We start from the raw sequence: 57,671 nt of genomic DNA, 5'->3' as shown, positions 1-57,671 counted from the left end.
GCCCCATCACGGCATGGTTGCGTGCATTGCTGCCCAGCTCGCCGTTGTAGCCCAGGCCCACACTCTGCCGCGCACTGAGCCCCAGCTCCAGCCCGGCCTCGACCACCAGACTGTCACGGTCCAGCGCGCTGCCCTGGACGCTGAACGCATCGCCGCCGGCCAGGAAGGCCTGGCGCGTGCGAGTGTCGAGATTGCCGTAGGTGTGGCGCCAGCCCAGGCTGGCGCGGGGCGTCAGGCTCATGCCGTTGTCCAGTTGCCCCAGGTGCGCGATGCGCACGCCGAAGGTGCTGGTGACGTTGTCCTGCGTGTCGGCATCCACCGCCAAGGCAGCATCGCCGCCCTTCTCGCGGTAGCTGTCGCGGTGGTAGCGCTGGTAGCCCAGGTTGGCGAAGGGCTCGGCACTCAGGCGCCCGCTGCCCAGGGCATAGCCCAGCTCGGCGAAGGCTTGCTGGCTGTCGGCATCGTAGTTGCCCTTCAGGCGCTCATCGAAGCCATCGAAGGCCACGCTGCGCTTGCTGTCGCCGTCGTGGCTGCTGTACGCCGCGCCCAGACGCAGGGCCAGCGGGCCCCTCTGGCGTTGGGCGTAGAGGCCGGCATGCCAACTGCGCACCTTGCCGTCCAGGCCGCTGGCGTCCAGGCGGGTGCGCGAGTATCCGCCCAGCACGCCCAGGCGCCAGTCGCTGCCCACCGCCCAGTCCAGGCCCATCACCGCGCCTCCCGTGCGCTGCTCCAGGCTGCTGGCGCCGTGGCTGCCATCGACCTTGCCATAGCTGCCCAGCGCCTGGCCCCACACACGCCCCTGGGCGTTCGGGTCGTTGAGGTTGCGCACGCCCTGGGGCAGGCCGGTGGCGGCGAGCACCGGGGTGTCCTGCTGATCCAGGCCCACCAGCAGCCCGGCATTGCTGCCCATCGACTGCAAGGCACCCAGCATGGTGCTGCCCACCTGGGCGCTGCCGGCCAGGGTAGCCGCGGCGAGGTTGGCGGTGTTGCTGCCCGACAGCTGCTCGATGGCATTGCCGGCGCTGGCGTTCGAAGTATTGAGCAACGCACTGTACAGTGCGCTGCCGCTGCCCAGGCTGGCCAGGCTGCGCGCCGCCGCACCACCGTTGGCGCTGCGGGCGAACTGGTCGAAGGCGACATCGTTGCGGCTGTAGGTCAGGCCCACCGACTGGCTGGTATAGCTCAGTTTCGGGGTGAGGAAGGCGTAGTCGCTGGTGACCTGGCCAAAGGTGCCGTTGATCGCACCGGCGTTGAGCACGGTGTACTGGCTCTGCCAGGGGTACTGGCCCGGGGTCGGCTGGATGCGCAGGGTGGCACCGCCCAGATTGGCGGTACCGGTGACGTTGATCGGCGCGCTGCTGCCGTCGGCGTTGACGCCATAGACCAGGCTGGCGCCCGAATCGAACTTCAGGTCGCCCTTGACCGTGGCCACCCCCAACCCGGTGTTGGTCAGCATCGTGCCCCTGACGTCGAGGCCACCGACCACACCGCCGCCCGCGTAGGTCGCACCCTGGTCCACCCGCAAGCTGCCGAGCACGCTGCCCTGGTTGATCAGCGCCGCGCCCTGGGTGATCTCGCCACCCTGGCTGAAATCGTTGACGCTGCTCAGCGTCCAGGTGCCACCAGAGACCAGCAGCTTCTCGAAGTTGGCGCTGTTGCCAAACTGGCCGCTGCCCTCGAGCTGCAGCGTATCGACGCCATCGCCCGCATCCACCAGACCATTGAACACCCCACCAGTGCGCACGATCAGCCGATCGTCGCCGCCGCCCATGCTCAATGCCAGGCCGTTGCCACCGCTGATGGTGCCGCTGTTGATCACGGTGTCATCGAAGTTGCCGACCAGCTTGATACCGAAACCGCGCTCACCACGAATGGTGCCGGCGTTGTCGATGGTAGTCGCGCCGACACCCGAACCTTCGGCACCATCGTCCACCAGGATGCCGTTGTCGACGCTGCGGATCAGGCCGGTGCTGGTGTTGGTGACCGTACCGCCGCCCATGGCGATGCCTTCGCTGCCATTGGGCCGCCCGCCGCTGTCCACGCCCTTGGCGCCCAGGCCCTGGATGGTGCCGGCGTTGTAGACGTGGCCGATGAAGTCGATATCGACGCCATCACCGTCGCCATTGATCTTGCCGTCGGCGATGGCACCGGTGATGGTGCCCCAGTTGTACACGCTGCCGGTGCCGTCGGAGCCGAAGCCCGAGCCGTTGCGCCCGGTAACGCTGGCACCGGCATAGTTGTAGAGGGTGGCGTCGGTCTTGAGGTCCACGCCGTGACGGTCGGCACTGATGCTGCCGTAGTTGTACACGGTGACACCGGTCGAAGTACCGATCTTGATGCCGTCGTATTTCTGGTCGAGGCCGTTGGCATCCTGCGGTGCGGTGTCGGTGTAGATACGCCCGTAGTTGGTGATGGTGGCGTTGGAGCCGGTCTTGATCGCGTCGTTGCCCACGGCGTGGATCACTCCGCCCACCTCGTTCACCAGGGTGGTTCTGAAGCTTGGGTTGTTGAGGGCCTCCAGATCGATGGCCTGGCCATCGGTAATGGATTCGATGGTCCCGGCGTTGCTGATCTTGAGGCTGCCACCCGCGGTGGGGTTGGTCTGGAAACGGATACCGTCGTTGGTCCCCTGGATCAGCGCCCCGGCGCGGTTGGTGATGACGAAGAAGCTCTGGTCGGTGCCGCCATCCTTGGTGTCGATACCGCGGGCCACGGTGGAGCGAATGATACCGGCGTTATCGACGCTGACCGTGGTGCCGCTGGTCTGCTTGGGCAGGATCACCCCGTCGTCGGCACCCGAGACGATGCTGCCGGTCGGCGTCACCTTGAGCGTGTCGCCCTTCTTGAGTTCCAGCGTGCTGGTACTGGCATTGCCAACCTGGTAATCGGTGGCGTTGGCGGCCAGGCCAGCACTGGCCAGGGCGACACACAGGGCCAGACGGTGCGGCGTGAAATGCATGTTGGGGCGACCATTGTGATTGTTGATGGCCGGCCAATATGGCTATCAGATATTACCGTTTGATTGACAACCCGCGCCGACCGCCTTCAACCAGCGCCCCACCTCGGCGTAGATTCCCTCCACGGCCTCGACCATCCCCTGCATCCGCAGAAAATCGTGGGTCAACCCCTGCTCCACCCGCCACTGCAGCGGCACGCCGGCCTTTTCCAGGGCATGTGCCCAGGCCACGCCTTCATCCAGCAGCGGGTCATGCCCGGCCAGCGCCATCCAAGTAGGCGCCAGGCCCTCGAGCGAGGTCAGGTGCAACGGCGACACCCGCCAATCGAGGCGCTGCGATGGGTCACGCACGTAATGCCGGTAGAACCACTCCAGGGTTTCGCTTTCGAGCAGGTAACCCTCGGCATATTGCACATGGGACGGCCGCTGGCGGCTGATATCGGTGACCGGGTAGAACAGCAACTGCGCCAGCGGGCGCAACACCGCCCCCTCCTGCTGCTGCGCGGCCGTGGCGGCGACGACGATGGCCAGGCTGGCTCCCGCGCTGTCGCCACTGACCACCACCCGGCGGGCATCCAGGCGCTGCGCCTCGCCGTGTTCCACCAGCCAGCGGGCACTGGCCAGGGCATCGTCCGCAGCCGCCGGGAAGGGTGCTTCCGGTGCCAGACGGTAGGCTGGCGCCAGTACCGCAAAGTCGCTGCACATGGCCAGGCGCCGACACACCGCATCGTGGGAGTCCAGGCTGCCGACCACATAGCCGCCACCGTGAAAATACAACAGCACCGGCTGCAGGCCGTCCACCGGCGACTGCCGGCGATACAAGCGTGCCGACAGCGGTTGGCCCTCGCCATCCACCATCTGCAGTTGCTCGACCTGCAGGTCGTCAGGCGGGCTTGGGTCGAGCACCTGGGAGCTGCGTTCGAATTCGGCGCGGGCCTGCTCGACGCTCATCTGGTGCATGGGTTGGCTGCTGCCGGTCAGTCGGCCCAGCTCGACCAGTTCGAGAAAACCGGCCAGGTCAGGATGCAAAGACATTGGGAAATTCCTCGGAAGACGCGATACGGGCGCCCCCTGTGCGGCGAGCGCCCGAGGTTTCAATGGCTGAACGTCGGTGCCAGGCTGTCGCGGATATCCGCCAGTACGCTGGGGTGCTGCAGCAATTCGAAGTGCCCTGCCGCCAACACCGCACTGGCCTGGCACTGCCCCAGCGCCGCCTCGAAACTGGCGCGCTCGCGGCTGCCGACGCCTTCGCCCCACCAGCAGCGCGCCTCGGCCGCCACGGCAGGCAGGCTGTGCAAGGCCTCGCCCAAGGCTTTCAGGCGCATGGCCACGACGAAGGTGTGCGCCAGGTCCTGCGCCTCGATCCGGGCGTAGACGTCCGAGGTGCTGCCCTGTTGGCGCAGTTGCCCGATCTGCACCGCCAGGGCATCGGCGTCCAGTTGCGTCAGCGTTGCAGGGTCGAGCGCCGCTGCGGGCGCATCGCCCAGGGTGACCGCCACGAAACCGTGGAAGTCGTCACGCCAGTCGCCGCCCGGTGCAGCCAGCCCCGGCAGGTAACTGTCCACCAACCCCAGCAGGCTGACCTCGCGGCCGAGGCGGATCAGCTCGGCGGCCACCAGCACCGCCAGCGGCCCACCCAGCGACCAGCCCAGCAGCCGCAGCGGCCCTTCAGGCTGCCTGCGCAGCACGACCTGGGCATAGTCGCCGGCCATTGCCGCCAGCGAGCTGTCCTGCCACTCGCGGTCCAGCAGCATGCGGCATTGCAGGCCGTAGACCGTGCACTGCCCGTCCAGGTGGCGGGCCAGCGGCTCGTAGTCGAACACCGTGCCGAAGCCGGCATGCAGGCAGAACAGCGGCGAGGTGCCGTCGACGATACGGTTGAGCGCCAACAACGGATCCGGCGCCTGCGGCTTGCGTTCGCTGCCGCACAGTTGGGCGATGGTCGGTTTGCTCATGATGTCGCGCAGCTTCAGGCTCAGGCCCAGCTCAGGTGCCGCGCGGACCTTGCCCAGCACCTTGAGTACGCGCAGCGAGTCGCCGCCCAACTCGAAGAAGTTGTCGGTGATCCCGACCTGGTCGAGCTCCAGCACCTCCTGCCAGATACGCACCAGCGCCAGTTCCTGCGGGGTACTGGCCGGCACGTGCTCGCGCGCCTTGAACTGCGGATCAGGCAGGGCCTTGCGGTCGAGCTTGCCATTGGCGCTCAGCGGCAGCGCCGCCAGCAGGATGATCTGCGCCGGGACCATGTAGTCCGGCAGCTCATCGGCCAGGTGCGCACGCAGGCGTTCGGCCAGATTGGCATCCGCCTCGGCCACCACATAGGCGACCAACTGCTTGCTGCCATTGACCTCCCGTGCGACCACCACGGCATCGCGCACCTCGGCGCGGCCACGCAGGCGCGCCTCGATCTCGCCCAGCTCGATACGGAAACCACGCACCTTGACCTGATTGTCGAGCCGACCGAGGTAGTCGAACACGCCATCGGGGCGACGGCGCACCAGGTCGCCAGTGCGGTACAGACGCCCGCCCGCCTGCGCGAACGGGTCACAGACGAAACGCTCGGCCGTCACGTCCGGACGTTGATGGTAACCCCGCGCCAGGCCCTCACCGCCGATGTAGAGTTCACCGGCAACCCCGTCCGGTACGGGATTGAGTGCAGCGTCCAGCACATACAGGGTGCGCTCGCCGACCCGAGTGCCAATCGGTGCATACACCGCCTCGCACGGCTGGCTGGCCGCGACGCGCCAGAGCAACGGCGTGACCACGGTTTCGGTCGGGCCGTAGCCATTGGTCAGCGCCTGCGGGCGCAGGTTGCGGCGCACCAGGTCGTAGTTGGCCTGGGCCACCGCATCGCCACCGAAGCAGTAGATGCGCACCGCCGGCGGCTCGCGGCCTTCGGCGTATTCAGCCAGCTGCTGCAGGTAGGCCGGGGGGAAGCAGGCGATGTCGATGCGCTCGGCATGCAGCGCTTGCCAGGTCTGCTCGGGCGTCCACAGTTCGCCTGGGCGGATCACCAGGCAGCCGCCATTGCTCAGGGTGGACAGCCAGCGCTCCTGGGCGCCGTCGAAGGCGAACGACATGAACAGCAGCTCGCGGGTGCGCACGTCCATCTCGTAGCGCTCGGCGATCGCCGCGCAGTGCATGGCCAGCGGGCCGTGGGTCACCGCCACGCCCTTGGGCTTGCCGGTCGAACCCGAGGTGTAGATCAGGTAGGCCAGGTTGTCGGGCGACACTGCCGCGGCGCCACGGATAAGGCCCGGCGCGTCGAGGTCAAGGCTGTCGAGAGGCAGCCAGTTCACCCCGTCGCGCTGCGGCAGGCGCGCCTGCACGCTGTGCTCGGTGAGGATCAACGAGGCGTTGCTGTCTTGCAGGATCCAGTCCAGGCGCTCGCGGGGGTAGTCGATGTCCAGCGGCACATAGGCGCCACCGGCCTTCATCACGGCGTAGAACGCTACCACCATGTCCACCGAGCGCTGCAGGGCCACGCCCACCCGCACTTCCGGGCCGACACCCTGCGCCACCAGCAGCTCGGCCAGGCGGCTGGCCCGCTGTTCGAGTTGAGCGTAGGTCAACTGGCGACCGGCACACACCAGCGCAACCTGGGTCGGGCGCTCGCGGCTGTGGCGGGCGATCTGCTCGCCCAGCAGCGCCGTCGGCGCCTGCCCGCCCAGACGGTTGGCCTCGAGCAACTGGCGCTGCCCGGCCTGATCGAGCAGGCCGAGGTTGCCAAGCCGAGCCTGCGGCTGGTCGAGCATCCCCTGCAGCAAGGTCTCGAAGCTGGCGAGGATCTGCGCAACGCTGGCCGGCGTGAAACGCCCGACCAGATAGAGGAACTCGATCTTCAGGGTCGTGCCCAGGTGCACCGCCAGGTCCATGGCGTAGTTGGTCACGTCACGGGTGCTCACCTGGCCGAACTGCAACTGCTGGTCCTGGGCCTGGGCCAGACGCTCGTCCACCGGGTAGTTCTCGAACACGATGATGCTGTCGAACAGGCCACCGGCGCCCTGCCCGGCCCAGCGCTGGATATCGGCCAGCGCCGTGTGCTCATGGTCGCGCACCTCCAGGTTCCAGGCCTGCAGGGCCTGCAGCCATTCGTCCAGCGGCTGCTGATCGGACAGGGTCTGGATGATCGGCAAGGTGTTGATGAACAGGCCGAGCATCTCGCCCGAACCCGCCAACTCCGCCGGGCGCCCGGCCACGGTGGCGCCGAAGCACACGGTCTGCTGCCCGGTATGGCGCTGCAACAGCAGCAGCCAGGCCGCCTGCACCAGCGTGTTGGGGGTCACCCGCAATTGCTGGGCGACCTCACGCAGGCGTTGGGTGCGTGCGCCATCCCAGTCCAGGTACAGCGCCGCATGGCCTTCAGCCTGTGCATCGGCCGGCAACGGCAGGCTGGCGCTGAGGCTGGTCGGCCCCTCCAGCCCCGCCAGGCGCTCGCGCCAGAAGGCTTCCTGGCGCGCCGCCGGCTGCTCGCGCAACCAACCGATATAGTCGCGGAAATGCCCGCGTTTGGTGGGCAGCGGATGCCCGGCATAGCACTCGAAGACCTCGCCCATCAGGCGCGAATTGGACCAGCCGTCCATGAGGATATGGTGGCTGGTCCAGATCAGTTGGGTGGTGTCGTCATCCAGGCGCACCACGCTCAGGCGTGCCAGCGGCGCCTCGAGCAGCTCGAAGCCGCGCGCACAATCTTCATCGGCCAGCGCCTGCAGGGCGCCAGGTTCGACGGTGCGCTCGCGCCAGTCCAGGCAGCGCGCCGGCAGGCTGCCCTGGCGGTAGACCACCTGCAGCGGCTCGGCCAGGTGGCTGGCGGTCCAGAAACCGGTGCGCAGGATCTCGTGGCGCGCCACCACCTGCGCCCAGGCGGCTATGAACGCCTCGGCGTCCAGGCCCTTGACCTCAATGCTAGTCTGGTTGATGTACAGGTTGGCTGCCGATTCCTGGGTGTGGAACAGCATGCCCAGCTGGGTCGGTGACAGCGGGTAGATGTCCTCGACCTGCTCCAGCAGGCCGGGGAAGCGGTCAAGCTGGGCCTGGTCGAGCCCGCACAGCGGGAAGTCCGAAGGCGTCGCGCCGCGCACCGGCAGTTCCACGCAGTGGCACACCAGCGCGCCGAGCTGCTCGATGTAGCGCTCGGCCAGGGCCTGAATCTCGTCGGGGGCGAACTGCGCACGGCTGAAGATCCAGTTCAGGCTCAGCTCGCCGCCATACAGCTGGCCATTGACCGTCAGCCAGTTGCCCAGCGGTGCATCCTCGCCCTGTTCCGCACCCGCAGACTCGTTGGCCGGGGTGAACAGCGCACCATCGTCCACGGCGAAACTGCCGTCGAACTGGCCCAGGTAGTTGAAGGTCACCCGCGGCTGCGGCAACGCCGCGAGCAGCGCTCGCACCTGCGGCTCGCCGTAGTAACGCAGGGCACCGAAGCCGACGCCGCGATGCGGAATGGCGCGCAGTTGCTCCTTGACCTGCTTGATCGAAGCCCCCAGCTCGGCAGCCGGCGTCAGGCACACGCTGAACATCGAACTGAACCAGCCGACGGTACGGGTCAGGTCGATGTCGTCGAACAGGGCTTCGCGTCCGTGCCCTTCCAGTTGCACCAGGGCGTGCTCGTCACCGGTCCAGGCCACCAGGGTGCGCGCCAGGGCCGTCATCAACAGGTCGTTGATCTGGGTGCGATAGGCCGCCGGGGCCTGCTGCAGCAATTGCCGGGTCAGGGCCGCATCCAGGCGCACCTGCACCGTGGCGGCGTCGCGATTGAGCAGAGGTTGCGTCGGCGCGGCTACAGGCCAGTGCACCTGCACCTCGCGCAGACGCTCCCAGTACGCAAGCTCCGCCTGGCCCTGCTCGCTGTGCGCATAGCTTTCCAGGCGCTCGGCCCAGGCCTTGACCGAGCTGGTGCGTGGCCCGAGGTGTGGAGCCTGGCCAGCAAGGCTTTGCTGATAGGCGCTCTGCAGGTCGTCGAACAACACCCGCCACGACACGCCATCGACCACCAGGTGGTGAATCACCAGCAACAGGCGCTGGCTGTCGTCGGCAAGAGTGACCAGCACGGCGCGGACCAGCGGGCCATCGACCAGGTCGAGGCTTCGCTGCACCCGTTCACCCAGGGCTTGCAGGGCGTCGGGCTGCCCCCCCTCGACCCGTTCCAGCAACGTACCGATCGTGCTCACCTCACGGAACTGTGCCTGCCACTGCCCGTCCACCTGGGTGAAACCCAGGCGCAGCGCATCATGCTGCACCAGCAGCGCCTGCAAGGCGCGCTCCAGGGCATCGGCGTCCAGCGCCCGGGTCGGTTGCAGCAACACCGATTGGTTCCAGTGCGCGCGCTGCGCCAGCGGCAGCTCGAAGAACGCCTGCTGGATCGGCAGCAGTCCCGCCCTGCCCGTCACCGGCCCCTGCTCGGCCTCCTGACCTGCGGCCTCGATGCGCACCGCACCGGCCAGGCCCTGGATGGTCTGGTGGCGGAACAGGTCCTTGGGCGTGAAGCGGATACCGGCCTGCCGCGCGCGGCTGACCACCTGGATGGAGATGATCGAGTCGCCACCCAGTTCGAAGAAGTTGTCGTTGACCCCGACCTGCTCCAGCTTGAGCACGTCCTGCCAGATTCCGGCGAGGGTCTTTTCCACGGCGCTCTGCGCCGCGACATAGGCCTGTTTCGACTGGCCGACCGCAGGGTGCGGCAGCGCACGACGTTCCAGCTTGCCGTTGGGGCTCAGTGGCAACTGCTCGAGCAGCAGCAGGTGCACCGGCACCATGTAGTCCGGCAGCACCGCACCCAGGCGCTCGCGCAGGGTAGCGCGCAAGGCCTCGGCTGCCGCGTCGTCCGCCACTGGCGTGCTTGGCACCAGATAACCCGCCAGTTGCAGGCCGCCGGCACCCGGCACCGCCAGCACCACGGCCTCGCGCACTTCGTCCTGCTCCATCAGCCGTGCTTCGATCTCGCCCAGCTCGATGCGCAGGCCGCGAATCTTCACCTGATGGTCGATACGCCCCATGTACTCGATCACGCCGTCGGCGCGGTAGCGCGCCAGGTCACCAGTGCGGTACAGCCGCTCGCCGTCACCGAAGGGGCTGGCGACGAAGCGTTCGGCGGTCAGCCCAGGTCGGCGGTGATAACCGCGCGCCAGGCCGGTGCCGCCCAGGTACAGCTCGCCCACCACACCCACCGCCACCGGGCCGAGGCCGGCGTCCAGCACGTAGGTCTGCAGGTTGGCGATCGGCTCGCCGATCGGCACGCTGTCGCGGCCTTCTTCGCGGCAGGTCCAGTGGGTCACGTCGATGGCCGCTTCGGTCGGGCCATACAGGTTGTACAGCCCGGCATTCGGCAATTTGTCGAACACCTGGCGCTGGGCATCCACCGGCAGCGCCTCGCCGCTGCAGACGATACGGGTCAGGCTGTCGCAGCCCGCCACCGCAGGATCAGCCACGAAGGCCTGCAGCATCGACGGCACGAAGTGCAGCGTCGTAATGCGCTCGCGGCGAATCAGCTCGATCAGTTGCGCCGGGTCGCGGTGCAGCCCTGGCGCAGCAACTACCAGGCAAGCACCGGTCATCAGCGGCCAGAAGAACTCCCACACCGACACGTCGAAGCTGAACGGGGTCTTCTGCAGCACCCGGTCCCCGGCAGTCAGGCCATAGGCCTGCTGCATCCAGCACAAGCGGTTGGTCAGCGCCCGGTGGCGGTTGCCCGCGCCCTTGGGCTTGCCGGTGGAGCCGGAGGTGTAGATCACGTAGGCCAGGTTCTCGCCAGTGATCTCGATCTCCGGCGCCTGCTCGGCATGGCCGCTCAGTGGCTGGTCGAGCAGCAGGCACTCCAGGCCCTGCGGCAACGGCAACTGCTCGCGCAGGTGCGACTGGGTCAGCAGCAGTTCGATGCCGCTGTCCTCGATCATGTAGGCCAGGCGCTCGCGCGGGTATTCCGGGTCCAGCGGCACATAGGCGCCACCGGCCTTGATCACCGCCAGCAGCGCCACGACCATTTCCACGCTGCGCTCGGCCGCCACCCCCACCAGCACATCCGGGCCCACCCCCGCCGCCTGCAGGCGGTGCGCCCACTGGTTGGCCAGGGCATCGAGGTGACGGTAGCTGAGCTGACGCTCGCCAAACACCAGCGCCGTAGCGTCCGGCGTGGCCTCGACCTGACGCTGGATCAGCGCCTGGACGCTGTGCTCCAGCGGGTACTCGACCGCCGTGGCGTTCCAGCGCACCAGGGTGTCGCGCACTTCGTCGGCAGCGATCAACGGCAGGTCGTCCAGCGTGCAGTCGAGGTTGGCGACCATCGCCTGCAACAGGTTCTGCCAGTGCCGAGCCAGGCGCTGCGCGGTCGCCGGCTCGAACAGGTCCAGGGCGTAGGTGAACTGCGCATCCAACGCATCGCCCTGCTCCAGAATGTTCAGGGTCAGGTCGAACTGGGCGGTATGGCCCTCGCTCTTGAGGTTTTCGATGCGCAGGCCAGACGCCTGGGCGCCGTCACCGCCAGCGCCCAGCGCCGCGCCACCCTGGTGATTGAACATCACCTGGAACAGCGGGCTGTGGCTGAGGGTGCGTTGCGGGCGCAGCGCTTCGACCAACTGTTCAAACGGCAAGTCCTGGTGCGCCTGCGCGCCCAGGGCATCGGCCTTGACCTGCTGGAGAAACGCCCGCACGGTCGTCTGCCCCGAGATCTCGACGCGCTGCACCAAGGTGTTGACGAAGAAACCGACCAGCCGCTCGGTCTCCATGCGGTTGCGGTTGGCCACCGGCACGCCGATGCGCAGGTCACGCTGGCCACTGTAGCGGTACAGCAAGACCTGGTACGACGCCAGCAACAGCATGAACAAGGTGACGCCCTGCGCCTGCGCCACACTGCGCAGGTCGCGGCACAACTGCGCCTCGAGCTTCACCTCCAGGCTGGCACCGCGCAGGCTCTGCTCCGCCGGGCGCGGATGGTCGAACGGCAGCTCGAGCACCGGATGCTCGCTGCCCAGCCGTTCGGTCCAGTAGGCCAGTTGACGCTCCTGCTCACCGGCCTCCATCCACTGGCGCTGCCACAAGGCGTAATCGGCGTACTGCACCGGCAGCGCCGGCAGTTGCACGGTCCGCCCTTCGCACGCGGCGGCGTACAGCTGGACCAGCTCGTCGATCATCACCTGCATCGACCAGCCATCGGTCACGATGTGATGCTGGGTGAGCACCAGCACATGCTCCTGCTCGCCGAGCCGCAGCAGCTTGACCCGCAACAGCGGGCCGGCCTGCAGGTCGAAACGGCGCTGGATCTCCTCCTCGACACACGCCTGCAACTGCGCCTGGCGTCGTTGCGGCGCATCGTCGAGGGCCAAGGTCTGCTGCTCGATCCCGGCCCAGTTCGGCGCATCGATCACCTGCAGCACCTGCTCGCCATCCTCGACGAAGCGGGTGCGCAAGGTTTCGTGGCGGGCCACCAGCGCGGCAAAGCTGGCATCGAGCGCCGCGATATCCAGGGCGCCCTGCAACTTCAGGGCGGCACTGATGTGATAGGCACTGCTCTCGGGGCTCATCTGCCAGAGGAACCACTGCCGCTCCTGGGCATAGGACAGCAGTTGCAGTTCCTCGGGCTGACGCTTGAACACCGGCGCGACGCTGAACAGATTGATGTTCTTGTGCTTGAGCATCACCGCCAAGGCCTTGCGTTCCTTCGGCGACAGCTCGCCCACCCTTTCAATCAACGCTTTCACACCGGTTCCCCTTCACTCAGAAATTAGCTTCTCAAGCTCATCTCCTGTTAAACGTTCCAGGGCCTCCAAGGATTTAGCCAGTTCATCCATCAAAGGATCGTTGCTCGCATCCAGCGCCTCCACCGACGCGCTGAACTCGCCCAGGTGCCGCGCGTTGAAGAGAGTCTTGAGCGGGACCTCGATGCCCACGTGCTCGCGAATCCGCACGATCACCTGGGTCGCCAGCAGCGAATGTCCGCCCAGGGCGAAGAAGTCATCCTCCAGGCCCACCTGCGGCACCTGCAGCACGTCCTTCCAGATCTGCGCCAGTTGCTGCTCCCGCTCGCTGCGCGGTGCCACGTAGCGGGCCTGGGCCAGCTCCGGAGACGGCAGCGCACGTCGTTCGAGCTTGCCGTTGGGGCTCAGAGGCAACTGCTCGAGCAGCAGCAGGTGCACCGGCACCATGTAGTCCGGCAGCACCGCACCCAGGCGCTCGCGCAAGGTAACGCGCAAGGCCTCGGCCGCTGCGTCGTCCGCCACTGGCGTGCTTGGCACCAGGTAGCCCGCCAGTTGCAGGCCGCCAGCACCCGGCACCGCCAGCACCACGGCCTCGCGCACTTCGTCCTGCTCCATCAGCCGTGCTTCGATCTCGCCCAGCTCGATGCGCAGACCACGGATCTTCACCTGATGGTCGATACGCCCCATGTACTCGATCACGCCGTCGGCACGGTAGCGCGCCAGGTCACCAGTGCGGTACAGCCGCTCGCCGTCACCGAAGGGGCTGGCGACGAAGCGTTCGGCGGTCAGCCCAGGACGGCGGTGATAACCGCGCGCCAGGCCGGTGCCGCCCAGGTACAGCTCGCCCACCACGCCCACCGCCACCGGGCCGAGGCCAGCGTCCAGCACGTAGGTCTGCAGGTTGGCGATCGGCTCGCCGATCGGCACGCTGTCGCGGCCTTCTTCGCGGCAGGTCCAGTGGGTCACGTCGATGGCCGCTTCGGTCGGGCCATACAGGTTGTACAGCCCGGCGTTCGGCAGCTTGTCGAACACTTGGCGCTGGGCATCCACCGGCAGCGCCTCGCCGCTGCAGACGATACGGGTCAGGCTGTCGCAGCCCGCCACCGCAGGATCAGCCACGAAGGCCTGCAGCATCGACGGCACGAAGTGCAGCGTGGTGATGCGCTCGCGGCGAATCAGTTCGATCAGTTGCGCCGGGTCGCGGTGCAGCCCCGGTGCAGCAACAACGAGGCAAGCGCCGGTCATCAGCGGCCAGAAGAACTCCCACACCGACACGTCGAAGCTGAACGGGGTCTTCTGCAGCACCCGGTCCCCGGTAGTCAGGCCATAAGCCTGCTGCATCCAGCACAAGCGGTTGGTCAGCGCCCGGTGGCGGTTGCCCGCGCCCTTGGGCTTGCCGGTGGATCCGGAGGTGTAGATCACGTAGGCCAGGTTCTCGCCAGTGACCTCGATGATCGGCGCCTGCTCGGCATAGCCGCTCAGTGGCTGGTCGAGCAGCAGGCACTCCAGGCCCTGCGGCAACGGCAACTGCTCGCGCAGGTGCGACTGGGTCAGCAGCAGTTCGATGCCGCTGTCCTCGATCATGTAGGCCAGGCGCTCGCGCGGGTATTCCGGGTCCAGCGGCACATAGGCGCCACCGGCCTTGATCACCGCCAGCAGCGCCACGACCATTTCCACGCTGCGCTCGGCCGCCACCCCCACCAGCACATCCGGGCCCACCCCCGCCGCCTGCAGGCGGTGCGCCCACTGGTTGGCCAGGGCATCGAGGTGACGGTAGCTGAGCTGACGCTCGCCAAACACCAGCGCCGTAGCGTCCGGCGTGGCCTCGACCTGACGCTGGATCAGCGCCTGGACGCTGTGCTCCAGCGGGTACTCGACCGCCGTGGCGTTCCACACCTCCAACGGCAAGGCACGCTCATGGGCGTCGAGCATCGACACCTCGCCCAAGGCCCGTGTGGCCGACACGGCCAGGCCTTCCAGCAGCAGGCCCAGGTGCGCGGCCAGGCGCTCGATGGTCGCCGCCTCGAAGCTGTCGCCGTCGTAGCTGTAGTGCAGCAGCAGGCTCGTCCCCTGGTTGACCGCCAGGGTCAGCGGGTAGCTGGTCTGCTCGTGGTTGCTCACCGCGTCGAAGCGCAGCGCCTCGGGCGCGGCCTGCTCCAGCACTTCAGAGACCGGGAAATTCTCGAACACCAGCAGCGTGTCGAACAGGGCGCCACCGCCCTGCCCTGCCAGGCGCTGGATCTCGTACAACGGCGCATGCTCGAACTCGCGCAGCGCCAGGTTGCGCGCCTGTACGGTCTGCAGCCAGTCGGCCACGGTCTGTTGCGGGGTCGGCGTGGCGACCACTGGCAAGGTGTTGATGAACAGCCCCATCTGCTGCTCCATGCCCGGCAACTCCGCCGGGCGCCCGGCTACCGTCGCGCCGAAGCACACGCTCGCCTGGCCGGTGTAGCGCTGCAACAGCAACAGCCAGGCCGCCTGTACCAGGGTGTTGAGGGTGACTTTCTGCTCACGGGCAAAGTTCGCCAGGCGCGCAGTGACGGCCTCGTCCACGGCGATGCGGTAGTCGCCATGGGCGGCGCCGCCCGCTCGGGGCTCCTGGCGGATGGCACGGGCCAGGTGGGTCGGCTCGTCGAGCTCCGCCAGTTGCTGGCGCCAGAACGCCTCGCAGGCCTCGGCGTCCTGCACCTGCAGCCAGGCGATGTAGTCGCGGTAGCGTCCGACAGGCGCGGCCACCGTCTCACCGGCGTAGCGCGCCAGGACTTCGCCGAGCAGCTGCGAATGGCTCCAGCCATCCATCAGGATGTGATGGTGGGTCAGCAGCAGGTGATGACGGCCCGGCGCCGTGGCGATCAGTTGTACGCGCAGCAGCGGCGCCTGCTCCAGGTCGAAGCCCTGGGCACGCTCGGCCAATGCCAGTGCGTCCAGTGCGCCAGCCTGGTCGGCGCGGCCCTGCCAGTCGTGCAGCGCGAACGGTACTTCGACCTGGCGTGCCACCACCTGCAGCGGCTGGCTCAGCCCACCTTGCCAGAGGAAACCGGTACGCAGGATGTCATGGTTGAGCAGCGTAGCCTGCCAGGCATCGCGGAAGCGCAGCGGGTCCAGCCCGTCGATGTCCACACGCATCTGGTTGACGTAGTCACCGCTGGCCTGCTCGTAGAGGCTGTGGAACAGCATGCCCTGTTGCATCGGCGACAACGGATAGAGGTCCTGGACACTGGCGGCCGCCAGTGGCAAGGCGTCCAGCTGGGCCTGGGACAAGCGGGCCAGTGGCACGTCCGAAGGGGTCAGACCGCCTGACTGGGGTTGGCAGCAGTGCTCGATCAAGGCCAGCAACGCCTGGGTATAGGCATCGGCCAGGGCCTGGATGGTGTGGCTGTCGAAGCGCGCATCGCTGAAGGTCCAGCCCAGGCTCAATTCGCCATCGAACACCTGGCCGTTGACGCTCAGCGCGTTGGCCAGGGGCGCGTCGGGGTGTTGCTCGGCACCACGGGCCTCGTCACAGGGCAGCCAGAACGCCGCCTCGCCGCTGGCGAAACTGGCATCGAACTGGCCCAGGTAGTTGAAGGTGATCGACGGGGTCGGCAGGCCGGCCAATCGCTCGCGCACCTGCGGCGCGGCGAGCTGCGACAGCACGCCGAAGCCCAGGCCCTTGTCGGGGACCGCGCGCAATTGCTCCTTGATCTGCTTGAGCGAGTCGCCCAGGCCTGCCGCCGGGGTCAGGCGCAGTGGGAACACACTGGTGAACCAGCCGACGCTGCGGGTCAGGTCGAGGTGCTCGAACAGGTCTTCGCGGCCATGGCCTTCCAACTGCACCAGCGCATGGGCCTGGCCGGTCCAGGCGCAGACGACCTGGGCCAGGGCGGTCAGCAGCAGGTCATTGACCTGGGTGCGATAGGCTGCCGGGGCATCCTGCAGCAAGCGGCGGGTCTGCTGCTTGTCCAGTCGCGAATAGAGCGTGCTGCCGTCGCGATTGCGCTGGCCACCTTCGGCTCGGTCCCAGGGCAATTCGGCGCTCAGTTCGCGGCTCTGGGCCTGCCAGTACTCCAGTTGTTCCAGTGCATTCGTGCTGGCGTGCTGGCGCAGTTGCTCGACCCAGTCGCGCTGCGAGCTGGTCTTGCCCGGCAGGGCCAGGGGATTGCCGCCGCTCAGTTGCTCGAAGGCCAGTTGCAGGTCTTCGAACAGGATGCGCCACGATACGCCGTCCACCGCCAAGTGATGGATCACCAGCAACAGGCGCTGGCTGCCATCCGGCAGATCGGCCAGCACGGCGCGCAACAGCGGGCCATCGCCCAGCGACAGGCTGCGCTGGGCCGATTCGGCCAGGGCTTCCAGTTCGTCGGCAGTGTTCAGGGTGCGCTGCCACAGCAGCTCGGTTGGCTGCTCGTCAAGCGGACGGTAATGTGCCTGCCAGCCAGTCTCGCTTTCGGTGAAGCTCAGGCGCAGCGCATCGTGGTGCGCGACCAGCGCCTGCAACGCCTGCTCCAGGTAACCCGCGTGCAGCGGCTGGGCAGGCTTGAGCAGCACCGACTGGTTCCAGTGGTGACGCTCGGGGATGTCGGTGTCGAAGAACGCCTGCTGGATCGGCAGCAGCGGCATCTCGCCACTGAGCGGGCTCTGTTCGATCAGTTGCGCGCCCTCGCCTTCCTGGGCCACGGTCGCCAGCCCTTGAACGGTCTGGTGCTGGAACAGCGCCTTGGGCGTGAAGCGGATGCCCGCTTGGCGCGCACGGCTGACCACCTGGATCGAGATGATCGAATCGCCGCCCAGCTCGAAGAAGTTGTCGGTCACGCCAATTGGCGAAACCTTGAGCACTTCCTCCCAGATCGCCACCAGGCGTTTTTCCAGCACGCTGCGCGGTGCCACCTTGCGCGTCGGGGCAGTTGCCTGCGGCACCGGCAGTGCCTTGCGGTCGAGCTTGCCGTTTGGGGTCAGCGGCAGGCGCTCGAGGAACAGCCAGTGGGTCGGCACCATGTAGTCCGGCAGGGTCTGTTGCAGGTTGGCTTTCAACACACTGCGCAACTCGCTTTCGTCCGCGCCATGGTCCTGGGCCACCACGTAGGCGACCAGTTGCTGAACGCCATTGAGCTCGACAGCCAGCACCGCCGATTCGCGCAACAGGCCTTGGGCCTGCAAACGCGCTTCGATTTCACCCAGCTCGATACGCAGACCACGCACCTTCACCTGATGGTCCACACGCCCGGCGTACTCCAGCACGCCGTCTTCGCGGTAGCGCGCCAGGTCGCCGGTGCGGTACAGCCGCGAGCCATCCGCCGCGAATGGGTCCGGCAGGTATTTCTCGGCGGTCAACCCCGGACGCAGCAGGTAGCCACGGGTGATGCCCTCGCCTGCCAGGTACAGCTCCGCCGTCGCCCCGACCGGCACCGATTGCAGCTCGCCGTCCAGCAGGTAGCTGGCGGTGTTGTGCAATGGGCGGCCGATGTTGGCCTGGCCGCCCGCCTCGCGGCGGGTCCAGGTCGAATAGGTGGTGTCTTCCGAAGGGCCGTAGAGGTCGTAGACGTGCTGGATGTGCTCCAGCGCGTAGAGCGCCTCCACCACCGACTGCTTCAGCGGCTCGCCCGCCAGATTGACGATGCGCACGCTCGCCGGTATCTGTCCGGCGCGCAGCAGCGCACTGGCTGCCGACGGCACGCTGTTGATCAGGCGCACCCGATCCCGCGCTGCCAGCTCCGGCAGTTCCAGGGCATTGCGCGCCCCCACGATGAAACCGCCACCGGCCAGGGTCACGAACAGCTCCCACACCGACAGGTCGAAGCAGATCGAGGTGCTGGCCAGCACGCCCTGGATATCGGCCTGGCTGTACACCTGCTGCGACCAGGCCACCAGCGCGGCGACGTTGCGGTGGGCGATGGCCACACCTTTCGGGCGGCCAGTGGAGCCGGAGGTATAGATCACATAGGCCAGGTTATCGGCCTCGGCACGGGCTGGCAGGTCACTGTCATCAATGTCCAGCGTCAGCTCATCGAGCAGTACGCTCGCAAACACGCCGTCTACCGCCAGTGCATCAAGCACCGCGCGTTCGCTGATCAGCACGCGGGCAGCGCTGTCGTCGAGCATGTAGCTGACGCGCTCGGCCGGATAGTCCGGGTCCAGCGGCACGTAGGCGCCACCGGCCTTGAGCACTGCCAGCAGCGCCACCAGCATCGACATGCCGCGCGGCAAGGCCACACCGACCCGCACTTCAGGGCAGACACCCAGGCTCACCAGGTGGCGGGCGAGGCGGTTGGCGCGGGCGTTGAGGGTGGCGTAGTCCAGTTGCTCATCGCCCCAGATCGCCGCCAACGCCTGCGGTGTGCGACGTACCTGGGCTTCGATCAGGCGGTGGATGCACTGGCTGCGATCGAAGGCCAGGCCATTGGCGTTCCACTGGCGTTCGATGCGGGTACGCTCGCGGCCTTCCAGCAGGGCCAGACGGTGCAGCGGCGCCTGGGCGTCGGCACAGAACTGCTCCAGCAGATGCAGCAAGTGACGCGCCACGCCTTCGACGGCGCTGTCGCGCAATTGCGTGCGGTCGTAGTTGAAGTGCAGGGTCAGCTCACGCCCGGCGGCCACCGCCAGGGTCAGCGGGTAGTTGCTTTGCTCGTGGGCACGCACCGCGCTGAAGCGCAGGCTCTGATCGCCGCCCTGCTCCAGGGCCTCGGCGATTGGGTAGTTCTCGAACACCAGCAAGGTGTCGAACAGGCCCTGGCTACCCTGCTCGGCCCACCGCTGGATTTCGAACAACGGTGTGTGCTCGTGCTCGCGCAGAGCCAGGTTGACGCCCTGGACCGTCTGCAACCACTGCGCCAGCGACCCCTGTGGATCGGGTGCGGCGATCACCGGCAGGGTGTTGATGAACAGGCCGATCTGCTGCTCGATGCCCTTGAGCTCCGCCGGGCGCCCCGCCACGGTGGCGCCGAAGCACACGCTGCGCTGCCCGGTGTAGCGTTGCAACAGCAACAGCCAGGCGGCCTGCACCAGGGTGTTGACCGTCACTTTGTGCTGGCGTGCCAGCGCGCCGAGGCGCTCCATGGCCTGGGCATCGAGGCCGGCATGATGATCGGCATATCCGCCCTGCCCGCCAGGCTGCGGCGCCGGCAAGGCACGCGACAGCCAGGTCGGGGCCTGCAGGCCGCTCAATTGCTGGCGCCAGAACGCCTCGCGGGCCTGCGCCGGCTGGCGCTGCAGCCAGCCGATGTAGTCGCGGTAATGCCCGGACGGCGCTGCGATGGCCTGCCCGGCATAGCGCTGCAGCACCTCGCCCAGCAGTTGGGCGGTGCTCCAGCCGTCCATCAGGAGGTGATGGCTGGTGAAGATCAGGTGATGGCTGTTGGCACCGTTGCCCACCAGCAACAGGCGCAGCAACGGCGCCTGCTCCAGGTCGAACCCTTGCTCACGGGCTTCGCGTGCCAAGGCATCGAGCCGTGCGTTGTCCGGCACCTGGCCGTCCCAGCGCACCTCGCTGAACGGCACCTGCACCTGGCGCTGCACCACCTGCAGCGGCCGGGTCAGCTCGCCCTGCCAGCGCAGCCCCGTACGCAGGATCGCGTGGGCCTCGACGGTGGCCTGCCAAGCGGCCTGGAAGCGCGCCACATCCAGGCCCTGCACATCGGCGCGCATCTGGTTGATGTAGTCACCGCCCGCCTGGTCGTAGAGCGAGTGGAACAACATGCCGTGCTGCATCGGCGACAGCGGGTAGATGTCCTCGACCGTGCTGGCGTCCAGTTGCAGAGCATCCAGGCCGGCCTGGTCCAGCTCGGCCAACGGCACATCGGACGGGGTCAGCCCGGCGTGGCCAGCCTCGGTGCAGTGCTCGACCAGGGCGCTGAGTGCCTCGCGGTAGGCATCGGCCAGGCCTTGCACAGTGGCGACTTCGAGCATCTGCGGGCTGAAGGTCCAGCTCAGGCTCAACTGGCCGTCATACACCTGGCCGTTGAGGGTCAGCCAGTTGCCCAGTTGTGCAGTGTCGCCCTGCTCGCGGCCACGGGCCTCGCCACTGGGGCGCAGCAATGCCTGTTGCGGGTCGAAGCTGGCGTCGAACTGGCCAAGGTAGTTGAAGGTGATACGCGGCTGCGCCAGCGCCTGCAGCGCCGCACGATCATCGGCGCTGCCAAGGTAGCGCAGCACGCCGAAGCCCAGGCCCTTGTCGGGCACCGCGCGCAGTTGCTCCTTGACGCGCTTGATCGCGCTGCCCAGGTCGGCACAGTGGTCCAGACGCACCGGGAACAGGCTGGTGAACCAGCCAACGGTACGGGTCAGGTCGATGTCGTCGAACAGCTCCTCGCGGCCATGGCCTTCAAGCTGGACCAAGGCACTGTCGCTACCGCACCAGGGCGCCACGACCCGTGCCAGGGCGGTCAGCAGCAGGTCGTTGACCTGGGTGCGATAGGCCGCCGGTGCCTCTTGCAGCAGGCGCCGGGTGGTCTCGGCATCCAGCCGGGTGTGCACGGTGTGGGCCAGGGCGTTGGCCAGCGAGCCTTGCGGGTCGTTCACCGGCAGGTCGCGCGGTGCGCCGGCCAGTGCCGTCTGCCAATAGGCTATCTGCCCGCGCATCTCGCCCTCGGTCGCAGCCGCCAGGCGCTCGGCCCAGGCCTTGAGCGAGCTGGTCTTGGCCGGCAGGACGCACGGCTGGCCGGCGTCCAGTTGCGTCAGCGCCTGTTGCAGGTCATCGAACAGGATGCGCCAGGAAATACCGTCGACCACCAGGTGATGGATGACCAGCAGCAGGCGCTGGCTGCCATCGGCGAGCTGCGCCAGTACCGCGCGCAGCAGCGAACCGTCTTCCAGCGCCAGGCTGCCCTGCGCGCGGTCGGCCAGGGCCTCCAGCGCAGCGTCGTCCTCGACTTCGGCCTGCCACAGCAACGCCGACTGCTGGTAGAGCGCCTGCATCGCCTCTGGGGTTCGGAAGTGTGCGCCCTGGGCGCCGAACGACAGCCGCAGGGCATCGTGGTGGTTCACCAGTTGGTCCAGGGCTGCGGCCAGCGTCTCGACCTGCAGGGCGCGCGCGGGCTTGAGCCAGACCGACTGGTTCCAGCGCGCAGGTTCTTCAGGCAACGCGGCGAAAAACGCCTGTTGAGCCGGCAGCAGCGGCAGGCTGCCGTGAACCGGGCCCTGGTCGATGACCAGCCCCTGCCCGCCCAGCTCGGCGACCTGGGCCAGGGCGCGGATGGTCTGGTGCTGGAACAGTTGTTTGGGGGTGAAACGAATACCCGCCTGGCGGGCACGGCTGACCAGCTGGATGGAAACAATCGAGTCGCCGCCCAGTTCGAAGAAGTTGTCGGTCACGCCCAACGCCGGGCACTTGAGCACGTCCTGCCACAGCGCGTGCAGGCGCAGCTCCAGGTCGTTGGCCGGTGCGACCTGCTCGCTGCCCGCGTTGGCTTCAGGCAACGGCAGCGCCTTGCGGTCGAGCTTGCCGTTGCTGGTCAGCGGGAATGCGTCCAGCAGCAACAGGTGGTTGGGCACCATGTAGGCAGGCAGCTGCCCTTGCAGCGCCTCGCGCAGGGCGCCAGCCAGCTGCTCGTCCTGGCCCGGCTCGGGCACCACGTAGGCCAGCAACTGCTGCTCACGCGCCAGCACCAGCGCCTGGCGGACACCCGGCAGCGCGACCAGGCGCGCCTCGATCTCGCCGAGCTCGATGCGCAGGCCGCGAATCTTCACCTGATGGTCGATGCGCCCGAGGTAGTCGATCACCCCGTCGTCAGCCTGGCGCACCAGGTCGCCACTGCGGTACAGGCGCGCGCCGGGTCGGCTGGAGAACGGATCGGGCACGAAACGCTCGGCGGTCAGCGCCGGGCGCTGGTGGTAACCGCGTGCCAGGCCTTCGCCACCGATGCACAGCTCGCCGGCAGCACCCGCCGGACACACCTGCAACGCCTCGCCCAGCACATAGGCGCTGGCATTGTCGATCGGCGTGCCCAGCGGCACTACCGCCCCTGCCAGCACGGCCGGGACTTCGCACGCGGTGCTGTCGATGGTCGCCTCGGTCGGGCCATAGAGGTTGACCAGGCGCCCTTGCCAGCGCTCGCGCAGCTGTGCACACAACTGCGCACTCAGGGCCTCGCCGCCGCACAGCACGGTGCGCAGGCTGGCCAGTTGCTCGGGACGTGCCTGGGGCAGCATCGCCTGCAACAGCGACGGCGCCGATTGCAGCACGGTGATGCCGTGCGCCTGAACCTGCTCCCACAGTTGCGCCAGCGACTCATCCTGCCCCGGCGCCGCCAGTACCAGGCGCGCGCCGCAGATCAGCGGCAACCAGAACTCCCACACCGACGCATCGAAGCTGATCGCGGTCTTCTGCAGTACGCGGTCCTCGGCCGTCAGCGGCAAGCACTCGCGCATCCACGCCATGTGGTTGCCAAGGCCGGCATGCCGCACCGCCACGCCCTTGGGCTGGCCGGTGGAGCCGGAGGTGTAGATCAGGTAGGCCAGGTGCTCACCGTCCACCGCGACCTGCGGGGCGATGAAATCGGCGTCCTCCACAGCGGTCGCCGACTCGAGCGCCAGCACGTCCAGCCCCTGCGGCAACGGCAGTTGCGCCAGCAGGGCCGGCTGGGCGAGCAGCAGGCCGATGCCGCTGTCGTCGAACATGTAGGCCAGACGCTCGGCAGGATAGGCCGGGTCGAACGGCACATAGGCCGCACCGGCCTTGAGCACGGCCAGCAGCCCCACCACCAGTTCCAGGCTGCGCTCGGCAGCGATGCCCACGCGCACCTCGGGGCCGACGCCACGGGCGATCAGTTCACGGGCCAGGCGATTGGCCCGCGCGTCGAGCTCGGCATAACTGTACTGCTGCCCGGCGCAGACCACTGCCACGGCCTGGGGCGTGCGCTCGGCCTGGGCCTGCACTTGCAGGTGCACCGGGCGGGCATCGGCATGCACCACCTGCGGCCCCTGGGCACGCAGGCGCACCTGCTCGGTTTCGGCGGTGCTCATCAGCGCCAGCTCGGCGCAACGCTGGTCAGGCTCGGCGACGATGGCCGCGAGCAGCGTTTGCCAGTGAGCGACCAGGCGCTGCACGGTGCCGCGCTCGAACAGGTCGGTGGCGTAGGTGAAGGCGGCGATCAGCGCGTCGTCGGACTCATGGGTTTCCAGGGTCAGGTCGAACTGCGCGGTGGGGTTGTCCCAGGCCACCCCTTCCACGCGCAGGTCACTGCCCGGCGCGGCCTGGGCCTGGCCGCGCGCCGGGGCACTGCGTTGGTGGTTGAACATGACCTGGAACAGCGGCGCATGGCTGAGGCTGCGTTGCGGTTGCAGGGCTTCGACCAGTTGCTCGAACGGCAGATCCTGATGCTCCTGGGCGCGCAACGCGGTGTGCTTGACCTGCTCGAGGAAGGCGCGGAACGGTTGCTGCCCGTCGATCTCGGCGCGCAGCACCTGGGTGTTGACGAAGAAGCCGAGCAACCCCTCGGTTTCCGGGCGGTTGCGGTTGGCCACCGGCACCCCGACACGGATATCGTGCTGGCCGCTGTAGCGGTGCAGGAACAGTTGGAAGCTTGCCAGCAACAGCATGAACAGGGTCGCGCCCTGCCCCTGGGCCAGGCTGCGTAATTGACGGCTGAGGTCGGCATCGAGGCTCACCTCCAGGCGCTCGCCACGCAGGCTCTGCACCGCCGGGCGCGGACGGTCGCCCGGCAGCGCCAGCAGCGGCTGCTCGCCGCCCAGTTGCTCACGCCAGTAGTGCAACTGGCGCTCGCGCTCGCCGGCTTCCATCCAGTGCCGCTGCCAGATCGCATAGTCGGCGTACTGGATCGGCAGCGCCGCTGCCACAGGTGCCTGCCCCTGGCTGAATGCGCCGTAGGCACGCACCAGTTCGCCGATCATGATCTGGATCGAGGCGCCGTCGGCGATGATGTGGTGCTGGACGATGGCCAGCACATGGTCGTGCTCACCCACCTTCAGCAGGCTGGCACGCACCAGCGCGCCGTCGAACAGGTCGAACACCTGCTGGGTCAGAGCTTCGACCCGGGCCTTGATGCAGGCATCCAGCGCCGCATCGCCCGGGGTGCCGGCAACCAGTTGCTCGTGCGCCAGGGGTAGCCCCGCGGGCGGCAGGATACGCTGGCTGAGGCGCCCGTCCTGCTCGGCAAAGCGGGTGCGCAGGCTTTCATGGCGCTGCTCGAGCCAGTCGAGGCTGCGCTGCAGGGCGTCGATGTCCAGGTGGCCGCGCAGACGCAGCACGGTCGCCAGGTTATAGGCGGTGCTGCCAGGGTCCATCTGCCAGAGGAACCATTGACGCTCCTGGGCGTAGGACACCGGCAGCGTCTCGAAAGCCGACTGCACCTGCGGGATCGGCAGGTTGGCCGGGGACACCCCCTCCGCCAGCATCTTCTCCAGGTACAGGCGGCGCTTTTCAAGCGGCAGGGTAATGAAGCGCTGCGCAATTCTCAGGGCTGCTTGGGTTTCCATCAAACTTCCTCCATTTCGTCAAGCAGCCATTCGAGCTTGCTCAATTTCGATTCATCCACCACCTGCCCACCTGCCTGGCCCAGCGCCTCGGCGAACTGCTCCAGCACCGGGGCCTGGAACACCAACTGCGGCGACAGCTTCAGGCCCAGCGCCAGTTGCAGGCGCGAGACCACGCTGACGGCCAGCAGCGAATGCCCGCCCAACTCGAAGAAGTGGTCGTGCACACCGACCTGCTCCAGTTGCAGCACCTGCTGCCAGACCTCGGCGACCTGGCGCTCCAGGTCGGTCCGTGGCGCCTGGTAGGCCTGGCGTGCAGCGCTGGCGTCGACGGCGGGCAGGGCCTTGCGGTCGAGCTTGCCGTTGGGGGTCAACGGCATGCGTTCAAGCACCTGGATATGCGCCGGCACCATGTAGGCCGGCAGCCGCTCGGCCAGGCTCTGGCGCAGCGCCTCGCGCAGACCGTCGCTGCCCGCCTCGGCGGCCTCCAGCGGCACCACATAGCCCACCAGTTGTGCGCCGCCCGCGCTGTCGCGGGCAATCACCACGGCCTCGCGGACCTGCGGATGGTCCTGCATCAGGGCCTGGATCTCGCCCAGCTCGATGCGGAAGCCGCGGATCTTCACCTGATGATCCAGGCGTGCGAGGTACTCCAGGGTGCCATCGGCCAGGTGGCGCACCAGGTCACCCGTGCGGTACAGCCGCGAGCCGTCGTCGGCGAACGGATGCGGTACGAAGCGCTCGGCACTCAGTGCCGCACGGCCGTGGTAGCCGCGGGCCAGGCCTTCGCCGCCGATCAGCAGCTCACCGGCCACGCCCGGCGCCACCGGTTGCAGGTCGGGACCGACGACGAACAGCGTGGTGTTGCCGATGGCTTCGCCCAGCAGCGGTGCCGGCTGTGCGGCGTCCAGGCGCCTGCGTGCCGACCAGATGGTGGTCTCGGTGGGGCCATACAGGTTCCACACTTCGCCCCCCTGGGCGAGCATGCGCAGGCTCAGTTCCGGCGCCAGCGCCTCACCGCCACAGAGCATGCGGCAACCGCGCAGCAGCTCGGCCTGCGGGTTGTCGAGCAGCATGCGCCAGGTCGACGGCGTGGCCTGCACCACGTTCACGGCCTGCTCGCGCACCACCTCCAGCAGTTGCTCGGGATCGCGTGCAGCCTGGCGATCCACCAGCACCACACGTGCGCCGCGCACCAACGGCAGGAAGATTTCCAGACCGAAGATATCGAACGAGAAGGTGGTCAGCGACAGCACCCGGTCGTGGGCCTGCAGCCCTGGCGCTGCCGCCATGCTGTCGAGGAAGTTGCCAAGCCCCCGGTGCGGGACCATCACGCCCTTGGGCCGCCCGGTGGAACCGGAGGTGTAGATGACGTAGGCCAGGTGGTCGTCAGCTACGGCCACCTGCGGGTCATGCGTCGCCAGTGCGTCCAGCGCATCCGATTCCGCTCCCAGCAGCATCTGCCGAACACCCTGCGGCAGGTTGCGTCGCTCGGCCAGGTGGGCCTGGGTCAGCAGCAGGCCGATGCCGCTGTCCTGGATCATGTAGTCCAGGCGCTCTTCGGGGAAGTCCGGGTCCAGTGGCACGTAGGCGCCACCGGCCTTGAGCACGGCCAGCAGTGCGACCAGCATTTCCAGGCCACGGTCCAGGCACAGCCCCACCAGGCGATCCGGCCCCACACCTTGGGCAATCAGGCCATGAGCCAGACGATTGGCGCGCAGGTTGAGCTCGGCGTAGCTGATCGATTCTGCGCCATGGACGGCGGCGATGGCCTGTGGCTGCGCCTGGGCCTGGGCCTCGAACTGACGGCGCACCGGCAGCCAGCTCAGGTCGTGGCTGACCTGCCCGCTCCAATCGTGCAGCACCTGGCGGCGCAGGGCCGCAGGCAGGCTGTCGACCTCGCCCAGCGGGCGTTCGGCATCTTCGACCAGGGCGTCGAGGATCTGCGCCAGTTGCGCCGCCAGCCCGGCGATCTGCGCCGGGGTGAAGCACTGCGGGTCGAAGCTGTATTGCAGGCTCAGTTGCGCGCCAGCGTTGACCAGCAGGGTCAAGGGGTAGTTGGTCTGTTCGAGGTTGTCGATGGCGCCGAAGCGCAGGCCATCCGGCGCACGCGCCTGCAGCACGTCCGACACCGGGTAGTTCTCGAACACCAGCAGGCTGTCGAACAGGGCTTCACCACCCTGCCCGACCCAGCGCTGGATGTCGAACAGCGGCGTGTATTCATGCTCGCGCAGACTCAGGTTCTGCGCCTGAAGGCCCTGCAGCAGGCTGGCGACACTGTTTTGGGCGTGCAGTGTGAGCGCCACCGGCAAGGTGTTGATGAACAGACCAACCTGCTGCTCGACCCCCGCCAGCTCCGACGGGCGCCCCGCCACCGTGGCACCGAAGCACACGGTCTGCTGCCCTTGGTGGCGCTGCAACAGCAGCGCCCAGGCCGCTTGCAGCACGGTATTGAGGGTGACTTTCTGCTCACGGGCAAACGCCGCCAGGCGCGCACTGCGCTGGGCATCGAACACCTGGTCGTGCTGGGCGTGGGCCTGCTCATCGCTGGCCGGCGTGGCGCCACGGAACACTTGGGCCAACAGGGTCGGCTCGTCCAGTTCGGCCAGTTGCGCGCGCCAGAAGTCCTGGTTGCCCTGCTGATCCTGGCGAGCCAGCCAGTCGATGTAGTCGCGGTAGCGTCCGCGTGGCGCGTCCTGTGCCTGGCCGTTGTAGTGCTGGAGCACTTCGGACAGCACCTGCGCGTGGCTCCAGCCATCCATCAGGATGTGGTGATAGGTGTAGATGAAGTGGTGACGGCCTTGGCCAAGGTCCACCAGCAGCAGGCGCAACAGCGGCGCACTGGCCAGTTCGAAGCCCTGCTGGCGCTGGGCATCGGCCAGGGCCTGCAGGGCCGGGGCTGGCGCGTCCAGGTCACGCAGGTCATGGACGCTGAATGGCACCTCGACCTGCTGGCGAACCACCTGCAGCGGCTGGGCCAGATCGCCTTCCCAGACGAAGGCGGTGCGCAGGATGTCGTGGGCCTGCACCGTGGCCTGCCAGGCCGCCTGGAAACGCTGCGGGTCGAGGCCATCGATGTCGACACGCATCTGGTTGATGTAGTCGCCGCTGGCCTGCTCGTAGAGGCTGTGGAACAGCATGCCCTGCTGCATCGGCGACAGGGGGTAGAGGTCCTGGATCGCCTGCGCTGCCATCGGCAGGGCATCGAGCTGGGCCTGATCGAGCCCGGCCAGGGGGAAGTCCGACGGTGTCACGCCGGCGACACCGGCCGTGCAGCAATGGCCGACCAACGCCACCAGCTCGCGCTGGTAGTCCTCGGCCAGGCGCTGCAGCGTGGCGACATCGAAGCGCTCGCGGCTGAAGGTCCAGCTGATCTGCAGGCGGCCATCGAACACCTGGCCGTTGAGGTTGAGCCAGTTGTCCAGCGGCGCCTCGGGTGAATGTTCGGCGCCACGGTTTTCCCCGGCGGGCAGCCAGGCGGGCGACTCGTCGGCAAAGCTGGCATCGAGCTGACCGAGGTAGTTGAAGGTGATGCGTGGGGTCGGCAGCGCACCCAGGGTGTCGCGCACCGAGGCGTCGCCCAGGTGACGCAGCACACCGAAGCCCAGGCCGTTATCGGGAATCGCGCGCAGTTGCTCCTTGATCTGCTTGAGCGAGTCGCCCAGGCCTGCCGCCGGGGTCAGGCGCACCGGGAACACGCTGGTGAACCAGCCGACGCTGCGGGTCAGGTCGAGGTGTTCGAACAGGTCTTCGCGGCCATGGCCTTCCAGTTGTACCAGAGCATGGTCGTGGCCGGTCCAGCGGCAGATCACACGGGCCAGGGCCGTCAGCAACAGGTCGTTGATACGGGTGCGGTAGGCGGCGGGCGCCTGCTGCAGCAGTTGCCGGGTCTGCTCGGCATCCAGTGTGCTGTGAACCGTCACGCCGTCACAGTTGCGATTGGTGGCTTCCGGGCGCTGGCACGGCAGGCTGTCGTGGGCGCCTTCGAGGGTTGTACGCCAGAAGTCCAGCGACTGCTGCAAGCGCGGGCTTTGCGCGGCGCGTTGCAGTTCGCCGGCCCAGTCGCGTTGCGAGCTGGTCTTGCCCGGCAGGGCCAGGGGCTTGCCGCTGCTCAGTTGCTCGAAGGCCAGTCGCAGGTCTTCGAACAGGATGCGCCACGATACGCCGTCCACCGCCAGGTGATGGATCACCAGCAGCAGGCGCTGGCTGCCGTCTGGCAGGTCGGCCAGCACGGCGCGCAGCAGCGGGCCATCGCCCAGCGACAGGCTGCGCTGGGCCGATTCGGCCAGGGCTTCCAGTTCGTCGGCAGTGTTCAGGGTGCGCTGCCACAGCAGCTCGGTCGGCTGCTCGTCAAGCGGACGGTAATGTGCCTGCCAGCCAGTCTCGCTTTCGGTGAAGCTCAGGCGCAGCGCATCGTGGTGCGCGACCAGCGCCTGCAGCGCCTGCTCCAGGTAACCCGCGTGCAGCGGCTGGGCCGGCTTGAGCAGCACCGACTGGTTCCAGTGGTGACGCTCGGGGATGTCGGTATCGAAGAACGCCTGCTGGATCGGCAGCAGCGGCATCTCGCCAGTCAACGGGCCCTGCTCGATCAGTTGCGCGCCCTCGCCTTCCTGGGCCACGGTTGCCAGCCCTTGAACGGTCTGGTGCTGGAACAGCGCCTTGGGCGTGAAGCGGATGCCCGCTTGGCGCGCCCGGCTGACCACCTGGATCGAGATGATCGAATCGCCGCCCAGCTCGAAGAAGTTGTCGGTCACACCAATCGGCGAAACCTTCAAGACTTCCTCCCAGATCGCCACCAGGCGTTTTTCCAGCACGCTGCGCGGTGCCACCTGGCGTGCCGGAGCACTGGCCTGCGGCGCTGGCAGTGCCTTGCGGTCGAGCTTGCCGTTTGGGGTCAGCGGCAGGCGTTCGAGGAACAGCCAGTGGGTCGGCACCATGTAGTCCGGCAGGGTCTGCTTGAGCCAGGCCTTGAGCGGCTCGGCATTGTCGTGCAGCGCGGGAGCGACGACATAACCCACCAGCTGGGTGCTCAGCTCGCCCTGATGCGCGATCACTGCCACTTCGCGCACGTCGGCATGAGCCTGCAGGCGCGCTTCGATTTCACCCAGCTCGATACGCAGGCCACGCACTTTCACCTGATGGTCCACACGCCCGGCGTACTCCAGCACGCCGTCTTCGCGGTAGCGCGCCAGGTCGCCGGTACGGTACAGCCGCGAGCCGTCCGCCGCGAATGGGTCCGGCAGGTACTTCTCGGCGGTCAGCCCCGGACGCAGCAGGTAGCCACGGGTGATGCCCTCGCCTGCCAGGTACAGCTCCGCCGTCGCCCCGACCGGCACCGATTGCAGCTCGCCGTCCAGCAGGTAGCTGGCGGTGTTGTGCAGTGGGCGGCCGATGTTGGCCTGGCCGCCCGCCTCGCGGCGGGTCCAGGTCGAATAGGTGGTGTCTTCCGAAGGGCCGTAGAGGTCGTAGACGTGCTGGATGTGCTCCAGCGCGTAGAGCGCCTCCACCACCGACTGCTTCAGCGGCTCGCCCGCCAGATTGACGATGCGCACGCTCGCCGGTATCTGTCCGGCGCGCAGAAGCGCACTGGCTGCCGACGGCACGCTGTTGATCAGGCGCACCCGATCCCGCGCTGCCAGCTCCGGCAGTTCCAGGGCATTGCGCGCCCCCACGATGAAACCGCCACCGGCCAGGGTCACGAACAGCTCCCACACCGACAGGTCGAAGCAGATCGAGGTGCTGGCCAGCACGCCCTGGATATCGGCCTGGCTGTACACCTGCTGCGACCAGGCCACCAGCGCGGCGACGTTGCGGTGGGCGATGGCCACGCCTTTCGGGCGGCCAGTGGAGCCGGAGGTATAGATCACATAGGCCAGGTTATCGGCCACGGCACGGGCTGGCAGGTCACTGTCGTCGCCGTCCAGCGTTAGCTCATCAAGCAGCACGGTTGCGAAGGCACCGTCCACCGCCAGTGCATCGAGCACCGCGCGTTCGCTGATCAGCACACGGGCAGCGCTGTCGTCGAGCATGTAGCTGACGCGCTCGGCCGGATAGTCCGGGTCCAGCGGCACGTAGGCGCCACCGGCCTTGAGCACTGCCAGCAGCGCCACCAGCATCGACATGCCGCGCGGCAAGGCCACACCGACCCGCACTTCGGGGCCGACACCCAGGCTCACCAGGTGGCGGGCCAGGCGGTTGGCGCGGGCGTTGAGGGTAGCGTAGTCCAGTTGCTCATCGCCCCAGATCGCCGCCAACGCCTGCGGTGTGCGACGTACCTGGGCTTCGATCAGGCGGTGGATGCACTGGCTGCGGTCGAAGTCCAGGCCGTTAGCGTTCCACTGACGCTCGATGCGCTCGCGCTCGCTGCCCTCGAGCATCGCCAGCTCGCCGACGCGCTGCTCCGGCGCTGCGACGATCGCCTGCAACAGGTTCAGCCAGTGCCGCGATAGGCGCTCGATGGTCGCTGGCAGGAACAGGTCGGTGGCGTAGGTCCAGATCGCCGACCAGGCCGTACCCGACTCGAAGGTATTGAGGGTCAGGTCGAACTGCGCGGTGTGGCTGTCCCACGCCAGCGCCTCGACCTGCAGGCCCGGCACCTGCACCATGGACGCCTCGGCGGCGCGCTCGCCCTGGTGGTTGAACATCACCTGGAACAGCGGGCTGTGGCTCAGGCTGCGCTCAGGGTGCAGGGCCTCGACCAGTTGCTCGAACGGCAGGTCCTGGTGGGCCTGCGCTTCCAGGGCGCTGTGGCGGACCTGCTCGAGCAGGTGGGTGAAGGCCATGCCTGGCTCGACCTCGGCGCGCAGTACCTGGGTGTTGACGAAGAAGCCGATCAGGCGCTCGGTCTCCAGGCGGTTGCGGTTGGCCACCGGCACGCCGACGCGGATATCACCCTGGCCGCTGTAGCGGTGCAGCAGCACCTGGAAGGTGGCCAGCAGCAGCATGAACGGCGTCACCCGCAGCTCACGCGCCCGCTGTTGCAGGCCCAGGGCCAGGTTGTCCGGCAGCGCCAGCGCAAGCTGCGCGCCACGGAACGACTGTTCGGCCGGGCGTGGGTGATCGGTGGGCAGTTGCAGGAACTGCTCGCCGGCAAGGCGTTCGGTCCAGTAGCCGAGCTGACGCTCGCGCTCGCCGGCCTGCATCCACTGCCGCTGCCAGATCGCATAGTCGGCGTATTGCAGCGGCAGCACCGGCAGCGTGGGCGCTTCGCCCTGGCTGAAGGCCGCATAGCATTGCACCAGCTCCTCGACCAGTACCTGCATCGACCAACCATCGGAGACGCTGTGATGCTGGGTGACGACCAGCACATGGTCGTCCTGCGCCACACGCAGCAGGCGCACACGCAACAGCGGCCCGTGCTCCAGATCGAACACCTGCGCCACCTCGGCCTGCACCCGTGCGGCCAATTCGGCCTCGGCGACCGTTTCGATCGGCAGCGCCAGCGGTGCGGCGGCGTGGATGCGCTGCTGAGCACCCTCGGGCGCCTGGACGAACGTGGTACGCAGCGACTCGTGACGCGCCAGCAGGCTGTCGAAGCTGCGCTGCAAAGCGGCCACATTCAGCGCGCCGCGCAGGCGCAAGGCGCTGGGGATGTTGTAGGCGCTGCTGCTCGGGTCGAGTTGCCAGAGGAACCACTGGCGTTCCTGGGCGTAGGACAGCGGCGCCAGCTCGCCACGCACTGTCGGCAGCAGCGCAGGCTGTGCGGTGCCTGCGCTTGGCGTGAGGCCGGCAACGAACGCCTGCAGGGTGGTCTGCTCGAACAAGGTGCGCAATGCCACCTGCAGGCCCAGGCCGTGACGCAGGCGCGACACCACCTGGGTGGCCAGCAGCGAATGCCCGCCCAGGGCAAAGAAATCGTCCTGCAGACCGACCCGCTCGACCTCCAGCACCTGCTGCCAGATTTGCGCCACTTGCTGCTCCAGCGCTGTGCGCGGCGCCTGGTAATCCTCCTGGCGCAGGGTCGGGGCCGGCAGCGCCGCGCGGTCGAGCTTGCCGTTGAGGGTCAGCGGCAGGCTGTCCAGGCACAGGATATGCGCTGGCAGCATGTACTCCGGCAAGTCGGCCTTGAGGCCGCTGCGCAGGCGCTCGACCAGCGCCGACGCCTCGCCGCTGCCCTGCTGCGCCACCACATAGGCCACCAACTGCGTACCGGCACTGCCGTCGCGAGCGAGCACCACCGCCTCGCGCACGCCCGGCAGTTGCAGCAAGCGGGCTTCGATCTCGCCCAGCTCGATACGGAAACCACGGATCTTCACCTGCTGGTCGATACGCCCGACGTATTCGATCACCCCGTCGTTGCGATAGCGCGCCAGGTCACCGGTGCGGTACAGGCGCCCACCATTGCCGAACAGGTCGGGCACGAAGCGCTGGGCGCTGAGGTCGCTGCGGCGATGATAGCCGCGCGCAAGGCCGGCACCGCCGACATACAGTTCGCCGATGCATCCCGGCGCGACCGGCTCCAGCTGGCCGTCGAGCAGGTACCAGGACAGGTCGTCGATCGGCTCGCCGATCGGGCTGCTGGCCGCCCCTTCGAGATCATTCGGGCTCAGCGGACGGTAGGTGACATGAACGGTGGTTTCGGTGATGCCGTACATGTTCACCAGGCGCGGCCCCTGCGCAGCGAAATGCTCGTACCAAGGGCGCAGCGCCTGCACCTCCAGGGCCTCGCCACCAAAGATCACCTGGCGCAGGGCACCCAGCTCGGCGGCGTCACGGGTGCAGGCCACCTGCATCAGTTGCTTGAACGCCGAAGGGGTCTGGTTCAGTACCGTGACGCCCTCGCGGTGCAGCAGCGCATGGAAATCCTCGGTGCTGCGGCAGGTCTCGTGCGGCACGATCACCAGGCGCCCGCCATGCATCAGGGCGCCGAAGATCTCCCACACCGAGAAGTCGAAGGCGTAGGAGTGGAACAGGCTCCAGACATCGTCGGCAGCGAAGTCGAACCAGCGCTCGGTGGCAGCGAACAGGCGCATGACGTTGTCGTGGGGCAGTAGCACGCCCTTGGGCTGGCCGGTGGAACCGGAGGTGTAGATGACATAGGCGAGCTGGCGCGGGTCGCAAGCCAGTTGCGGCGCGCCGGGGTCGGCAAGCGGCTGTGGCGACAGCGGCTCCAGCATCAGCTGGCGCACGCCCTCGGCCCCCTGCACACCTGCCGCCAGGTGCGGCTGCACCAGCAGCAGGGCGATGCCGCTGTCGGCCATCATGTAGGCCAGGCGCTGGGCTGGCGCGCTGGGGTCCATGGGCACATAGGCAGCACCAGCCTTGAGCGTGGCGAGAATGGCCACGATCATTTCCAGGCTGCGCTCGACCACCAGGCCGACCCGTACCTCAGGGCCGACACCCTGCGCCAGCAGGCGGTGAGCCAGGTGGTTGGCCTGGGCTTCGAGCTGGCCGTAGCTGAGCTGGCGATCATCCAGTGTGACCGCGATGGCCTCGGGGCGCAGGCGCGCCTGCTCCTCGATGCGCTGGTGAATGCACTGCTGCACGGGATACTTGGCCGGCCGTGGATTCCACTCGGCGATGATGTCCGCGCGCTCCTGTGCATCGAGCAACGGCACCTGCACCAGGGACGTATCCGGCGCTGCAACCATCTGCCCGAGCAGTTGCAGCCAGTGCCGCGCCATGCGCTCGACAGTGGCCCGCTCGAACAGGTCGGTGGCGTAGGTGAAGGCTGCCGACAGCTGCTCGCCCGCCTCGGCGGTGTCCAGGGTCAGGTCGAACTGCGCGGTGACCGTGCGTACGTCCAGCCCCTCGATGTGCAAGCCCGGCAGGCGCAGTGCCGAGGCGCCATCGCCACCGAGGTGGTTGTGCATGACCTGGAACAGTGGGTTGACCCCGGCACTGCGTTCCGGCGCCAGGGCTTCGACCAGTTGCTCGAACGGCAGCGCCTGGTGGGCCTGGGCGCCGAGCACCGCCGCACGCACCTGCTGCAGCAGCTCACGGAAGGAATTCTGCGGGTCGATGCTGACATCCAGCACCTGGGTGTTGATGAAGAAGCCGATCAGCGCCTTGGTGTCGGGGTGCTGACGGTTGGCCACCGGCACACCGACGCGGATCTCGCGCTGGCCGCTGTAGCGGTGCAACAGCAACTGGAAGCTGGCCAGCAGGAGCATGAACGGCGTCATCCCCTGCGACTGGGCCAGGCTGCGCAGGGCTCGCTGCAACTCGACCGGCAGTGCGACCGCCAGGCGTTCGCCGCGATGGCTGGGCTGCTGCGGGCGCGGGTGATCGAGCGGCAACTCCAGCACCGGCTGCTCACCGCCCAGACGCGCGGTCCAGTAGCCCAGCTGGCGCTCGCTCTCCCCCGCTTCCATCCAGGCCTGCTGCCAGATCGCGTAGTCGGCGTACTGGATCGATGCCGTCGCCAGCGCAGGTTCACCGCCACTGCTGAAGGCCGCATAGGCGTGTACCAGTTCCTCGACCAGCACCTGCATCGACCAGCCGTCGGAGACGATATGGTGCTGGGTCATCACCAGCACATGGTCGTCATCGGCCAGACGCAGCAGGTCGACCCGCAGCAGCGGACCCTGCTGCAGGTCGAACAGCGCCTGGGTACGGGCCTCGACGAAGTCGCGCACAGCCTGCTCGGTATCGGTGCTGGCATCGGCCGGCAGGTGCTGCAGCGGCAGCTCGAAGGCCGACGCAACAGGCTCGATCACCTGGCGCACGCCCTCGGCCGTCTCGACGAAGCGCGTACGCAACGACTCGTGCCGCCCCAGCAACCATTGGAAGCTGCGCGCCAGTGCCGGCACATCCAGCGTGCCTTTCAGGCGCAGGGCACTGGGGATGTGGTAGGCACTGCTGTGCGGCTCCAGTTGCCAGAGGAACCACTGGCGCTGCTGGGCGTAGGACAGCGGGATAACATCGAGGCCTTCACGGGCCGCCGGGATCGGCAACTGCCCCAGGGTCAGGCCCTTGCCGGCCAGCTTTTCCAGGAAGGCCCTGCGCTGTGACAGCGGCAACCTGATGAATCGCTGAACCAGCGCGATGTTATCCATTACAGCCATCTCAGTTCGTCTCCAACTCGGTGAGGAAGTCATGCATATCGCTCAGATCCTGCTCGAGATCGGTGGCCCGCAACCCTTCCAGCGCTTGCGCATAGCCCTGCAGGTCGTCGGCCTGGAAGATCAGTTCCAGTGGCACCTGTACCTGCAGTTGCGCCTGTGCGGCTGCCGTGGCTTGTGTCGCCAGCAGCGAATGCCCGCCCAGTTCGAAGAAGTTGTCGTCACGCCCTAAGCGGTCGACCTTCAGCACCGCAGCCCAGATATCGGCGATGGCGCGTTCCAGCTCGCCTTGCGGCGCGCGGTAGTCGCGTTGCATCAGGCTGGCATCCGGGGCCGGCAGGGCCTTGCGGTCCAGCTTGCCGTTGGGTGTCAGGGGCAGTGCGTCGAGGAAGACCAGATAGGTGGGGACCATGTAACCCGGCAGTGTCTCCTTAAGACGAACGTTGAGCTGCTCGCGCAATTTAGCCTCGCCGAGCGCCAGGCCCTGCGCGCTGGCCAGCACGTAGCCCACCAGCTGCGGGCCACCGACGCCGGGGCGGGCCAGCACCACGGCTTCACGCACGCCGTCCTGAGCCTGCAGGCGCGCCTCGATCTCACCCAGTTCGATGCGGAAGCCGCGGATCTTGACCTGGTGATCGACCCGTCCCAGGTAGTCGACCACACCGTCGGCGCGCTGGCGCACCAGGTCGCCACTGCGGTACAGGCGCGCGCCCGGCACACCGTAAGGGTCCGGCACGAAGCGCTCGGCGGTGAGCGCGGCGCGGTGCAGGTAGCCGCGCGCCACCCCCGTGCCGCCGAGGTACAGCTCGCCCGCGACACCCTGGGGCAGCAACGCCGCCGAGTCGTCGAGCACATAGGCACTGCGATTGCCGATGCGGCTGCCGATCGGCGCATAGGCCGCCTGGCAACGTTCGGCGCGGTCGGCTTTCCAGATCAGCGGGGTGACCACGGTTTCGGTCGGGCCATAGCCATTGATGATGTGCTCAGGCGCAAGCACGGCCTTGACCAGTTCGAACGAGGCTTCCGGCACCGCGTCGCCACCGAAGCAGTAGATGCGCACCGGCGGTGGGTTGCCGTGCTCGCGAACGTGCTCGGCCAACTGCTGCAGGTACACCGGCGGGAACGCGGCAACGGTGACGCCATGCCGGTGCATGGCCGCACAGGCCTGCTCGGCGGTCCACAGCTGCGGGTCGCGAATCAGCAGGCGGCCGCCGTGCAACAGGCAGGTCAGCCAGCGTTCATGGGCACCGTCGAAGGCGAACGACATGAAGTGCAGCTCGCAGTCACGCGCGCTCATGGCGTAGCGCTCACCGATCGCCAGGCAGTGCATGGCCAGCGGGCCATGGGCCACGGCGACGCCCTTGGGCTGGCCGGTGGAGCCGGAGGTGTAGATCACGTAGGCCAGGCCCTCGGCGTGCACCGGGCGCTGCGGCGCGCTGCTCGGCAGTGCGGCGCTGGCCAACTGGTCGATGCACAAGGTCGCCACGGCTTGCGCCGCGGGCAGGCGCGCCAGCAACTGCGAATGGGTGAGCAACAGCACCATGCGCGAGTCCTGCATGAGGTAGGCCAGGCGCTCTTCGGGGTACTCCGGGTCGAGCGGCACATAGGCTGCGCCAGCCTTGAGCACCGCCAGCAACGCGACCAGCATCTGCGGGCCACGCTCCAGCGCCACACCCACCAGCGCCTCGGCGCCCAGCCCTGCCTCGATCAACCCGTGTGCCAGGCGGTTGGCCTGCTGGTCGAGCTCGGCATAACTCAGTTGCTGCTCGCCGAACAACACCGCCACCGCGTCCGGCGTGCGCTGCGCCTGGGCCTCGAACAGCTGGTGCACTGCACGTGGCGAATCGAAGCGTGCATCGACGTGGTTCCACTGCTCCACCAGTTGCGCACGCTCCTGCCCGGTGATCAGCTCCAGCGCACCGATGGCCTGGCCCGGCGCCGCCTCGAGCAGTTGCTCGAGGACCTGGCGCAGGTGCCCGGCGATCTGCACGATGCGCGCATCGTCGAACGCTTCGCGCAGGTAGCTGTAGTGCACCTGCAGGGTCTGCTCCAGGGCGATGGCCAGGGTCAGCGGGTAGTTGGTGCGCTCGTGGCTGTCGATGGCGCCGAAGCCCAGGGCGGGCACCTCGGCCTGGCGCAGGGCCTCGGCCACCGGGTAGTTCTCGAACACCACCAGGGTGTCGAACAGCGCCTCGCCGCCCTGCCCGGCCCAGCGCTGGATATCGTACAGCGCGGTGTGCTCGTGCTCGCGCAGGGCCAGGTTGTGCTGCTGCAGCTCACCGAGCCACTCGCCCAGCGCCTGCTCGGCACGCACCTGCGCCACCACCGGCAGGGTGTTGATGAACAGCCCGACCTGGCGTTCGATACCGACGATCTCCGCCGGACGCCCCGAGACGGTGGCGCCGAAGCACAGCGCCTGCTGACCGGTGTAGCGCTGCAGGAGGATCAGCCAGGCGCCCTGCAGCAGGGTGTTGACGGTCACCTTGTGACGGCGCGCCAACTCGCCCAGGCGCTGGGTGAACGCGGCATCGAACTGTTGGTAGTGGTCGCCAAACGGCGCTTGCGCCACAGGCTCGCTGCGCACGAAGGCCTGGGCCAGCCGGGTCGGGGCCTCGAGCACACTCAGTTGCTCGGTCCAGAAACGCTCGCTCAACCCGGCATCCTGGGCCTGCAGCCAGGCCAGGTAATCGCGGTAGCGGCCAACATGGCCGACCTCGCGGCGCGCGGCGTAGCGCTGCAGCACCTCGCCCAGCAGCTGCGAATTGCTCCAGCCGTCGAGCAGGATGTGGTGGTGGGTGTAGATCAGGTGATGACGGTCATCAGCCGTACGCACCAGCACCAGGCGCAGCAGCGGCGCACGGGCCAGGTCGAAGCCCTGGGCCTGTTCCTCGGCCGCAAGGCGGTCGAGGGCGGCGGGCAGGTCCTGGTCGCCGCGCACATCAAGCACGCGGAACGGCACCTCGACCTGCTTGTGCACAAGCTGCAGCGGACGCTCCACATCGCCCTGCCAGAGGAACACGCTGCGCAGGCTGTCGTGGGCGTCCAGCGCCTGCTGCCAGGCCTCGCGGAAACGCGCCGGGTCCAGGCCGTCGATGTCCACCCGCATCTGGTTCACGTAGTCGCTGGCGTCGTGCTGGTACAGGCTGTGGAAGAGCATGCCCTGCTGCATCGGCGACAACGGCACGATGTCTTCGATCTGCCGCGCGGCGACCGGCAGCGCATCCAGTTGCGCCTGGGCCAGCGGGTAGAGCGGGAAGTCCGAGGGCGTCACGCCTGCTTGTCCGGGCTGACAGCAATGCTCGACCAGAGCCTGCAACTGCTCGGCGAAATCGCTGGCCAGGGCCTGCAGGGTGGCGTGGTCGAACATCTGCGTGCTGTAGGTCCAGCTCAGGTCCAGTTCGCCGTCGTACACCTGGCCGTTGATGCCCAGCCAGTTGGCCAGCGGCGCCTGCGCGCTCTGCTCGGCACCGCTGGCCTCGCCGCTCGGGCTGAACAGCGCGCCGTCGTCGGCCTGGAAGCTGCCATCGAACTGGCCCAGGTAGTTGAAGGTCACCCGTGCCACCGGCAAGGCCTGCAGCGCTTCACGGGTCGAGGCGTCAGCGAAGCGGCGCAAGGCGCCGAAGCCCAGCCCTTTGTTGGGCACCCCACGCAACTGCTCCTTGATCTGCTTGAGCGAGTCGCCCAGCGCTTCGGCCGGGGTCAGGCACACCGGGAACACGCTGGTGAACCAGCCCACGGTGCGGGTCAGGTCGAGGTGCTCGGCGAGCTCTTCGCGGCCATGGCCTTCGAGCTCCACCAGCACGCTGCCCTGCCCGCTCCAGCGGCACAGGGTACGGGCCAGGGCGGTCAGCAGCAGGTCGTTGACCTGGGTGCGATAGGCGGCGGGCGCTTCCTGCAACAGGCGCTGGGTCGTGGTTTTGTCCAGGCGCGTATGGACCATCGCCGCATGGGCGTTGTCCAGCACCGCCGTTGGTGCGGCGCACGGCAACTCGGCGGCACCCTGCAGGCGTTGCTGCCAGTAGCCCAGCTCAGAGCTGTGCTCGGTGGCGTAACGACGCAATTGCTCGGCCCAGTCGCGCTGCGAGCTGGTCTTGCCCGGCAGGGCCAGAGGCTTGCCGCTGCTCAGTTGCTCGAAGGCCAGTTGCAGGTCTTCGAACAGGATGCGCCACGACACCCCGTCCACCGCCAGGTGATGGATCACCAGCAGCAGGCGCTGGCTGCCGTCTGGCAGGTCGGCCAGCACGGCGCGCAGCAGCGGGCCATCGCCCAGCGACAGGCTGCGCTGGGCCGATTCGGCCAGGGCTTCCAGTTCGTCGGCAGCGTTCAGGCTGCGCTGCCACAGCAGCTCGGTCGGTTGCTCGCCGAGCGGGCGATACTGCGCCTGCCAGCCGGCCTCGCCTTCAGTGAAGCTCAGGCGCAGTGCATCGTGGTGCGCGACCAGCGCCTGCAACGCCTGCTCCAGATAACCCGCGTGCAGCGGCTGGGTCGGCTTGAGCAGCACCGACTGGTTCCAGTGGTGACGCTCGGGGATATCGGTGTCGAAGAACGCTTGCTGGATCGGCAGCAACGGCATCTCGCCACTGAGCGGACCCTGCTCGATAAGTTGCGCACCCTCGCCTTCCTGGGCCACGGTCGCCAGCCCTTGAACGGTCTGGTGCTGGAACAGCGCCTTGGGCGTGAAGCGAATGCCCGCCTGACGCGCCCGGCTGACCACTTGGATCGAGATGATCGAGTCGCCGCCCAGCTCGAAGAAGTTGTCGGTCACACCAATCGGCGAAACCTTCAAGACTTCCTCCCAAATCGCCACCAGGCGTTTTTCCAGCAGGCTGCGCGGTGCCACCTGGCGTGCCGGAGCACTGGCCTGCGGCGCTGGCAGTGCCTTGCGGTCGAGCTTGCCGTTGGGGGTCAGCGGCAGGCGTTCGAGGAACAGCCAGTGGGTCGGCACCATGTAGTCCGGCAGGGTCTGCTTGAGCCAGGCCTTGAGCGGCTCCGCATCATCGTGCAATGCCGCAGCAGCGACATAGCCGACCAATTGCGTCCCCAGTTCGCCCTGACGGGCAACCACCGCCACCTCACGCACCTCGGGGTGCGCCAGCAGGCGTGCCTCGATCTCACCCAGCTCGATACGGAAACCACGCACCTTGACCTGATGGTCGATACGCCCCAGGTATTCGATCGACGCGTCTTCGCGGTAACGCACCAGGTCGCCGGTGCGGTACATGCGCCCGCCTTCACCGGTGAACGGGTCGGCGACGAAGCGTTCGGCACTCAGCCCAGGCCGGCGCAGGTAACCGCGCGCCAGGCCCTCGCCGGCCAGGTACAGCTCGCCCGCCACCCCCACCGGCTGCGGCTGCAGGTGGCCATCCAGCACATAGGCGCAGGTGCCCGGCAGCGGCCGGCCAATGCTGGCCCGGCCGTTGGCCTGGCGCAGCACGCAGGTCGAATAGGTGGTGTCTTCGGACGGCCCGTAGAGGTCGTGTACGCGTTCGACGCCCGGCAGCGCATACAGCGCATCGACCAGCGACTGCTTCAGCGGCTCGCCCGCCAGGTTGATGGTGCGCACACTGGGCGGAATCGCCCCGGCCTGCAGCAGCGCGGCGATCGCCGACGGCACGGTGTTGATAAGGGTCACGCGCTCGCGCGCAGGCAGTTCCGGCAGCGCCAGGGCGTTGTCGGCGAGAATGAAATGGCCGCCGCCGGCCAAGGTCACGAACAGCTCCCAGACCGACAGGTCGAAGCAGATCGAGGTGCTCGCCAGCACGCCTTGCAGATCGTCCTGGCTGTACAGCCCCTGAGCCCAGCGCACCAGCGCCACGGCATTGCCATGGGTGATCGCCACGCCCTTGGGCAGGCCGGTGGAGCCAGAGGTGTAGATCACGTACGCCAGGTGCTCGGCATCGTCATGCTGGACCGGCGCATGGATGGGTTGCAGCGCCAGCTGCGGGTCGTCGTCGAGCAACAGCAGCGACTGGCCCTCGCTGATCACCGACGCCAACTGTGCGGCCTGATCGGCCTGAGTCAGCAGCAGGTGCGCCTGGCTATCGCCGAGCATGTGCGCCAGGCGCTCGCGCGGGTAGGCCAGGTCCAGCGGCACATAGGCGCCACCGGCCTTGAGCACCGCCAGCAGGGCTACCACCAGCTCGGCCCTGCGCGGCAAGGCCACGCCGACCCGCACTTCCGGGCCGACACCCAGGGCACGCAGGCGATGGGCCAGGCGGTTGGCCTGCGTGTCGAGCTCGTGATAGCTCAGCTCGCGCTCACCGCAGATCAGCGCCAGGGCCTCGGGGGCCTGCGCGGCGCGGGCCTGGATCAGACCGTGCAAGCTGGCGTGGGTCGCAGGCGGCAGCGCTGCCGAGTTCCAGGTCTGAAGCATGCGCTGCTGTTCGTCGGCGGCCAGCAGCGGCAAGCGCGCCACTGGGCACAGCGGGTCGTGTACCACGGCCTGCAGCAGGTGCTGCCAATGGTCGGCCAGACGCTTGATGGTGGCGTGGTCGAACAGGTCGGTGGCGTAGGTCAGCGACACTTCGATGCGCGCCTCGACCTCAGTGGTGTCCAGGCTCAGGTCAAACTGCGCGGTGCCGCTGTCCCAGCTCAGCGGCTCGAGCGCCAGGCCTTGCAGGGAGGTTGCGGTGGCAGGCGTCACCTGGTGGTTGTGCATGACCTGGAACAGCGGGCTGTAGCTCAGGCTGCGCTGGGGCTGCAGGGCGTCGACCAGTTGCTCGAACGGCAGGTCCTGGTGGGCCTGGGCGCCAAGTACGGCCTGGCGTACCTGTTGCAGCAGTTGATCGAAACCGGCCGCGCCATCGACCTGGGCGCGCAGCACCTGGGTGTTGACGAAGAAGCCGACCATCAACTCGGTCTCGGCCCGGGTGCGGTTGGCCACCGGTACGCCGACGCGGATATCGGACTGGCCGCTGTAGCGGTGCAGCAAGGCCTGGAACGAGGCCAACAGGTAGACGAACAGGGTCACACCCTGGGCGCTGGCCTGCTCGCGCAGCGCTGCCACCAGCGGCTCGGCCAGGCTCAGGTCCAGGCGCGCACCGCGCTGGCTCTGCTCGGCAGGTCGCGGGCGGTCGAACGGCAGTTCCAGCACGGGCTGCTCGTCGCCCAGTTGTTCACGCCAGTAGGCCAGTTGCCGGGCGCCCTCGCCCGCCTCCAGCCATTGGCGTTGCCACTGGGCGAAGTCGGCGTACTGCAAGGCCAGGGGCTCGAGTGCCGCGGCCTCGCCACGGCAATGGGCGAGGTAGCGCGCCCGCCACTGTTCGACCAGCAGTTGCATCGACCAGCCGTCGGAGACGATGTGGTGCTGGGTCATCACCAACACATGGTCCTGTTCGCCCAGCTCCAGCACGCGAACCCGCAGCAACGGCGCCTGGAACAGGTCGAACGGGCGGCGAATCTCGCGCTGCACTTCGCGGCGGATGGCCGCCTCGTCGGCCTGCCCCTCCATGGTCTGGTAGTCGATCGCGAAGGTCAGCGCCGGGGCGATGACCTGGCGGACCTCGCCGTCCTCTTCGACGAACGCGGTGCGCAGCGAGGCATGGCGATCCACCAGGTCCTGCACGCTGCGCGCCAGGGCGTCGCAATCCAGCGCGCCGCGCAGACGCAGCGCTGCCGGAATGTGATAGGACGCACTGTGCGGCTCCAGTTGCCACAGGAACCACTGGCGCTCCTGGGCGTAGGACAACGCCAGCGGTTGGTCATGGCCCACACTGACCAACGCAGGCCCCGCCTCAGCGGCCTGGGCCTGGCAGGCCTCGGCGAACGCCTCAAGCACCGGCGCCTGGAACAGCACCCGCACCGGCACCTCGCGCTGCAACTGCTGGCGGATGCGCACCACCACCTGCATGGCCAGCAGCGAATGCCCGCCACGCTCGAAGAAGTGATCGGCCAGGCCGATCTGCGGCACGTCCAGCACCTGGGCCCAGATGTCCGCCAGCGCCGCCTGCAAGGCATTGCGCGGGGCGATGTAGGCCGCGCGGGTGGCGTCCGCCTCGGGCAGAGGCAAGGCTGCGCGGTCAAGCTTGCCGTTGTTGTTCAGCGGCAACTGGTCCAGCACGACGAGGTGCGCCGGCATCATGAACTCCGGCAGCGACTGGCGCAACGCGTCGCGCAGCGCGGCGACGAAGGCCGTGCGCGCATCGCCCTGCACTGCCTCGCTGGCAACCGGCACGACGAAGGCCACCAACTGCGCACCCTGGCCGGTCGGTTGGGCGATCAGCGCGGCGGCGCGCACTCCCGGCTGGGCCTGCAGGCAGGCTTCGATCTCACCCATTTCGATGCGCATGCCGCGAATCTTCACCTGGTGATCGATGCGCCCAACGTACTCCAGCGCCCCTTCGGCGTTGTAGCAGGCCAGGTCGCCACTGCGATAAAGCCGTGCGCCCGGCTCGCGGGCGAACGGGTCGGGCAGGAAGCGTTCGGCCGTAAGGCCCGGACGCTGGTAATACTGCTGGGCCAGACAGGCCGGGGCGGCGATGCACAACTCACCGACCGCGCCCGCCGGCAACAGCTCGCCAGCGCCGTCGAGCACATAGAGGGCACGGCCAGCAATGGCCCGGCCAATCGGCACGCCGTGGCTGTCGCTGGCATCGCCCAGGCGGCAGGCATGCACGCTCGAGACCACGGTGGCCTCGGTCGGGCCGTAGGTGTTGATCAGCGCGACCTCGCCCAAGCCCGCGGCGTGCCACAGGCGCAGCCCTTCCACCGACATCGCCTCGCCGCCGACGTGCACCTGGCGCAGTGCACCCAGGCCACGGCCCGGCTGCGCGGCGCACTCTTTGGCCAGCAGGTACCAGTAGGCCGCTGGCAGGTCGGCCAAGGTGACCTCGTGCTGCACGATGTGCTCGGCCAACTGCTGCACATCCCACAGCGACTCGCCCCGCATCACCAGCGCCGCCCCCAAGGCCAGCGGCGGATAGCACTGCTCGACGAAGCCGTCGAAGCTGAACGTGGCGAACTGCAGCACGCGGTCGTTGGCGCTCAGGTGCGAATACTGCGCACCGCTCTGGCAGAACTCGCGCAGGGCGGCATGGCTGATGGCGACACCCTTGGGCCGGCCGGTGGAGCCGGAGGTGTAGATCACGTACGCCAGGTCCTGAGCGTGAGGCTGCACGAGCGGGTCATGCTCGGGCTGCACGTCCAGCACCAGCTCGCCGGTCACCAGGCGCGGCACCTCGGGTGGCAGGCTCAGGCCCTGCAACAGGCCGTCGTCGCACAGCAGCAAGTCGAGCTGGCTGTCTTCGATCATGTAGCGCAGGCGCTCATCCGGGTAGGCCGGGTCAAGCGGCACATAGGCTGCGCCACTCTTGAGCACCGCCAGCAGGCTGACGATCAGTTGCGGGCTGCGGCGCAGGGCCAGGCCGATACGTTTGCCCGGGCCCATGCCCTGGGCGATGAGCAGGTGCGCCAGGCGATTGGCCTGGCGGTTGAGTTGGCCATGGCTGAGCGAGCGGCCCTCGCACAACACGGCCAGGGCGTCGGGGTTGCGCGCGGCCTGGGCGGCGATGCGCTGGTGCACCAGCGGCGTGGCCGACAGGTCGATCGCTTCGCCCTGGCTGTGCGCCAACACCGCCTGCTGCGTGGTGTCATCCAGCAGCCGCAGGCTGCCCAGCGCGGCCGAGGGCTGCTCGAGCATCTGCTCGAGCGCCTGGCAGAAAGCGGCGCACAACTGCTCGACCTGCGCCGCATCGAAGTGCGCCAGGTCGTAGGCGAACTCCACGCTCAATCGCGCACCCAGCTCGATGCCGAGGGTCAACGGATAATGGGTGCGCTCGTGATTGCGCAGCGCGCCCACCTGCAACCCGGCTGGCGCGCCATCACGCAGGGCCTCGGCCACCGGGAAGTTCTCGAACACCATCAAGGTGTCGAACAGCACACCGCCCTGCTGGCCGGCCCAACCCTGGACCTTATACAGCGGCACGTGCTCGAACTCGCGCAGGTCGAGGTTGAACGCCTGCAGGGTTTCCAGGGCCTCGCCGACCGACTGGCCAGGTGCTGCGCTGCACAGGACCGGAAGGGTGTTGATGAACAGCCCCAGTTGCTCTTCGATCCCCGGCAACGGCGCCGAGCGCCCGCTGACGGTCGCGCCGAACGCCACGCAGGCCTGGCCGGTGTGTCGCTGCAGTACCAGGCCCCAGGCCGCCTGGAACAGGGTGTTGAGGGTCACTTTGCGCTGGCGGGCGAACTGGCCCAGGCGCTCGGCGAAGGCGCCGTCGAACACATGCAGGTGCTCGCCACTGCCCTGCCCTTGCGCCCGCCGCAACGCCGAGGCCAGCAAGGTCGGTCCCTGCAACGGCGCCAGCGCGGCCTTCCAGAAACGCTCGCCAGCATCGACAGGCTGGCGCTGCAACCAGCCCAGGTAGTCGCTGAAACGCCCACTGGCGGCAGCCACCGGCTGCCGGGCGTAGGTCTGGATCACCTGGGCCAGCAGGCTGGCATTGCTCCAGCCATCCATGAGGATGTGATGGCTGGTGTAGATCAGGTGCCAGCCACCGCCCTGCAGTGCCACCAGTTGCAGGCGGAACAGCGGCGCCTGGCGCAGATCGAAGCCGCGAAGGCGTTCGGCGGCGGCCAGGGCATCGAGGTCGTGCACGCCCTCCAGTACCTGCAGCGGCAAGTCGAGATGGCGCTGCACCAACAGATGCGCCTCGCTCAAGCCCTCCCAATGCACGCTGGCACGCAGGATCTCGTGGCGCGCCATTGCCTCGCTCCAGGCCTCACGCAAACGCGCGGGTTCCAGCCCCTGGATATCCAGGCGCAGCTGGTTGATGTAGGCACCGGCCTCGGGCTCGTACTGGGCGTGGAAGAACATGCCCTGCTGCATCGGCGACAGCGGATAGAGCGCTTCGATAGCGCTGGCAGCGACCGGCAGCGCGTCGAGCTGCGCCTGGTCGATGCGTGCGAGCGGGAAGTCGGACGGCGTCGCCTGGCCGGCCGGGGTTTGCAGGCAGTGGGCGATCAGTTGTGCCAGCTCGTCGTTGTAGGCCTGGGCCAGGCCTTCGACAGTGGCGTCATGGTACATCTGGCCGCTGTAGCCCCAGCGCAGCGACAGCTCGCCGGCATAGACCTGGCTTTCCAGGGTCAGCCAGTTGGCCAAGGGGGCCTCGGGGTCCTGGGCCTGGCCGCTGCGCTCGGTGGCGGGCGCCCAGAGTGCCTGGGCATCGAACTGCTGGTCGAACTGCCCCAGATAGTTGAAGGTGATACGCGCAGGCGTGGCCTGGTCGAGCGCCTGGCGCTGGGCCTCATCGCCCAGGTAGCGCAGCAGGCCGTAGCCCAGCCCCTTGCCCGGCACCGCGCGCAACTGTTCCTTGACCGCCTTGATCGAGGCGCCCACATCGTCGCTGACGCTCAGGCGCACGGGGAACAGTGTGGTGAACCAGCCCACGGTGCGCGACAGATCGACATCCTCGAACACCTCTTCGCGACCGTGCCCTTCAAGTTGCACCAGCACCGCTTGCTGCGCGCTCCAGCGCGCGACCACCCGGGCCAGCGCCGTCAGCAGCAGGTCGTTGATCTGTGTGCGGTAGGCGGCCGGGGCAAGGTGCAGCAACTGACGGGTCAGCTCGGCGTCCAGGCGCGTTTCCAGGGTGCGGCCGTGGCGGTTGAGCGCGGCGCCCTGGGGCATGTCGCACGGCAGCTCGTGGTCGACACGCTGGGCGCGCCAGTAGTCCAGCTCGCCGGTCTGTTGCGCAGCCAGGGCAGGCAGGCGCGCGGCCCAGGCCTGCCAGGCGCTGGTCTTGGCGGGCAGCGGCTGTTGCGTGTAGGCGTGCTGCAAGTCTTCGAGCAGCACGCGCCAGGACACGCCGTCGACCACCAGGTGGTGGATCACCAGCAGCACGCGCTGGCTGCCATCGGCCATTTGCACCAGTACCGCGCGCAGCAGCGGCCCGTCGGCCAGGTCGAGGCTGCGCTGGGTGGTGTCGCAGAGCGCCGCCAGCGCCTCGGCATCGGCGGCTGTCTCTTCGCGCAGCAGCCCGGCGGGCAGCGCACCGTGCTCGGCCTGCCAGTGGCCGTCGTGCAGCTGGAAGCGCAGGCGCAGAGCATCATGTTGCTCGACCAGGCGCACCAGCGCCTGCTGCAGGCGACCAGCGTCCAGGGTCTGGCGCGGCGTCAGCAGCAGCGACTGGTTCCAGTGCGCCCGTGCAGGCATCGCCTGCTCGAAGAAGGCGCGCTGGATAGGGGTCAGCAGCGCCGGGCCCTGCACCGCACCCTGCTCGGCCTGCACCTGCGTCGCACGCCCGGCAGCGCCAGCCAGGCCGCGCAGGGTCTGGAACTGGAACAGGTCACGCGGGCTGAACTGCAAGCCTTGGCGTCGGGCGCGGCTGACCACCTGGATGGCGATGATCGAGTCGCCGCCCAGTTCGAAGAAGTTGTCGTCCAGGCCGACCTGTTCGACCCCGAGCACCTCGCTCCAGACCTGCGCAAGGATCTGCTGCACCGGCGTTTGCGCGGCGACATAGGCGCCGCGTGGCGCCGCATCGGGCTGTGGCAGCGCCTTGCGGTCGAGCTTGCCGTTGGGGGTCAGCGGCAGGCTGTCGAGCGGCATCAGGTGGGTGGGCACCATGAACTCGGGCAGCGCCTGCAACAACCAGTCCTTGAGCCCCTGCTGCCAGCCATCGGGCTGCTCGTTGAGTACCAGGTAGGCCACCAACTGCTTGCCGTCCAGCGCCAGCACCACAGCCTCACGTACCCACTCATGCTGGGCCAGGCGCGCCTCGATCTCGCCCAGCTCGATGCGCAGGCCGCGAATCTTCACCTGATGGTCGAAGCGGCCGAGGTATTCGATCACGCCATCGTGGCGCTGGCGCACACGGTCGCCGGTGCGATACAGGCGCTGGCCAGAAACGAAAGGATCGGCGACGAAGCGCTCGGCGGTCAGGCTCGGGCGGCGATGGTAGCCCCGGGCCAAGCCGACACCGCCCAGGTAGAGCTCGCCGGAAACACCGGGGGCAACCGGCTCGAGGCCGGCGTCGAGCACGTAGGTGCGCAGGTTGGCGATCGGCAGGCCGATCGGCACGCTGTCCCGGCCTTCGTCGCGGCAGGTCCAATGGGTGACGTCGATGGCCGCCTCGGTCGGGCCATACAGGTTGTACAGGGCTGCGCCCGGCAGGCGGGCGAACACCTGCAACTGGGCATCCACCGGCAGGGCCTCACCGCTGCAGACGATACGCCGCAGGCTACTGCACGCTTCGACACCCGGCTCGTGGATGAACGCCTGGAGCATCGACGGCACGAAATGCAGGGTGCTGACCTGGAAGCGGCGGATGGTCTCGATCAAGCGTGCCGGATCGCGATGTTCACCCGGCGCGGCCACCGCCAGGCGCGCGCCAGTCATCAGCGGCCAGAAGAACTCCCACACCGACACGTCGAAACTGAAGGGGGTCTTCTGCAGCACGGTGTCGTCGGCGCCGATGGCGTAGGCCTCCTGCATCCAGTGCAGGCGGTTGGCCAGGGCCCGGTGGCTGTTGCCGGCGCCCTTCGGCCGCCCGGTGGAGCCGGAGGTGTAGATGACGTAGGCCAGTTGCTCGGGGTCGATATCCACCAACGGGGCGCTGGTGGGTTGCTCGTCGAGCAGCAACTGGTCGAGCGCCACGCACTGCACACCCTGGGGCAGCGGCAGGCTGTCGAGCAGTGCCTGCTGGGTCAGCAGCAGGTCGATGCCGCTGTCCTCGATCATGTAGGCCAGGCGTTCTGCGGGGTACTCCGGATCCAGCGGCACATAGGCAGCACCGGCCTTGAGGATGCCCAGCAGCCCCACCACCATTTCGACGCTGCGCTGCACGCTGATGCCGACCAGGCTGTCGCCCCGGGCGCCCTGGGCGCGCAGGTAGTGGGCCAACTGGTTGGCGCGGGCGTCGAGCTGGGCGTAGCTGAGCGCATGCTCGCCAAACACCAGGGCCGGGGCCTGCGGCGCGCGGCGTGCCTGGTCTTCGAACAGCTGGTGCACCGGGCGTTCGAGCGGGTAGTCACGGGCCGTAGCGTTCCAGTCCTGGAGCACGGTGGCAAGGCTGGCGTCATCGAGCATCGGCACCTGCCACAGCGCGTGCTGCGGCTGATCGACCAAGCCCTGCAGCAGGGCCTGCCAGTGCCGGGCCATGCGCTCGATGGTGGCGCCGTCGAACAGGTCGCTGGCATAGGTGAAGGCTGCGTGCAGCACGCCACCTTGCTCGTAGGTGTCGAGGCTGAGGTCGAACTGGGTGGTGCGGCTGCGCCATTGCAGCGGCGCCAGTTGCAGGCCGGACGCCAGGGTGACGGTGGTCAGGTCGGCGACCTGCGGCTGGTGGTTGTACATCACCTGGAACAGCGGTGCGTGGCTGAGGCTGCGCTCGACCTTGAGCGCCTCGACCAGGCGCTCGAACGGCAGGTCCTGGTGCGCCTGGGCGCCCAGCACGGTCTGACGTACCGCTTGCAGATAACCCAGCACGTCCTGTTGCGCTTGTGGCTGCAGGCGCAGCACCTGGGTGTTGACGAACAGCCCGATCAGCCCCTCGACCTCGGCGCGGTTGCGGTTGGCCACCGGGCTGCCGATGCGCAGGTCGCTTTGGCCGGTGTAGCGTTGCAGGAGCATGCCGAAGCTGGCGAGCAGGACCATGAACAGCGACAGGTTGTGCTGGCGGGCAAAACCGCGCACCTGCTCGGTCAGTGCCGCGTCGAGCGGGAATGACTGACGGCTGCCGCTGAAGCTGGGGGTGGCCGGGCGCGCGTGGTCCAGCGGCAGCTCCAGCACCGGCTGCTCCTGGCCCAGCTGGGCCTGCCAGTACTGCAACTGGCGCTCCATCTCGCCCGCTTCGAGCCAGCGGCGCTGCCACAGGGCGTAGTCGACGTACTGGATGGGCAGTGCTGGCAGCTGCGGTGCCTGGCCGGCGGCAAAGGCGTCATAGGCGCGGCTGAACTCATCGATCAGCACATTCATCGACCAGCCGTCGGAAACGATGTGGTGCAGGGTCAGCAGCAGCACGTGCTCCTGCGCATCGAGGTGCAGCAGGCGCACCCGCAGCAGTGGGCCTTGCGCCAGGTCGAACGGGCGCAGCGACTCGGCCTCGGCGTCGGCACGGACCTGTGCCTCACGCTGGTCGGCGGCGAGGTTGCGCAGGTCGACGCGCTCGATGTTCACGTGCGCGAGCGGGCGGTGGACCTGCTCCAGGCGATCATCGGCCTGGGGTTCGAAGACGGTGGTCAGGCTTTGGTGACGGGCCAGTACGGTGGCGAAGGCCTGCTCCAGGGCGGCTTCGTTCAGCTGGCCTAGCAGGCGTACGGCGCCTGGCAGGTTGTAGGCGCCGCTCTGGGGGTCCATTTGCCAGAGCACCCACATGCGTTGCTGGGCATAGGACAGCGCCTGGCGGTCTGGGGCCTCGACACTGGCCGGGATGGGGAACTGGGAAAAGTCGATGCCCTCCTTGGCCAGGGTCTCGAGGAACACGCGGCGCTTTTCCAGCGGCAGTTCAATGAAACGGCGGGCCAGTTGCAGGGACTTCTCGGCATTCATCAGATTGCTTCCGTACGGGTGGGGTATCGGGCGGGGCCCGGCTATCCCTACGAAACGGATACATCTTGCAAAAAGTTAGGTTTTGGTGGGGGTTTGGGGGGCGGTGGGGGGGGCTCGTGGCGGGTGAATATCCGATTTGGGTGGCGACGCGGATTCACCTTTTCGCCTTTACGGCGACCTACTTTTTTTCTTGGAAAAAAGTAGGCAAAAACCGCCTGCTCCCACATACGGCCCCTGCGCTGCGCTCCGGGGTTCCCTCGCGCCGGCGCCTTCCGGGCCTTCGCGGACTCCGAATTGCTGCGCAAGTCTACATCTCGCGACTTCGGCGGGACGCCGAAGGGCGCTGCGCGCCAGGGCCCTCCAGACGCCTCTGCTCGGCCTCCTGAGGTCGCGATGGGCGGCGCCTGGGCTATCGCGGGCTTAGAAGCAAGAGCAAGAGCAAGAGCGGGAGCGGGAGCGGGAGCGGGAGCGGAGCTTTTTTGAAACATTTGCTTTCATTTGAGGCTTCAGGTTTCTGATTCTCATTCGTCCTATTAGATGCAGCCTTCAAGGTTGAGATGAAACTCGACCGCAATTTTCCTCAGAAGAACGACTGATGGCCCGACAAACTAAAAAATCCAAGTCCAAGCTGTGGTTCCTGGTCCACAGCTGGCTTGCCCTGCCGATCTGGTTCTTTGTCCTGATCGTCTGTTTCACCGGCATGCTCGCGGTGGTCAGCCAGGAGATCGTCTGGCTGGCGAACCCCGACGTGCGTGCCAGCCAACCGGACGACAACGCCGAGCGGCTGAGCTTCCAGCAGGTCTTGAGTGCGCTGAACAAGGCCGAACCGGACATGGCGGTGCGCTTCATCAGCCAGCCGGACGGCTCGCACTTCGCCCTCGAGGCCGCAGTCACCTATCCCGACGGCACGTCGCCGACGCTCTACGTCAACCCCTATACCGGCGCCATCCAGGGCAAGACCCCCGACTTCAACTTCCAGGCCTTTACCCGCGCCCTGCACGGCTGGTGGCTGGTGCCGTTCACCAACGGCTATAGCTGGGGCTGGTACCTGGTGTCGTTGCTCGGCCTGCCAATGCTCGCCTCGCTGGTCACAGGGCTTGTGGTGTACAAGAAATTCTGGCGCGGGTTCTTCAAACCCGTGCGCACCCAGCATGGCTCGCGGATCTTCTGGGGAGACCTGCACCGCCTGGCCGGGGTGTGGTCGATCTGGTTCATCGCGGTGATTTCGATCACCGGCACCTGGTTCCTGATCCAGGCCATTCTCGGCGACAACCACGTCACCATTTCCACCGAGCCGATCGTGCCGGTCATCGCCCGCGAACAAGTGCCACAGAGCCCGGACGGCAATCCGGTGCCGCGCATCGACCTGGACGAGGCCGCCCGCATCGCCCAGGAGGCCATCCCGGGCTTGGACATCAGTTTCATCACCCTGCCGGCCACCGCCTACAGCCATATCAGCATGGGCGGACGAGGCTGGTATCCGCTGATGTTCCAGACCGCCGAGGTCAACCCGTACACCCGCAACGTCGACAGCCAGTTCCTGCTCGGCGACCGCTCGACCCTGGAGTTCGTCACCGAATCCATGCGCCCGCTGCACACCGGTGACTTCGGTGGCCTGCCGATCAAGCTGATCTGGTTCTTCTTCGGCCTGGTGCTCACCCTGATGGTGCTCAGTGGCCTGCTGATCTGGACCAAGCGCACCGCCCAGGCCACCGCCGCGGCGCTCAAGCGCAGCGAGCGCCCTGCCCGCTCGCGCAGGCATGAAGACACCCCCGTGGAAGCCCAGCCATGAGCCAGACCCAGACCCTGCCGCCCAGCAGCCTGAAGCAGTGGTGGTTGAAATGGCGCTTCCACTTCAACATCCTGCTGATCCTCATCCCGCTGGGCTTCATGCCCAAGTACTTCGCCGATGCCAGCTTGTTCCGCGGTGACAGCGGCCTGGGCGCCAACGTGGTCAAGGACATCCAGGTCGACCGCTGGCGCCTGGACCTGGCCGAGCTGCGCGACGAAGCGCCACGTGCGGACGGCCCGGCCGGGCACTTCAAGGTGTTCAACGCCGCGCTCTGCCAAACCTGCACCGAAGGCGCCAAGGCCATCTACCTGCGCATCGGCAAGCCGCGCAACCTGCGCGCCGCCGGCTCGATCTTCTTCGGCTCGCCCTACCGCATGAGCACCTCGCTGCCGATCCCGCCCCGCACCCGCCCAGACGCCGAGATCTGGATCACCATCGAAGGCTGGGACGGCAGCATGCACCAGGCATCCGTACCGCTGGCCAAGGCATCGCCGGCCACTGTCGCCTGGCTCGAGAAACAAGGAGGCAAATGATGAAACACCTGTTGCGCAGGCTTGCCCTGCCCCTGCTGACCTTCACCGCCCTGCCGGCATTGGCGCACAACCCGATGTGCGACTGCGTACCGGTGGCGGGCGATCAGATCAAGTGCACCGGCGGCTTCTCCGACGGTAGCGGCGCGCCGGGCGTGACGCTGGATGTGATCGGCTACGACGAGCAAGTGCTGGTCGGCGGCAAGCTTGGCGACGACTCGACCCTCACCTTCAAGCGCCCCGACGGCGAGTTCTACGTGCTGTTCGACGCCGGCCCCGGCCACGTGGTGGAAGTCGACCATGCCGATATAGGCTCGCCATGAGCCGCGCCCAAGTCATCCGCCCAGCCGGCGCCGGGCACGAAACCCTCTATGTGCTGCTGGCCGCCGTGCTGATCGCCGCCCTCGCCGCGACCGTGGTCGGGCTGCGTGGTGAACGGGTCGACGAACAGCCCATCGCCAGCCACCAGATCGACGCTCGCCGCGACCTCAACGCCGCCGAACAGGGCGTCTACACCGACCTGCACGTGGCCACCGAGGAAATCCTCGCCCTGCGCCAGGAAAACGGCCAGGCGCCCGCAGTACAGGCGCTGGCCGATGATGCACTGCCGCCCTTCGTCGACGACACCAGCAGCGCCAGCCGTGGCCGCCATCAGTGGCAGTGGCTGGCCAGTGGCGCCTACCTGGGCTCGAGCCAGGACGCCGACGTTGCCGGCAGCTTCCTGTTGATCCTGCCGCAGGCCGACACCGCACCGGCCCAGGTGTGGCTGCGCCGCGACCACAGCACCCGGGCCCCTGACGATCTTGGCCAGGCCGCGCTGATCGCCGCCGGCTGGCAGGAAATCGTCAGCCACTACGACGCCGGGGTCACCCGCGAACACCGTCACTGAACCCAAGGACCGCGCCATGCTCCGCTCCGCCCTCGCCTTTCTCCTGGCCTGCCTGCTCCCGGCATTGGCCCTGGCCGACAGCGGCAAACCGCTGCGCATCGGCATCACCCTGCACCCCTACTACAGCTACGTGAGCAATATCGTCGGCGACAAGGCCGAAGTGGTGCCGCTGATTCCGGCAGGCTTCAACCCGCATGCCTACGAGCCGCGCGCCGAAGACATCAAGCGCATCGGCACCCTGGACGTGATCGTGCTCAACGGCATCGGCCACGACGACTTCGCCGATCGCATGATCGCCGCCAGCGAAAAGCCCGCCATCAAGACCATCGAGTCCAACCAGAACGTCCCGCTGCTGGCCGCCACCGGCATCGCCGCGCGCGGCGCCGGCAAGGTGGTCAACCCGCACACCTTCCTGTCGATCAGCGCCAGCATCGCCCAGGTCAACAACATTGCCCGCGAGCTGGGCAAGCTCGACCCGGACAACGCCAAGTTCTACACCCAGAACGCCCGCGCCTATGCCAAGCGCCTGCGCGCGCTGCGCGCCGAAGCCCTGGCCAAGGTCACCGAGGCACCGGGCGCGGAGTTTCGCGTGGCGACCATCCACGCCGCCTACGACTACCTGGTGCGCGACTTCGGGCTGGAGGTCACTGCAGTGGTCGAGCCGGCCCATGGCATCGAGCCGAGCCCGGCGCAGTTGAAGAAAACCATCGACCAGCTCAAGGCCCTGGATGTGAAGGTGATCTTCTCGGAGATGGACTTCCCGTCCGCCTACGTCGAGACCATCGAGCGCGAGTCCGGGGTGAAGATCTATCCGCTGACCCACATCTCCTACGGCGAATACACCGCCGACAAGTACGAGGTGGAGATGAAGCGCAACCTCGAGACCGTGGTCAAGGCCATCCAGGAGAACCGCGCATGACCGCCGCGGCCAACCTGGTCAGCGCCCAAGGCCCGCGCATCGACTTCGCCGGCATCGACCTCACCCTTGGGCGCACGCGCATCCTCGAGCAGGTGAGCTTCAGCGTTGCCGCCGGCAGCGTGCATGCCATCGTCGGCCCCAACGGTGGCGGCAAGAGCTCGCTGATCAAGACCCTGCTCGGGCAGATGCCGCACCAGGGCCAGTTGACCCTGCACTGGCCCACCGAGCGCGAGGTGATCGGCTATGTGCCGCAGGCGCTGGAGTTCGACCGTGGCCTGCCGATGACCGTCGACGACTTCATGGCCGCCATGTGCCAGCAGCGCCCGGCGTTCCTCGGCCTGTCGCGCCGTGTGCGACCCGACATCGACGCCGCCCTGGCCAAGGTCGGCATGCTCGACAAGCGCAAGCGGCGCATGGGCGCGTTGTCCGGTGGCGAGCGCCAGCGCGTGCTGCTGGCCCAGGGGCTGATCCCCGAGCCGCAACTGCTGGTGCTGGACGAACCCATGTCGGCGCTGGATGAAGCCGGTATCCAGGTGTTCGAGCAACTGCTGCACGGCTGGCGCCAGGCCGGCACCACGGTGCTGTGGATCGAGCACGACCTTGAAGCGGTACTGCGCCTGGCCGACCGCGTCACGGGACTGAGCCGCAAGCTGCTGTTCGACGCCCCGCCCGCACAGGCCCTGACCCCGGAGCGCCTGCTCGGGCTGTTCTCCGTCCACCCGCGCAGCGAGAGCCTTGCCTGATGAGTTATGAAGCTTTCCGCCAACTGGTCCAGCAATGGGCCACCGCTGGCTACCTGCCCGAGGCCCTGGCCTATGGGTTCGTGATCAACGCCCTGATCGCCGGCCTGATGATCGGCCCGGTGCTGGGCGGGCTCGGCACCCTGGTCGTGGTCAAGCGCTTTGCGTTCTTCTCCGAGGCCGTCGGCCACGCCGCACTCACGGGCGTGGCCATCGGTATCCTGCTTGGCGAGCCCTATACCGGGCCCTACGGCAGCTTGTTCGGCTACTGCCTGCTGTTCGGCATCCTGCTGAATTTCCTGCGCAACCGCACAGGCCTTTCGCCGGACACCCTGATCGGCGTGTTCCTCTCCGTCTCGTTGGCCCTGGGTGCCAGCCTGCTGCTGATGCTGGCCGGCAAGATCAACGTGCACATCCTCGAGAACGTGCTGTTCGGCTCGGTACTTACCGTCAGCCCTCACGACCTGCTGGTGCTCGGCATCGTTGCCGTGCTGGTGCTGGCCTTGGCCCTGCCGCTGTACAACCGCATCATCCTCGCCAGCTTCAACCCGCAACTGGCGGCCGTGCGCGGCGTGGCGGTGAAGACCCTCGACTACCTGTTCGTGGTGCTGGTGACCCTGGTGACCGTGGCCTCGGTGAAGGTGATCGGCGCCATCCTGGTCGGTGCGCTACTGGTGATCCCCGCTGCCGCCGCGCGCCTGGTCAGCCAGTCGCTCAAGGGCTTCTTCTTCGCCTCGGTGCTGATCGCCACCCTCAGCACCCTGCTCGGCATCCTGCTGCCGATCGTCTTCGACCTGCCCGTGCCCTCCGGCGCTGCAATCATCCTGGTAGCCGGTATGTGCTTCGCCCTCGCGGCCCTCGCCCGCGCCCTCGTCCCACGCCTGCAAGGAAACCCGGCATGAACCTCACGCTCAAACGCCTCACCCTGGCCCTGGTCCTGACCGGCGCGCCCACCCTGGTGCTGGCCGCACAGCCCGCCAGCAGCGCCGCAGCCACGCAAGTGCTGACCACCCTGCCGGTGACCCACAGCCTCGCTGTCGCGTTGCTCGACGGCACCTCGGTGCAGCTCAAGCGCGCAGCACCGGCCAACCTTCCAGCCAGCCGCCAGCCGTCGTACTTCGAGGGGCGTGGCGGTGCGAGCCTGCAGAAGGATGCGCAGCAGGCCACGGCAGTGATCGGCGTGCGCTCGATCTGGCATGACGACCCGCTCTATCCCATGGCGCGGCGCAGCAACATCCGCATCGTCGAAATCGATGCCGCG

At 68.0% G+C, this 57,671-nt stretch carries 14 protein-coding genes (2 of these 14 only partly in view); 8 read left to right on the top strand and 6 right to left on the bottom strand.

The window, feature by feature from the left end; translation table 11 throughout:
* The 6 genes in view from ACK3BK_RS10495 to ACK3BK_RS10470 are tightly spaced (at most 59 nt apart) and all read right to left on the bottom strand, a layout consistent with a single transcriptional unit that may run on beyond the window.
* Positions 1–2,959, bottom strand: partial view of an autotransporter domain-containing protein gene (locus ACK3BK_RS10495; RefSeq protein WP_411384249.1) — the 5' portion only. 20 nt of this gene lie to the left of the window's left edge; the window shows 2,959 of its 2,979 coding nt (coding positions 1–2,959); the start codon lies at positions 2,957–2,959; its stop codon lies beyond the left edge, outside the window.
* Between the two features lie 45 nt (positions 2,960–3,004).
* Complete coding sequence (locus ACK3BK_RS10490; protein WP_186665395.1) at positions 3,005–3,991, bottom strand: alpha/beta hydrolase; 987 nt, start codon at positions 3,989–3,991, stop codon at positions 3,005–3,007.
* Between the two features lie 59 nt (positions 3,992–4,050).
* On the bottom strand, positions 4,051–12,648 hold the full coding sequence (locus tag ACK3BK_RS10485) for an amino acid adenylation domain-containing protein (protein ID WP_411384248.1): 8,598 nt from the start codon (positions 12,646–12,648) through the stop codon (positions 4,051–4,053).
* Positions 12,649–12,660: 12 nt separating this feature from the next.
* Positions 12,661–25,053, bottom strand: a complete 12,393-nt coding sequence (locus ACK3BK_RS10480) for a non-ribosomal peptide synthase/polyketide synthase (protein WP_411384247.1) — start codon at positions 25,051–25,053, stop codon at positions 12,661–12,663.
* The gene (locus ACK3BK_RS10475; protein WP_411384246.1) at positions 25,053–36,056 is read right to left on the bottom strand and encodes an amino acid adenylation domain-containing protein; all 11,004 of its coding nucleotides are present in this window, start codon (positions 36,054–36,056) and stop codon (positions 25,053–25,055) included. Before ACK3BK_RS10475 ends, ACK3BK_RS10480 begins: the two co-directional genes overlap by 1 nt.
* Position 36,057: 1 nt before the next feature.
* Complete coding sequence (locus ACK3BK_RS10470; RefSeq protein WP_411384245.1) at positions 36,058–51,540, bottom strand: non-ribosomal peptide synthetase; 15,483 nt, start codon at positions 51,538–51,540, stop codon at positions 36,058–36,060.
* A 595-nt stretch (positions 51,541–52,135) separates the two neighbouring features.
* Between ACK3BK_RS10470 and ACK3BK_RS10465 the strand changes: the two genes are divergently transcribed.
* The 8 genes in view from ACK3BK_RS10465 to ACK3BK_RS10430 are tightly spaced (at most 16 nt apart) and all read left to right on the top strand, a layout consistent with a single transcriptional unit that may run on beyond the window.
* Positions 52,136–53,332 carry a PepSY-associated TM helix domain-containing protein gene (locus ACK3BK_RS10465; protein WP_411384244.1) on the top strand — a complete coding sequence of 399 codons (1,197 nt, stop codon included), beginning with the start codon at positions 52,136–52,138 and terminating at the stop codon, positions 53,330–53,332.
* A complete protein-coding gene (locus ACK3BK_RS10460) occupies positions 53,329–53,865 on the top strand; it encodes a thiamine pyrophosphate-binding protein (protein WP_411384243.1) in 537 nt (178 codons plus the stop codon). The genes ACK3BK_RS10465 and ACK3BK_RS10460 overlap by 4 nt, the downstream gene beginning before the upstream one ends.
* Entirely contained in the window at positions 53,865–54,185 is a 321-nt protein-coding gene (locus ACK3BK_RS10455; protein WP_186669670.1) for a hypothetical protein, read from the top strand. Before ACK3BK_RS10460 ends, ACK3BK_RS10455 begins: the two co-directional genes overlap by 1 nt.
* On the top strand, positions 54,182–54,751 hold the full coding sequence (locus tag ACK3BK_RS10450; RefSeq protein ID WP_288376319.1) for a DUF6162 family protein: 570 nt from the start codon (positions 54,182–54,184) through the stop codon (positions 54,749–54,751). Before ACK3BK_RS10455 ends, ACK3BK_RS10450 begins: the two co-directional genes overlap by 4 nt.
* 16 nt (positions 54,752–54,767) lie before the next feature.
* On the top strand, positions 54,768–55,670 hold the full coding sequence (locus tag ACK3BK_RS10445; protein WP_186722121.1) for a metal ABC transporter substrate-binding protein: 903 nt from the start codon (positions 54,768–54,770) through the stop codon (positions 55,668–55,670).
* Positions 55,667–56,413, top strand: coding sequence for a metal ABC transporter ATP-binding protein (locus tag ACK3BK_RS10440; RefSeq protein ID WP_186669673.1), 747 nt, complete (start codon positions 55,667–55,669; stop codon positions 56,411–56,413). The genes ACK3BK_RS10445 and ACK3BK_RS10440 overlap by 4 nt, the downstream gene beginning before the upstream one ends.
* Positions 56,413–57,312: a metal ABC transporter permease gene (locus ACK3BK_RS10435; RefSeq protein ID WP_186711106.1), complete on the top strand. Its 900-nt coding sequence runs from the start codon at positions 56,413–56,415 to the stop codon at positions 57,310–57,312. Before ACK3BK_RS10440 ends, ACK3BK_RS10435 begins: the two co-directional genes overlap by 1 nt.
* A protein-coding gene (locus ACK3BK_RS10430) for a metal ABC transporter substrate-binding protein (protein WP_411384242.1) crosses the window boundary here: on the top strand, positions 57,309–57,671 show its 5' end (the start). It continues 540 nt past the right edge of the window; 363 of the gene's 903 nt are visible here — the first part of the coding sequence; the start codon lies at positions 57,309–57,311; its stop codon lies off the right edge, out of view. The genes ACK3BK_RS10435 and ACK3BK_RS10430 overlap by 4 nt, the downstream gene beginning before the upstream one ends.

The organism is Pseudomonas sp. L7 (assembly GCF_046605565.1).
Classification (GTDB): Bacteria; Pseudomonadota; Gammaproteobacteria; order Pseudomonadales; family Pseudomonadaceae; genus Aquipseudomonas; species Aquipseudomonas wayambapalatensis.
This window is presented reverse-complemented; position numbering and strand designations above follow the sequence as displayed.

Coding starts and splice junctions, on each gene's coding strand:
- ACK3BK_RS10490 (WP_186665395.1), bottom strand. CDS start 3,991: ATGTCTTTGCATCCTGACCTGGCCGGTTTTCTCGAACTGGTCGAGCTG.
- ACK3BK_RS10480 (WP_411384247.1), bottom strand. CDS start 25,053: ATGGAAACCCAAGCAGCCCTGAGAATTGCGCAGCGCTTCATTACCCTG.
- ACK3BK_RS10475 (WP_411384246.1), bottom strand. CDS start 36,056: ATGGCTGTAATGGATAACATCGCGCTGGTTCAGCGATTCATCAGGTTG.
- ACK3BK_RS10470 (WP_411384245.1), bottom strand. CDS start 51,540: ATGAATGCCGAGAAGTCCCTGCAACTGGCCCGCCGTTTCATTGAACTG.
- ACK3BK_RS10465 (WP_411384244.1), top strand. CDS start 52,136: ATGGCCCGACAAACTAAAAAATCCAAGTCCAAGCTGTGGTTCCTGGTC.
- ACK3BK_RS10460 (WP_411384243.1), top strand. CDS start 53,329: ATGAGCCAGACCCAGACCCTGCCGCCCAGCAGCCTGAAGCAGTGGTGG.
- ACK3BK_RS10455 (WP_186669670.1), top strand. CDS start 53,865: ATGAAACACCTGTTGCGCAGGCTTGCCCTGCCCCTGCTGACCTTCACC.
- ACK3BK_RS10450 (WP_288376319.1), top strand. CDS start 54,182: ATGAGCCGCGCCCAAGTCATCCGCCCAGCCGGCGCCGGGCACGAAACC.
- ACK3BK_RS10445 (WP_186722121.1), top strand. CDS start 54,768: ATGCTCCGCTCCGCCCTCGCCTTTCTCCTGGCCTGCCTGCTCCCGGCA.
- ACK3BK_RS10440 (WP_186669673.1), top strand. CDS start 55,667: ATGACCGCCGCGGCCAACCTGGTCAGCGCCCAAGGCCCGCGCATCGAC.
- ACK3BK_RS10435 (WP_186711106.1), top strand. CDS start 56,413: ATGAGTTATGAAGCTTTCCGCCAACTGGTCCAGCAATGGGCCACCGCT.